General features: G+C 65.3%; 47 protein-coding genes and 1 tRNA gene (1 of these 48 running past the window's edge). 20 read left to right on the top strand and 28 right to left on the bottom strand.

Features of this window, described 5'->3' with window-relative positions; translation table 11 throughout:
- Both I6F24_RS17575 and I6F24_RS17570 read right to left on the bottom strand, forming a co-directional pair.
- Positions 1 to 823, bottom strand: an 823-nt coding sequence (locus I6F24_RS17575) for an Hpt domain-containing protein (RefSeq protein WP_225151135.1), incomplete at its 3' end; no start/stop codon positions are given.
- A 196-nt stretch (positions 824 to 1,019) separates the two neighbouring features.
- Positions 1,020 to 1,673: a histidine phosphotransferase family protein gene (locus I6F24_RS17570; RefSeq protein ID WP_036009803.1), complete on the bottom strand. Its 654-nt coding sequence runs from the start codon at positions 1,671 to 1,673 to the stop codon at positions 1,020 to 1,022.
- 198 nt (positions 1,674 to 1,871) lie between these two features.
- Here I6F24_RS17570 and I6F24_RS17565 point away from each other — a divergent pair, with 198 nt between their 5' ends.
- A complete protein-coding gene (locus tag I6F24_RS17565) occupies positions 1,872 to 2,702 on the top strand; it encodes a 3'(2'),5'-bisphosphate nucleotidase CysQ (protein WP_109145209.1) in 831 nt (276 codons plus the stop codon).
- Positions 2,703 to 2,712: 10 nt separating this feature from the next.
- Here I6F24_RS17565 and I6F24_RS17560 read toward each other — a convergent pair whose 3' ends face one another.
- Complete coding sequence (locus I6F24_RS17560) at positions 2,713 to 3,198, bottom strand: YHS domain-containing (seleno)protein (RefSeq protein WP_109145210.1); 486 nt, start codon at positions 3,196 to 3,198, stop codon at positions 2,713 to 2,715.
- A gap of 139 nt (positions 3,199 to 3,337) precedes the next feature.
- Between I6F24_RS17560 and I6F24_RS17555 the strand changes: the two genes are divergently transcribed.
- The 4 genes from I6F24_RS17555 to I6F24_RS17540 all read left to right on the top strand — a co-directional run bounded on the left by I6F24_RS17555 (position 3,338) and on the right by I6F24_RS17540 (position 6,341).
- Entirely contained in the window at positions 3,338 to 3,943 is a 606-nt protein-coding gene (locus tag I6F24_RS17555; RefSeq protein WP_036009799.1) for a DUF1134 domain-containing protein, read from the top strand.
- Between the two features lie 120 nt (positions 3,944 to 4,063).
- Positions 4,064 to 5,377 (top strand): hypothetical protein, encoded by a 1,314-nt coding sequence (locus I6F24_RS17550; protein WP_225151133.1) that lies wholly within the window; start codon positions 4,064 to 4,066, stop codon positions 5,375 to 5,377.
- A gap of 160 nt (positions 5,378 to 5,537) precedes the next feature.
- Positions 5,538 to 5,612: transfer RNA gene (locus tag I6F24_RS17545), tRNA-Val, on the top strand.
- A 390-nt stretch (positions 5,613 to 6,002) separates the two neighbouring features.
- A complete protein-coding gene (locus I6F24_RS17540) occupies positions 6,003 to 6,341 on the top strand; it encodes a hypothetical protein (RefSeq protein WP_156446969.1) in 339 nt (112 codons plus the stop codon).
- A gap of 28 nt (positions 6,342 to 6,369) precedes the next feature.
- Here the strand turns inward: I6F24_RS17540 and I6F24_RS17535 are convergent, their stop codons facing one another.
- The 4 genes from I6F24_RS17535 to I6F24_RS17520 all read right to left on the bottom strand — a co-directional run bounded on the left by I6F24_RS17535 (position 6,370) and on the right by I6F24_RS17520 (position 11,376).
- A complete protein-coding gene (locus tag I6F24_RS17535) occupies positions 6,370 to 6,912 on the bottom strand; it encodes a 2'-5' RNA ligase family protein (protein WP_036009795.1) in 543 nt (180 codons plus the stop codon).
- Between the two features lie 70 nt (positions 6,913 to 6,982).
- Entirely contained in the window at positions 6,983 to 7,822 is an 840-nt protein-coding gene (locus I6F24_RS17530; RefSeq protein ID WP_036009793.1) for a universal stress protein, read from the bottom strand.
- A 117-nt stretch (positions 7,823 to 7,939) separates the two neighbouring features.
- The gene (locus I6F24_RS17525; RefSeq protein ID WP_036009791.1) at positions 7,940 to 8,329 is read right to left on the bottom strand and encodes a response regulator; all 390 of its coding nucleotides are present in this window, start codon (positions 8,327 to 8,329) and stop codon (positions 7,940 to 7,942) included.
- A 14-nt stretch (positions 8,330 to 8,343) separates the two neighbouring features.
- Positions 8,344 to 11,376 carry a GAF domain-containing protein gene (locus tag I6F24_RS17520; protein ID WP_225142086.1) on the bottom strand — a complete coding sequence of 1,011 codons (3,033 nt, stop codon included), beginning with the start codon at positions 11,374 to 11,376 and terminating at the stop codon, positions 8,344 to 8,346.
- Between the two features lie 288 nt (positions 11,377 to 11,664).
- On the opposite strand from I6F24_RS17520, the gene I6F24_RS17515 reads away from it, so the two are divergent.
- Positions 11,665 to 12,438 carry an SDR family NAD(P)-dependent oxidoreductase gene (locus I6F24_RS17515; RefSeq protein WP_225144221.1) on the top strand — a complete coding sequence of 258 codons (774 nt, stop codon included), beginning with the start codon at positions 11,665 to 11,667 and terminating at the stop codon, positions 12,436 to 12,438.
- 48 nt (positions 12,439 to 12,486) lie between these two features.
- Here the strand turns inward: I6F24_RS17515 and I6F24_RS17510 are convergent, their stop codons facing one another.
- The 6 genes from I6F24_RS17510 to I6F24_RS17485 all read right to left on the bottom strand — a co-directional run bounded on the left by I6F24_RS17510 (position 12,487) and on the right by I6F24_RS17485 (position 17,196).
- Complete coding sequence (locus I6F24_RS17510) at positions 12,487 to 13,161, bottom strand: hypothetical protein (protein ID WP_225126682.1); 675 nt, start codon at positions 13,159 to 13,161, stop codon at positions 12,487 to 12,489.
- 124 nt (positions 13,162 to 13,285) lie between these two features.
- On the bottom strand, positions 13,286 to 13,768 hold the full coding sequence (greA, locus tag I6F24_RS17505) for a transcription elongation factor GreA (RefSeq protein WP_036009784.1): 483 nt from the start codon (positions 13,766 to 13,768) through the stop codon (positions 13,286 to 13,288).
- A gap of 55 nt (positions 13,769 to 13,823) precedes the next feature.
- Positions 13,824 to 14,327: a hypothetical protein gene (locus tag I6F24_RS17500; RefSeq protein WP_225144323.1), complete on the bottom strand. Its 504-nt coding sequence runs from the start codon at positions 14,325 to 14,327 to the stop codon at positions 13,824 to 13,826.
- A 136-nt stretch (positions 14,328 to 14,463) separates the two neighbouring features.
- On the bottom strand, positions 14,464 to 14,802 hold the full coding sequence (locus I6F24_RS17495; protein ID WP_225144222.1) for a hypothetical protein: 339 nt from the start codon (positions 14,800 to 14,802) through the stop codon (positions 14,464 to 14,466).
- Positions 14,803 to 14,977: 175 nt separating this feature from the next.
- On the bottom strand, positions 14,978 to 15,496 hold the full coding sequence (locus tag I6F24_RS17490; protein WP_036009755.1) for a hypothetical protein: 519 nt from the start codon (positions 15,494 to 15,496) through the stop codon (positions 14,978 to 14,980).
- Between the two features lie 152 nt (positions 15,497 to 15,648).
- Complete coding sequence (locus I6F24_RS17485; RefSeq protein ID WP_036009752.1) at positions 15,649 to 17,196, bottom strand: acetolactate synthase large subunit; 1,548 nt, start codon at positions 17,194 to 17,196, stop codon at positions 15,649 to 15,651.
- A gap of 260 nt (positions 17,197 to 17,456) precedes the next feature.
- On the opposite strand from I6F24_RS17485, the gene I6F24_RS17480 reads away from it, so the two are divergent.
- Together I6F24_RS17480 and I6F24_RS17475 are read left to right on the top strand one after the other, a co-directional pair.
- On the top strand, positions 17,457 to 18,035 hold the full coding sequence (locus I6F24_RS17480; RefSeq protein ID WP_036009766.1) for a L,D-transpeptidase: 579 nt from the start codon (positions 17,457 to 17,459) through the stop codon (positions 18,033 to 18,035).
- A 71-nt stretch (positions 18,036 to 18,106) separates the two neighbouring features.
- Positions 18,107 to 18,922 carry a DUF2927 domain-containing protein gene (locus tag I6F24_RS17475; RefSeq protein ID WP_225113924.1) on the top strand — a complete coding sequence of 272 codons (816 nt, stop codon included), beginning with the start codon at positions 18,107 to 18,109 and terminating at the stop codon, positions 18,920 to 18,922.
- 19 nt (positions 18,923 to 18,941) lie between these two features.
- On the opposite strand, the gene I6F24_RS17470 is transcribed toward I6F24_RS17475, so the two are convergent.
- Both I6F24_RS17470 and I6F24_RS17465 read right to left on the bottom strand, forming a co-directional pair.
- Entirely contained in the window at positions 18,942 to 19,970 is a 1,029-nt protein-coding gene (locus tag I6F24_RS17470) for a TIGR01620 family protein (RefSeq protein WP_225144223.1), read from the bottom strand.
- Positions 19,967 to 21,436, bottom strand: coding sequence for a YcjX family protein (locus I6F24_RS17465; RefSeq protein ID WP_225151131.1), 1,470 nt, complete (start codon positions 21,434 to 21,436; stop codon positions 19,967 to 19,969). The genes I6F24_RS17470 and I6F24_RS17465 overlap by 4 nt, the downstream gene beginning before the upstream one ends.
- Before the next feature lie 185 nt (positions 21,437 to 21,621).
- On the opposite strand from I6F24_RS17465, the gene I6F24_RS17460 reads away from it, so the two are divergent.
- Positions 21,622 to 22,317: a hemolysin III family protein gene (locus I6F24_RS17460; protein WP_036009743.1), complete on the top strand. Its 696-nt coding sequence runs from the start codon at positions 21,622 to 21,624 to the stop codon at positions 22,315 to 22,317.
- A gap of 44 nt (positions 22,318 to 22,361) precedes the next feature.
- Entirely contained in the window at positions 22,362 to 23,156 is a 795-nt protein-coding gene (locus tag I6F24_RS17455; protein ID WP_036009739.1) for an SDR family oxidoreductase, read from the top strand.
- 164 nt (positions 23,157 to 23,320) lie between these two features.
- Here I6F24_RS17455 and I6F24_RS17450 read toward each other — a convergent pair whose 3' ends face one another.
- Complete coding sequence (locus tag I6F24_RS17450; RefSeq protein WP_050996046.1) at positions 23,321 to 23,779, bottom strand: MarR family winged helix-turn-helix transcriptional regulator; 459 nt, start codon at positions 23,777 to 23,779, stop codon at positions 23,321 to 23,323.
- Positions 23,780 to 23,855: 76 nt separating this feature from the next.
- Here I6F24_RS17450 and I6F24_RS17445 point away from each other — a divergent pair, with 76 nt between their 5' ends.
- Positions 23,856 to 24,632 carry a glucose 1-dehydrogenase gene (locus tag I6F24_RS17445; RefSeq protein WP_036028604.1) on the top strand — a complete coding sequence of 259 codons (777 nt, stop codon included), beginning with the start codon at positions 23,856 to 23,858 and terminating at the stop codon, positions 24,630 to 24,632.
- A 96-nt stretch (positions 24,633 to 24,728) separates the two neighbouring features.
- Here the strand turns inward: I6F24_RS17445 and mdlC are convergent, their stop codons facing one another.
- The 4 genes from mdlC to I6F24_RS17425 all read right to left on the bottom strand — a co-directional run bounded on the left by mdlC (position 24,729) and on the right by I6F24_RS17425 (position 29,647).
- Complete coding sequence (gene mdlC, locus I6F24_RS17440) at positions 24,729 to 26,351, bottom strand: benzoylformate decarboxylase (protein ID WP_036028606.1); 1,623 nt, start codon at positions 26,349 to 26,351, stop codon at positions 24,729 to 24,731.
- Between the two features lie 148 nt (positions 26,352 to 26,499).
- Positions 26,500 to 27,351, bottom strand: coding sequence for a MaoC family dehydratase N-terminal domain-containing protein (locus tag I6F24_RS17435; protein ID WP_074447725.1), 852 nt, complete (start codon positions 27,349 to 27,351; stop codon positions 26,500 to 26,502).
- Positions 27,352 to 27,366: 15 nt separating this feature from the next.
- The gene (locus tag I6F24_RS17430; RefSeq protein WP_036028624.1) at positions 27,367 to 28,467 is read right to left on the bottom strand and encodes a CaiB/BaiF CoA-transferase family protein; all 1,101 of its coding nucleotides are present in this window, start codon (positions 28,465 to 28,467) and stop codon (positions 27,367 to 27,369) included.
- A 10-nt stretch (positions 28,468 to 28,477) separates the two neighbouring features.
- Complete coding sequence (locus I6F24_RS17425; RefSeq protein ID WP_036028627.1) at positions 28,478 to 29,647, bottom strand: acyl-CoA dehydrogenase family protein; 1,170 nt, start codon at positions 29,645 to 29,647, stop codon at positions 28,478 to 28,480.
- Positions 29,648 to 29,773: 126 nt separating this feature from the next.
- On the opposite strand from I6F24_RS17425, the gene I6F24_RS17420 reads away from it, so the two are divergent.
- On the top strand, positions 29,774 to 30,694 hold the full coding sequence (locus I6F24_RS17420) for a LysR substrate-binding domain-containing protein (RefSeq protein ID WP_225151129.1): 921 nt from the start codon (positions 29,774 to 29,776) through the stop codon (positions 30,692 to 30,694).
- 230 nt (positions 30,695 to 30,924) lie between these two features.
- Here I6F24_RS17420 and I6F24_RS17415 read toward each other — a convergent pair whose 3' ends face one another.
- Together I6F24_RS17415 and I6F24_RS17410 are read right to left on the bottom strand one after the other, a co-directional pair.
- A complete protein-coding gene (locus I6F24_RS17415) occupies positions 30,925 to 32,199 on the bottom strand; it encodes a cytochrome P450 (RefSeq protein ID WP_225151127.1) in 1,275 nt (424 codons plus the stop codon).
- A gap of 24 nt (positions 32,200 to 32,223) precedes the next feature.
- On the bottom strand, positions 32,224 to 33,489 hold the full coding sequence (locus tag I6F24_RS17410; RefSeq protein ID WP_225151125.1) for a cytochrome P450: 1,266 nt from the start codon (positions 33,487 to 33,489) through the stop codon (positions 32,224 to 32,226).
- Positions 33,490 to 33,798: 309 nt separating this feature from the next.
- Between I6F24_RS17410 and I6F24_RS17405 the strand changes: the two genes are divergently transcribed.
- Positions 33,799 to 34,944, top strand: a complete 1,146-nt coding sequence (locus I6F24_RS17405; protein WP_193374982.1) for a DUF898 family protein — start codon at positions 33,799 to 33,801, stop codon at positions 34,942 to 34,944.
- A gap of 3 nt (positions 34,945 to 34,947) precedes the next feature.
- Positions 34,948 to 36,057 (top strand): M48 family metallopeptidase, encoded by a 1,110-nt coding sequence (locus I6F24_RS17400; protein WP_036028635.1) that lies wholly within the window; start codon positions 34,948 to 34,950, stop codon positions 36,055 to 36,057.
- A gap of 18 nt (positions 36,058 to 36,075) precedes the next feature.
- On the opposite strand, the gene I6F24_RS17395 is transcribed toward I6F24_RS17400, so the two are convergent.
- The 4 genes from I6F24_RS17395 to I6F24_RS17380 form a co-directional block, all read right to left on the bottom strand.
- Positions 36,076 to 36,288, bottom strand: a complete 213-nt coding sequence (locus I6F24_RS17395) for a hypothetical protein (protein WP_225148013.1) — start codon at positions 36,286 to 36,288, stop codon at positions 36,076 to 36,078.
- A 68-nt stretch (positions 36,289 to 36,356) separates the two neighbouring features.
- Positions 36,357 to 36,986, bottom strand: a complete 630-nt coding sequence (gene upp, locus I6F24_RS17390; RefSeq protein WP_036009715.1) for a uracil phosphoribosyltransferase — start codon at positions 36,984 to 36,986, stop codon at positions 36,357 to 36,359.
- A 167-nt stretch (positions 36,987 to 37,153) separates the two neighbouring features.
- Complete coding sequence (locus I6F24_RS17385) at positions 37,154 to 38,392, bottom strand: URC4/urg3 family protein (RefSeq protein ID WP_225134813.1); 1,239 nt, start codon at positions 38,390 to 38,392, stop codon at positions 37,154 to 37,156.
- Between the two features lie 5 nt (positions 38,393 to 38,397).
- Positions 38,398 to 39,654, bottom strand: a complete 1,257-nt coding sequence (locus I6F24_RS17380) for a GTP cyclohydrolase II (protein WP_036028644.1) — start codon at positions 39,652 to 39,654, stop codon at positions 38,398 to 38,400.
- Positions 39,655 to 40,001: 347 nt separating this feature from the next.
- Here I6F24_RS17380 and I6F24_RS17375 point away from each other — a divergent pair, with 347 nt between their 5' ends.
- A complete protein-coding gene (locus I6F24_RS17375; RefSeq protein ID WP_225151123.1) occupies positions 40,002 to 41,129 on the top strand; it encodes a pyridoxal-phosphate dependent enzyme in 1,128 nt (375 codons plus the stop codon).
- Between the two features lie 8 nt (positions 41,130 to 41,137).
- Here I6F24_RS17375 and I6F24_RS17370 read toward each other — a convergent pair whose 3' ends face one another.
- A complete protein-coding gene (locus I6F24_RS17370; RefSeq protein WP_036028647.1) occupies positions 41,138 to 42,700 on the bottom strand; it encodes a glycosyltransferase family 39 protein in 1,563 nt (520 codons plus the stop codon).
- A gap of 192 nt (positions 42,701 to 42,892) precedes the next feature.
- Between I6F24_RS17370 and I6F24_RS17365 the strand changes: the two genes are divergently transcribed.
- The 4 genes from I6F24_RS17365 (at position 42,893) to I6F24_RS17350 (ending at position 46,770) form a co-directional block, all read left to right on the top strand.
- Entirely contained in the window at positions 42,893 to 44,620 is a 1,728-nt protein-coding gene (locus I6F24_RS17365) for an adenylate/guanylate cyclase domain-containing protein (protein WP_225151121.1), read from the top strand.
- 220 nt (positions 44,621 to 44,840) lie between these two features.
- Positions 44,841 to 46,040, top strand: coding sequence for a molybdopterin-dependent oxidoreductase (locus I6F24_RS17360; protein WP_036028656.1), 1,200 nt, complete (start codon positions 44,841 to 44,843; stop codon positions 46,038 to 46,040).
- Between the two features lie 12 nt (positions 46,041 to 46,052).
- A complete protein-coding gene (locus tag I6F24_RS17355; protein WP_036028658.1) occupies positions 46,053 to 46,361 on the top strand; it encodes a cytochrome c in 309 nt (102 codons plus the stop codon).
- Between the two features lie 208 nt (positions 46,362 to 46,569).
- Positions 46,570 to 46,770 carry a cold-shock protein gene (locus I6F24_RS17350; protein ID WP_008563500.1) on the top strand — a complete coding sequence of 67 codons (201 nt, stop codon included), beginning with the start codon at positions 46,570 to 46,572 and terminating at the stop codon, positions 46,768 to 46,770.
- Between the two features lie 172 nt (positions 46,771 to 46,942).
- Here the strand turns inward: I6F24_RS17350 and I6F24_RS17345 are convergent, their stop codons facing one another.
- Positions 46,943 to 47,404 carry an Lrp/AsnC ligand binding domain-containing protein gene (locus I6F24_RS17345; protein WP_036009699.1) on the bottom strand — a complete coding sequence of 154 codons (462 nt, stop codon included), beginning with the start codon at positions 47,402 to 47,404 and terminating at the stop codon, positions 46,943 to 46,945.
- Between the two features lie 114 nt (positions 47,405 to 47,518).
- Here I6F24_RS17345 and putA point away from each other — a divergent pair, with 114 nt between their 5' ends.
- Positions 47,519 to 50,458 carry the 5' portion of a bifunctional proline dehydrogenase/L-glutamate gamma-semialdehyde dehydrogenase PutA gene (putA, locus tag I6F24_RS17340; protein WP_225151119.1) on the top strand. It continues 60 nt past the right edge of the window, so the window shows 2,940 of its 3,000 coding nt (coding positions 1–2,940); it begins with the start codon at positions 47,519 to 47,521; its stop codon lies off the right edge, out of view.

Below are 50,458 nucleotides of genomic sequence, written 5' to 3'. Positions count from 1 at the left end.
GGACCAGCTCGGAGACCATGGTCATCAGGTGCTCCAGCGTATCCACGTTGACGCGGATCGACTGGTTGGCGATGCGGTCGCCCTCGCCCGCCATCTCGTCGGCCATCGACTTCTTCGGCGCGGCCTTCTCCTTGGCGGGCTTTGCGGCTTCCTTCGCCACGGGCGCTTCAGCAGCTGGCGCGGGCTCGGCCTTTGCCTCAGCCTGAGCAACGGGCACCGGCGCTTCGATCGCGGTCTCGCGGAAGGCGCGCTCGAGCTCGTCGAGCGAAACCTCGCCCGGACGCAAGGGGCGCTCCAGGGTCTGATCGACCAGCGTGCCCATGGTCATCTCCTTGGCGGGTGCGGACGCAGCGGCGGGCGCTTCCGGCACCAGCGGCGGTGCATCGGCAACGGGAGCAGCAGTGCCGGCAGTCGGCATCGGCTGCGCCGAGCCTGACATGGCGGCCATGCCCTGCTCGACCATCGCTTCCAGCTTGTCGATGAGATCGCGGTCGTTGCCTTCCGGCTCGGCCTCGGTCGCCTCCAAGCCGGCCAAAATCTCCTTGATGCGGTCGATCGAGGACAGGATCACCGTCACCGCCTCGGCAGTCACAGGCATGCCGTCACGGAATTTGCCCATCAGGGTCTCGCCGGCATGCGCCAGCGCTTCCAGCCGCGGCAGGCCGAGGAAGCCGCAGGTGCCCTTGATGGTGTGGACCAGGCGGAAGATGTTATCCAGGATCTTGGCGTTGTTCGGCTCCTGCTCGAACTTCACCAGCTGATTGTCCACGGTGTCCAGGCTCTCGCTGGTCTCCGTCAGAAACTCCCGCAACAGATCATCCATGAAAACAGGCCTTCATACAGGAAGGGCGCGCACGAGGCGTGATGCGCCATTTCGGAATGGGGCCAGCTTCACCGCAAAGCGTTTAATATTGGTTGAGTATGTGCAAAAGAACGGCACCAACAAAGAGATAAGGCGCTCCGAACAAGCCGAAGCGCCTCGTAAAGAATCGATTAAGAGGTCGGGCGCGACGCGCCGTTTACGAAGCGGTAACGATGATGGCTTCGCCTTCCGGCTTGAGCGTCACGGTGAGCCCGCAGGCCTGCGCGAGCAGCCGCGTATAATAAGGCTGGATCGCATGCGCATCGGCAGCCGGCCCGCGCTCGCCGCTCAGGAGCTCGGAGATGTTCTGCGGCAGGCGTGCATTGTGTCCGGTCGCGGTGATGCGAAAGCTCATCACCTCGCCCTCGCCGACCGGATCGACCGTCAGCATGCCGCCGCGCGGGATCGTGTGCTGGGCGACGACCAGCATGTTGAGCAGCAGCTTGACGCGGTTCTTCGGCAGCAGCAGCCGCGGCAGATTCCAGGTGATCGAGCACTTGCCGTCCTCGATATGGCCCTTCGCCATGGTGTGGGCATCGCCGAGATCGATCTGCGCGCCGGAGGAGCCGGCCGCGCCGAAGGCAAGGCGGCAGAACTGCAGCCGGGCGGAGGCCGTCTTGGCGCTTTTGCGAATCAGGTCGAGCGCGAACTCGCGGTCCTCGGGCTTGGGATCGTCGTCGAGCACTTCGAGCCCGTTGACGATGGCGCCGACGGGGCTGATGAGATCGTGGCAGACCCGCGAGCACAGCAGCGCGGCGAGTTCGAGCATATCGGGAGCGGCAGTGGTCGCGGGCGACGAAGCGTCAGACATATAATGGGGTCCTGGAGGGTTCCTGGAATTGCACGGCGCTGGACGCCGCGAATCACGCATGCTTGACGGATGCTGCGGGTTCTAACATTCGCAGCCCCGCGGCAGCTAGCTTGCGATCGGTTCGAGGCGGCCATAAGCCCAGGCGAATCGATCGGGGCGAATCAGTGGACGAGGAACGATATTGCCGACAGATGAGGCATGCAGGTGAAACGGATCATTGACGGAGCGGCCGCTGCCGGCCTGATGGAGCCGCTGACTGCGCTGGTGGTGAAGGCGGGCGAGGCGATCCTCGCCGTCAACCGCGCGGCCATGCGGATCGACGGCAAGCAGGATGGCTCGCCGGTGACCGAGGCCGACCTTGCCGCCGACCGCATCATCGCGGACGGACTCGCGCAGCTCGCGGGCGACGTTCCGACGCTGTCGGAGGAGCGGACCCAGCTCGCCTCCCCGCCGTTCCAGGGCAGCTTCTTCCTGATCGATCCGCTCGACGGGACCAAGGAGTTCGTCGCCGGCCGCGACGAGTTCACCGTCAATCTTGCCCTCGTGACGTCAGGCGTGCCGGTGCTCGGCATCGTGAGCGCGCCCGCACTCGGGCTGCTCTGGCGCGGCATCGTCGGCCGCGGTGCCGAGCGCGTGAGGTTCAACGGCGCGACGATCGCCGCCGCCGAGCCGATCCGCACCCGCAAGCTGCCGGCGCGCGGGGAGCCTTGGATCGCCGCAGTGAGCCGTTCGCACGGCGATGCCAGAAGCGAGGCGTTCATCGCCGACAGGCCCAATGCCGTCAGGATGACGTGCGGCTCGGCCGTGAAATTCGGCCGCATCGCGGAAGGCGGCGCCGACATCTATCCCCGTTTCGGGCCGACCTCGGAATGGGACGTCGGAGCCGGCTGCGCGGTCGTGACCGCGGCCGGCGGCAAGGTGACCGACGGCAAGGGCGGCGAGCTCCGATTTGGCCAGCGCAGCGATACCGGCTTCATCATCCCGGAATTCATCGCGTGGGGCGACCCGCAGGCGGTAGGCTGCGACTGACCAGGGCTCGTTACTGCCCGAGCTTCTCCTGCAGGGCCGGCCAGCGCTTGCCCGCCTCATAGAGGAAGCGCTCGGGATCGGCGACGAAGGCGTCGCGATTGTCTTCCCGGCTGAACAAATAGAGCCGCTGCGCCACGATCGCGAAGAAATGCGGATTGGCGGGGACGGTGACGCCGCGGGCGATATCGACCGGATCGTAGCCGCCGAATTGCGGTCCGTAGATTTCGGGATGGGCCTGGAAAGAGGCGCGGTTGCCCTCGTTCCGGAAGCGCCAGACGGCCCCCCAGAGGTTCGCCTCGAACTCCGCCGTCCCCTGCACGGCCGCGCCGGCGACGAAATAAGCGACGGGGTCGAAGCCCTCGATGGCGACGCCGCTGAAGCGGTTGACGACGATCCGCTCGGTGGTGGCGGCCCCTGTCGGTCCGCCGGCACCGAGGATCCAAATGCCCGCCAGCAGGCAGAGGCGGCGGGCGATCAAGGCAATTCCGGGGCGCAAAGGGCTATCTTCCTGCCGTTGTGCCGTCATAGTTGCTGCGGATAACATCCGAGTCGAGGGGACATCCGGCGCAACCTAGGGCCATGCCTGTTGGCGTGAGGTTAAGGAAGCGACCGGATTCGGTACCAGGGGTTCTTTTATGACTTTCGCATCACGCCTTGCTGCGCTCGCGCTTGCCGCGATGATCGGCTGGATCGTGCCGGCCTCCGCCCAGCAGGCGCCGCCGCCTGACCTGCCGCCGCCGCAGCGGACCCCGACGCCCAATACCTATGGGCCGGACGAGCTCGTCACCGCCGGCCATCGCTTCTTCGGCAACGTCTCGCGCGGGCTCGCCTCGATCATCGAGAAGGCGGTCAGCCAATGGGGCCTGCCGAACGGCTACATCCTGGGTGAGGAAGGCTCCGGCGCCTTCGTCGCCGGCCTGCGCTATGGCGAGGGCACGCTCTACACCAAGAACGCCGGCGATTTGCGCGTCTATTGGCAGGGCCCCTCGCTCGGCTTCGACTGGGGCGGCGACGGCGCCCGCACCATGACGCTGGTCTACAACCTGCCGGCCACCAACGCGATCTACCAGCGCTTCGCCGGCATCGACGGCTCGGCCTACATCATCGGCGGCTTCGGCATGACGGCGCTGACCTCCAACAACATCGTGCTGGTGCCGATCCGCTCCGGGCTCGGCCTGCGCCTCGGCGCCAATATCGGCTATCTCAAATACACCCCGCGGGCGACCTGGAACCCGTTCTAGGCCCACGTCCTCCCCACTGCCCACCGATCAAGGTTAACGACAGAGCGGGGCTGGCTTTCTGCCGGCCCGCCATGGCATTGTCGTTGGTGAATTTTTCCTTAAGCTTGGGAGTTCTGGCCCATGGTCGAACCGATCATGTACCTGGCGATCGGTTTCCTGCTCTCGATGCTGTGCGGGCTTGCGATCGTGCCGCTGGTGCATAACCGCGCGGTGCGCCTGACCACGCGCCGGCTCGAGGCCGCCACCCCGCTCTCGATGGCCGAGATCCAGGCCGACAAGGACCAGCTCCGCGCCGAATTCGCCATGTCCGCGCGGCGGCTCGAGATGAGCGTCGAGCAGCTCAAGAACAAGACCACGAGCCAGCTCGCCGAGCTCGGCAAGAAGAGCGACGCCATCAACCGCATGAAGATCGAGCTCGGCGAGAAGAACGCCACCATCTTCGCGCTGGAGGCGCGCGAGAAGGCGGTGAAGGAGCAGCTTCGCGCCACCGAGGAGGAATTCGCCGCCAAGACGGCGTCCTTGCGCGAAGCCGAGATCGCGTTGACGGACAAGCAGGCCGAGCTCGCCAAGATCAACTCCGAACTGTCCGACCGCTCGATGATGGCGGAGAGCCGCCAGGTCGAGCTGGTCGCAGTGCGCGCGCAGATCGAGGAATTGAAGCACCGGGTCGGGGATGCCGAGAAGGAATTTGCCGCCACGCAAGCGCGCCTCGCACAGGAGCGCACCGAATCCGAGGCCGCCTCGCGCGAGCTCGCCGAGGCGCGCGGCCGCGTCGAGAATCTGAGCCAGCGCGTCACCGAGCTCGACCGCCAGCTCATCGTGCAGGTCAAGGAGGCCGAGATGCTGTCGAGCCGCGTCGCCGATCTCGAAGGACGCCTTGCCACGCAGGGCAAGCTGCTCGCCGAGCGCGACTACGAGAACAACCAGCTGCGCCAGGCCAACGAGGCCAACGAGCGCACCATCAAGGAGCTGCGCGTCGAGATCGCGGGCCTCAGCGGCGGCAAGTCGTCGGCTGCGATGGAGCAGCTGCGCGCGGAAAAGGCCGCGCTGGAGGAGCAGCTGCGCAGCGCACGCGACGAACGCGCGAAACTCCAGCGCGACATCAACGCGATCCAGCAGCAGGCCGAGAGTTCCTGGGCGACCGAGCGCATGGAGAACGCGCTTCTGCGCGAGCGCATCAACGACATCGCGGCCGAGGTGGCAAAACTCGCGATGCAGCTCGAAGGCCCGAACTCGCCGATCGAGGCGCTGCTCGCGGCCGAGGCCGGCCAGCCGCCGAAGCCGGCGCCGCGCCCGGCCAACGATGCCGCGACCAACGGCGCCGCGACCAGCAGCGGTTCTGCGCCCCGCCTGCCCGAAGGCGGCGGAACGCTCGCCGAGCGCATCCGCGCGCTCCAGGCCCACGCCTCCCGCGCCCGCCAGCAGGGCGCGTAACCGGCCAAAAATCCGGCTTCCCCTGCGGAAGGCGCGACCTGACCAAGGTTTTCCGCCCCGGCGACGGCTTGAAAACTTGACACCTTGGGCCGGCACTTCTAAATCGCGGGCTCCGATGTGCCGGCCGGCCTAAGGTTGCGGCCGCCTGCATGATGGTCCCGGGCGCATAGCTCAGCGGGAGAGCGTTCCCTTCACACGGGAGAGGTCCAAGGTTCGATCCCTTGTGCGCCCACCACGCTTCGCCAAAAGGCTTCGCGTGGCGCAGCCACCCCCAATGGCAGCGAAGCGTGTTCGGCGTAGCTCGAAGAGCGTAGACGGACTGCGGGTCTTGCTTCCGCTCTGTCAAAAATTCGAAAACAACCCCATGCACAGTAGCCGACCTCAGTCGGATCAAAGGGTTACGACTTTTCCGAATTTTCCTTGCTCCGTCGGGCAAAACAGGGGCATGATGGCATCATCGGGAGGGGCGCACGCTTGATGAGCATGCTGCGCCTGAGGGCCCGCACGGCATCGCCGGCTTAGAGATTCAGGGATGAGCTGGATGACGCTCCCTCGCCCTCCTTCGAAACTCTGGATACGAATCGCGATCGCGGTGCTTGCTGTGGCCGGCATCGGAATCGCGGCCATGGTTGGTCTCATCTGGTTCGCACTCGAAGGATTTGCCAGCTGCCGCAACGTGGTCCTGAGCTCGACGCGGTCGCCCGACGGCACCAAGGCCGTGTTCGTCTTCAGGCAGGAATGCAACGCAACGGTTCCGGATTCCACATATGCGAGCATCGCACCGATGGACCGGACCTTTTCACCTGATCGCAACCACGCATTCCTCGGCTTCGCCGGTCACGCGGAGATACTACCCAGCTGGCGCGGGAGCAACGTCGTCGAAATTGCGATGATGCCAGGGGTCGAGGGAGGCTTCATCCGGCACGATGAGAAGGTCGGCTCGATCCGGATCGATTACAAATGATCTGCGGGCTCGACGAATGATCACCACTTCATGGAGACCGAACCGGCAATCTCTGCTCCGCAACCACGCGCACTGGCGGAAAAGAAACGCAATCCACGACGTCGAACAGCACGCTGATGCTGCCGCTGAATGACTGCGCGAAAGCGATCGCGTCATCGCGCTTTGCGTCGGCGATTTGTGTGCCGAGCGTGCAATGAGGTCGCCAGTTTTCCGGCCGATAATGCAGCCGACACAAGGCTGGATCGATTGCAGCGTTGATGGAAGCGTGCCACCAAACGAGCGTTTCATCGAACTCCGGCTCCGCCCAGAGCACGAGCGGCGGACCTGCGAACCAACAAATTCGCCTGAACGCGACCTGCAATGGCCCTTCGCCTCCAACTGCGCGGAGCATGGTCTCCCACGCGGTCTTCGCGGTAATCTCGGGCGCATCATAAATGGCGAATGTGAAATGCGGCCGATAACCGAGCCCCCTCATCGAAGGCTGGCTCTCAAACGCGGCAACTTCATCCCACAAGGCTTCGATGCGCTCTGCGGAGGAATGGTCGGACCGAATGTTGATAGCCAAAGCCATGCGCTTGGTTGCTCTGTAAAGCAATGGATTTTTGCCTCACCAATGGCGATAAAACCAGGCCTTTTGCGCGCTAGTGAGCCATAAGGACGGAGATATCCGCGTGCTCCATGATATAGCTGGTCGCTCCACCGAATATCATCTGCCGTAGCCGCGTGCGGGTGAAGGCTCCTTTGATCAATAGATCGCAACCGTGTGCCCTGGCGGCATCGAGGACCGCCTCACCAGTTTCGCGCCCGTCCAGCTCAACGCTGATCAAGCTGGCCGCAATGCCATTGTATTGGAGTTGCCGAGCGATCTGACCGGCAGACGGTCCTGGCACCGCTTGGCCGCCGACAACGGTTAGGATCGATACCCTTTCGGCCAGACGAAGCAACGGCATGGCAAATGCGTTTGCCCGAGCTTGCTCGGTACTCCCGTTCCAGTGGATCATAATGTTTGTTGCGACGCTTCTTGGTCCATTCGACGGCGCCAGTAGAACGGGCCTGCCGCTCTCAAACAGCGCGGACTCAATCGCGCGGCGGTGAGGGCCCACCGCATCAATGTCAGACCGCGCCATCACGATCAGATCGAAAGCGCGCCCATAACTTCCGACAAAGTCTTCGCCCTCAGGCGCGGTCTCCAGCCAGCCGAAGCATGGCGGGTTCGACCCTGCGGTGGCGCGGGGAACATCATGCTTCAGCATGAATGCTTCGAAAAAGTTGCGCATGTCGTTCAGTTCGGCTTCGCTCTTCACTTGATACGTGTCCAGGAGAATGCCGGTGGCCAATTCGGCGGCCGCATATTGAGGGATGCCGAACCGGAGTGGAAAGCCTTCGATATAGGCGCCGGAGCGACGCGCTAGGCCTACGGCCACAGCGAGCGTAGCTGTCATCATCGGAATATTCTGAAGCGGGACCAGGAGCGTCTTCATTTCGAATCTCGATTTTCTGACGAAGATTGACGGTGGATGCATGCTCTCAATTGGGGCGGCGTCTGCAACAGCTTCACTTTGCGAGCCGCTCTGGTTTGCCACCGTCAACGGTTGCAATCATGCGGCCTGCTCAAGCCTCGCATCGATCTCCTGGCGCAGCGCGGCGAAGTCGATTGGCTTGGTTAACAGGTCGGCGGCGCCCTTCTCCAGCGCCTTGCGCTTGGTCTCGGCATCACCGTAGGCCGTGATCATGATAACCGGTACATCGGGGCGGGCCGAGCGCACGATAGGCAGCATCTCCAGTCCGCTCATTCCGGGCATGTTGATGTCGGACAGGATCAGAATCAGGGTGGCATCCGCAATCTCGGCCGCGCGCTGCAATGCCAGGGGCGCCGAGGATACAAACTCCATCAGAAAACGACCGGCGCGCAGATCGCGCCGAAACTGCTGGCGGAACAGCGCCTCGACATCGGGCTCGTCGTCGACCACCATGATATAGACGCTCAATTTCTGCCTCCGCTCTACAATGGTGCCGCCCGCGTACGCGGCAGCGTAATAATGAACTCGGTATATTCGCCCGGCTCGGTATCGACCTCGATGCTGCCGCCGTGCTGCTTCACGATGATGTCGTGGCAGATCGAAAGCCCAAGGCCAGTTCCTTCGCCGGCCGGCTTGGTCGTGAAGAATGGATTGAATATCTTCTCTCTGACGTCGGCCGGGATGCCGGTGCCATTGTCGCGAATGCGAATTTCGACGGCGCCGCCGAGGTCTGTGGTCGTCGCACGCAGTCTTGGCTCGAAGCCGTCACCGACGACCTCCTTTTGTTTGCTGGCCGCGTAGAAACCGTTTGAAACCAGATTGAGGAACACCCGCGTGATTTCCTGCGGATACAGCTCGAGGGCTCCCGCAGACGGATCGAGTTTTCTTTCAAGCGTGATATTGAAGCCGGCTCTTTCAGCGCGGGCTCCGTGATAGGCCAGGTTGAGACTTTCTTCGAGGATGGCGTTGATCTCCGCCGCGCGGCGTTCGCCGGACCCCTCGCGGGAGTGCAGAAGCATATTCTTGACAATGGAATCGGCGCGCGTTCCGTGCTGCACGATCTTTTCCAGGTTACCTTGCAGCATGTGGATCAGCGCGTCGATGTCCTGCCTTTCCACCTCGCCGAGGCCGGCTGAGCGCAGCGCGTCGCCGAGCTCGTCGGTCAGTTCGGAGGACAGCGCAGCAAAATTGTTGACGAAATTGAGCGGGTTCTTGATCTCGTGCGCAATGCCGGCGGTGAGTTGCCCGAGCGAGGCAAGCTTCTCGGTCTGGACCAGCCGATCCTGCGTATTTCGCAATTCCTCGAGCGATTGCGACAATTCCATGGTGCGCTCGCGCAGTTCATTCAGCAGGCGTGCATTCTCGATCGCGATCACGCCCTGGTGTGCGAAGTTGGACACGAGCTCGATCTGCTTGTCTGTGAAGGGTTTCACTTCCTGGCGGAAGATCGTGATCGTGCCAATCAGCTCATCTTCCTTGAGCATGGGAACGATGACGAGGGTCCTTGCGCCGGCAAGGTCAGCGAGCGCGCGAACATTGGGGTTGCCTTCGATATAGGGCGGCTGCGTCCTGATGTCGTCGATATGAACGGTCTGATGACTCTTCTCGACGGTGCCGAGCCCGCTCGCGGGATGTGGGCGAATGTTCTGGTAGAGCCGGGTATCGACATAAGCTTGCGGCGCGTTGTGCAATGCGACCGTGCGAAAGCCGCCCTCCTCGTACAGATTCATGGTGCCAAAGCCGGCGCCGCAAATTCGCGTCGCATTCTCCAGCATCTTGTGGAAGACCGGAGCGAGCGCGCCCGATGAAGCGCTTATGATCTCCAGCACCTCCGACGTTGCCGTCTGCCGCGCCAGCGATTCATTCAATTGCTCGAACAGACGCACATTGCCGATGGCGATCACCGCCTGGTCGGCAAAGGTGGCGACGAGTTCGATCTGCTTTTCGGTGAAGGGCTGCACGCGCTTGCGGGCGACCACGATCGCGCCGATCGGCTCATTTTCGCGCAGAAGGGGAACACCGAGCGCCGTGCGCTGACCAGCGATCGTGATCGACGCCTCCAGGCCGTATTCGGGATCGGCAGCGACGTCGAGGATTTGCACCGGACGGCGTTCGAGGACGGCTCGACCCGTGACCGTGCCCCGGCCGGGAGCGATCGGATGAGCCCGCAGAAAGGCAATGTAGTCCTCGGAAAACCCGACCGCTGCTCCGGCCTGATATTCATCGCCCTCGCGGCGCATGATGAAGGCCATCTCCGCCTCGCACAGCCGTGCCGCCGAATCGACCAGCGTGTCGAGCACGGTTTGCAGGTCGAAGGTCGAGCGGCTGATCACCTTCAGCACGTCGGCGGTCGCAGTTTGCTGCTGGAGCGATTCGGCGAGATCGCGCGTCTTCGCCTGGACCTCATCGAACAGCCGCACATTCTCAATCGCGATCACGGCCTGATCAGCGAAAGTGGAGACCAGGTCGATCTGCTTGTCCGTGAACGAGTTCGCGGTCTTGCGGCCCAGGAATAGCACGCCGATCACTTCTCCGGACCGCAGCAGGGGTACGCCCAGAAGGGTGCGGTAACCGCCGGCCCTCTGTTGCTCGGGATAGGCATAGTCGGGATCGACCAGGACATCCGGAATCTGAACAGCCTTGCCGCACAGCAGGACGCGCCCAACGAGGCTACCGCGTCCAGCATTGAGCCGAACGCCCGCCGAGACCTTGGCCCACTCCGGCGAGAAATTGTACCGAGTTGCGTGATAGAAGGAGCCATCGGCGTCCTGCCGGAGGATTGCCGCCATGTCGGCCCCACACAGCGACGCCGCCGATTCCGTCAGCGTGTCGAGAACCGTTTGCAAATCGAACGCGGAGCGACTGATGACTTTCAACACATCGGCGGTCGCGGTCTGCTGCTGCAGCGATTCCCGCAAGTCGTCGGTACGCGCCTGCACCTCGTCGAACAGCCGCACGTTCTCTATGGCGATGACGGCCTGGTCGGCGAAGGTCTGCAGAAGCTGCACGTGATGCGGAGCGAAGGCCCCCGGCTCTGCCCGCGTGACGCTGATCATGCCGATCACCACGCCGCCAGTCGCGAGCGGAACGAACAACATGCTGCGAAAGCCGCGGGCGCGCGCGATGAATTTGATCTCGTTCGTCAACGCTTCCGTATCGGGGGTCGGCACCACCTTGCCCGCCTGTGTCCTCGCAAAACTCTCGAAATCGGTGATCGGACGCGGAAACATCTTCTTCAAAGCTTCATCGGCGGCAGAATTCGTCGGCGTGAACGCCGCCAAGTGGGCATTGCCGTCGATGAAGCGGAATACGGTCGTCGAAAAGCCGCCGAGCAAGGCATTTGCGCGCCTCGCGATTGCATCGAATACCGGCTTCACCTCCGATGGCGAGCTGGCAATGATCTTGAGAATGTCCGCGGTGGCGGTCTCGCGATCTTGTGCGGCGCGCAACTCGGCCAGGAGCCGCGCGTTCTCCTGCTGCAATTCCGCCACAACGCCCTGAGGAAGCGCGGCCATGATGACAATCCGTGTCGGCAGCCGGTTCGCGGCCGACGTCAAAATTTAATCAAGAAAGCGCCGGGAATTATTTCACCATCAGGTGCTTCCGACCAGACATACCGTGAGTTGATTTTCGATCGACTACGCGTCAATTCGTCCTCGTGATCGACCGAAGCGGCAAGTTTCACACAATGCCGCTGGAGGCCGATTTACCTCGGGTCCGCCTGGTGCTGGCGCCAGGGGGATCGCGGGACCCACGTGCCGCGAGCGCCGTAGATTGCGTCCCGAAACACCTAGGAGAGCCCCATGGCGACCATATTCATCACCGGCAGCACCGATGGCCTCGGCCGGGCGGCGGCCCAATCGCTGCTCGATCAGGGGCACCGCGTGGTGCTGCACGCGCGTTCAGCCGATCGTGCCACGGCTCTCGGCGGCCTCACTTCGCGTGCGAAGGGATTGGTGATCGGCGATCTCAGGAGCGCGGGGGAGACGCGGAGCATCGCGGACCATATCAACGCGATCGGGCGCATGGATGCGGTCATTCACAATGCCGGCGTCTACACGCGGCCGAGCCGCGGCGCGACGCCGGAAGGCCATGCCGAGACGCTGGCCATCAACACGCTTGCGCCGTTCACGCTGACGGCTCTGATCGCGCGGCCCGCTCGATTGATTTATCTCAGCAGCGGATTGCACCGCGGCGGAGAGGGCTCGCTCGACGACCTCGATTGGACCAAGCGGGCCTGGAACGCCGCCACGGCCTATGCCGAGAGCAAGCTGCACGTCGTCGCGCTCGCCTACGCGCTGGCGCGGCGGTGGCCCAACGTCCTCTGCAACGCCGTCGATCCCGGTTGGGTGCGCACGAAGATGGGAGGCGCGGGCGCCCCTGTCGATATCGACACCGGGCAACGGACCCAGACCTGGCTGGCAGTCAGCGAGGATCCTGCGGCCCTCGTGAGCGGCCGCTATTGGCATCATCTCGAGCAGCAAGAGCCGGCCCGTGAGGCGACCGATCCGAGGTTTCAGGACCGGCTCATCGGCAAATTGACCGAGCTGACGGGCGTCGAGCTGCCGGAGGAGTGACGCACAACGATTCGTTGTCATTGCAGACTCGCAATGACGAAGCAGGCTTCAGGCGGCCTTCGGCCGCCAGGCCGTGTAGAGACCGATCAGTGTCCCCATGGCGACCAGCGCGGCTGCCAGCAGCACCTGCAATTCGCCGTTGTCGGTGGGGCCGATGGACGACACCAGCCGGGATACGATGACGAACAGAATGCCCACTGCGGCCGCGGCACCCACGCAGAGATAAGCGAGCTCGCGCGTCAGGCTGCGGCCGAGCAGTCCGAGGGCCGTGAAATACATCGAACAGGCGTTGGGATGAACGAACAAGGCAATGCGCGCATAGCGGCCATAGGCGTCGAACAGGGACTCGCATCGGCGCAAGGCCGCCTTCGAGGCCACCCGCTGCAGAAACGGCCTGAAGAAACGCGCTTGTCCATAGCTGAGAACGGCGCCCAGGATGATGGCGAGCCACGCCGCGAGGAAGACGGAGCCATCCACGGCCTTCGGACTGAGCGCCACGGACATCAGGATGAGGGCGGTGCCGGGAAAATAGCCGAAATACGGGAAGACCGCTTCCACCAGCACGCAGGCGAACATGAAGGCTGGAAACCATGCCGACCCGGCCGCGCCATGGACGATGGCGTTCAGGTCGAACAGGCTCGTCCTGTAGAGAACGAGGTACATGCACATGGCGAGGCCCGCCAGCGCATAGAACGGCAAGGCTCCAGACAAAAACCGTCTCATCCAATCATCAACTTCGTTTGGCGGAGACGACGGCCTCGCGCTGTTCCGGATCTGCTTTAGGCGAATGGGATTGAGGCTGTCGATGGCGCTCTTTGCCACGCAACTCACCTCGGCTTGCGCACCCCTACGCAATCGACAGGATCTCGATCTCCTGCGCACCTGAACCGACGACGTCGCCGACCGCCTTGCCCATCAGCGACCTCGCGACGGGCGCGACGAACGAGATCGAGCCGGCCTTGGGATCGGCTTCGTCCTCGCCGACGATGCGGTAGGTCTGGACGCGGCCGTCAGCGCGGCTGAAGCTCACGGTGCTGCCGAACGCAACGATTTCGGTCGCGACAGGATCGGGCATCACCTGCGCCGTACGCAAGCGTTCCGTGAGATAGCGGAGATCGCGCAGGGGCACGGCGGACTGCCGTCGCTTCTCGTTGACGTCCTCGATGGCTTGCGCGGCTTCATAGGCCGCCCGCGCTTCGGCGAGCTGCGCCTGCAATGCGTTGAAGCCTGCTTCCGTCACGAGGTTCGGATGCGGCGAGATCGGGCGGTCCGGCAACAGCGTCTCGGACGCGGTTTCGGCGCTCTCTTCCTTGGTGAAGGCGACGCTCAATTGAAGATCCTGTCGAACTGTTTCGCTTGCGACGCCATGGCGCCGACGACCGAGATTATATCTCAAGTTCGACGAAACGGCGGAGCTTGAAGACGAGGTCCGGCACGGCCTGGCGGAACCGGGTTGCGTTCTGGAAACTGGTGGAGAACGGCGCGAAAGTGAGCATCGCGTTCCAGTGCCGGTAACCGTAGACCGTGACCGAGACGCCGGAACTCGGGAAGTTGTCCAGCTTGCGCAGCTCGCCGAGCACGAGATCGGCGATCGCCTCCGCCGGCAGCAGCCGCTTGCCGTCCCGCGTGGTTGCGATTTGCGCGGGCGGCTCGGCCGGCTCGGCGGCGGCCGCTGCGGCATCGGGCGCGCTCTCGGCTTCGGCCGCATCGGATCCGGACTCGGACTTGGACTCGGACCTGGACGTCGCGGCCGGCTCCACGGGATCCGCCGGCACGATCGGCGGGACCTCGGCGAGCGGAGGCGGTGCAACAGGGTCTGCGCGCTTGTTGCTTCCCAGGATGCTGCTGATCATGGCCACAAGGCCGGCATCCTTCACCTCGTCGCTCATCATTCCCCCCGGGCTTCGGCCTACTCTAGCACCGCTCGCGCAGACCGCCACCGGCGATGTGGCGCAATGGAGGGCCGGACGCCGCCGAATGATCGGCGGCACCACGTTCGATCACGTCGCGCCACGGTGCGATCCGTTACTGCTTAGCGAACGGAATGTATTGGTGGTACCGCTTGGGCACCGAGCTGCGATAGCGCGCCGGCACGGTGCCGGTGTCGACCGAATGATCGATCTCCTGCTGGCGGGTCATCTTCTTCTTCGCCGGCTTCTTCGACGCGCTCTTCTTGCCGTCAGTGGGCTGGCTGGACGTGTCGGTGGTCGCGCTTGGCACCGTGGTCGTCGCAGCCGGCGCAGTGCTTGTCGCGGCAGGCGCAGCGGTTCCGCCCGCGGCCGGCGCGCCCTGCGCCAGCGCGAGCGGCGATTGCATCATGAGCATCAGCGCTGCCGTCGCAGCCAGCAAATATGATTTCTGCATCAGAACCTCCAAAATACCTGATCCGAATGAGCCAGCGTAGGCCCCCGGCATCGACGCGTGCAAGTCCGCCCACGATAGGCCCGATCGCACGCCGGAACTGTGGTGGGGGTCACACTCCCGGCATGGTCTGCCTCACGACATCGCAGCGTGCGCAGGTGCGCAATGGCGCGCTCGGCTATGCGCGAGCTGCGCGGCCGGTCTCCTCCAGTCGCGAGGCGAACCAGCGTGACAGCGGCTCGTCGACGGCACCGCTGACATAGACCTCCGACATCGTCACATGTTGCCTGTCCAGCACCAGGAGCAGGCCGATCCAATAGGGAAACCAGACATGGACGTCGGTCAGCGCCCGCAGCTTGTGCTGGTCGTGATCGAGCGGCGTGTGGTTGCTCGCCTTGCGGATCTCCACGGCGAGCAGATTGTTCGGGATCTCGCGCTGATGCACGACGACATCGGGGTAGATCGACTTGCCGAGATGGTCGTCGGTCGAGATGATGGTGCCGTGCGGCAGATGCAGCGTGCGCTCGCCGAGCCGGTCGTAATTGCAGTCGACCGACCAGCCCGAGAACTGCTTTTCGAGATGCACCGCGAAACGGTGCGTGACCGCCCGCTCGCCGACGTCCTTCTCGAACAGGAAACCCTCGTGGGCGTAGAAGTCCCTGACAGCCGCGATCACCTTATTCAGCTCGGTCTGCATCGTGCCTCCGGGCCCATCACGTGCGCGCCAAGTTGGTAGCCCGGATGAAGCGTAGCGCAATCCGGGACTCTCGCAAAACACACCAGCCCCGGATTACGCTACGCTCCATCCGGGCTACATGAGACCGGAATTCGCGGCGCAATCGGTCCGGTCTACATCTGAACTTCGATCAGGCGCGGGCCGGGCTCGGCGACGGCCTCTGCCAGCGCCTTGTTGAACTCGTCGGCGTTGGTGACGGCGCGGCCGGGAACGCCCATGCCCTTGGCCAGCGCCACGAAGTCCAGGGTCGGGCGGTCGAGGCGGAGCATGTCGTTGGCGCGCTGGCCGGGCTCGCCGGCGCCGACATTGTCGAACTCGCCGCGCAGGATCTGGTAGATGCGGTTGGCGAACACGATGGTGACGATGTCGAGGTTCTCGCGTGCCTGGGTCCACAGGGACTGGATCGTGTACATCGCGCTGCCGTCGCCGACCATGGTGATCACCTTGCGGTCCGGGCAGGCGATCGCGGCACCGATCGACAGCGGCGTCGAGAAGCCGATCGAGCCGCCCATGTTCTGCAGCCAGTCGTGCGGGGCGGCCGCCGCCGTCGGCGGGAAGAAGCCGCGGCCGGTGGTGAGGGATTCGTCGACCATGATCGCGTTCTCGGGGATCGCACAGGCAATGGCCTGCGCGATCGAGGCGAAGGTGAGCGCGCCGGTCGGCTTGACCAGCTCAGCCAGAGCCTGCGGCTTGACGTCCCTGGTGCTGGCCTTCACGGCGCCGGCGAGTGCCTCGAGCGCGGCGACCGAATTCTCGCCCCAGGAGGTCATGCGATGCACCTCGCAGCCCTGCGGCTTGAGCATGCTCGGCTTGTTCGGATAGGCGAAGAACGCCACGGGGTCGTCGGACTCGACCAGCACGATGTGACGGAATTTCGCCAGCATCGGCAGGGCTTGATCGATGACGTAGTGGATGCGGTCGATCGAGAAACGGCCACGGCCGCGCGCCATCTTCGGACGGAAGGTCGGGCCCATCACGGTGCAGCCGGTCTTGCCGGCGATGCGCTCGGCCAGCGCCAGACCCTGCGCGCTCAGCGCGCTGCCGGTCATCAGGAGCAGCGTGCCTTCGCCGTCGCCATGCAGGATCTTTGCGGCCTGCTCGACCGCCTGCGGCGAATAGCTGGCGCGCTGCTGCTCGGCCGGAACCTCGGCGATTCCGTCGGCCTCGTTCCAGGCGGTGTCGGCGGGCAGGATCAGGGTCGCGATCTGCGGCGGCGCACTTTTCGCGGCGGCAATGGCGGCGGCGCCGTCCGCGGCGACCGATTTGGCATCCGGCGAGGTGCGGACCCAGGACGACATCGGCCGGGCCAGGCCTTCGATGTCGGAGGTCAGCGGCGCGTTGTAGCCGATGTGGTAGACGGCGTGCTGGCCGACGATGTTGACGATGCCGGAATTGGCCTTCTTGGCATTGTGCAGATTGGCAAGGCCGTTGGCGAGGCCGGGGCCGAGATGCAGCAGGGTCGAGGCCGGCGTGCCCTTCATGCGGAAATAGCCGTCGGCCGCGCCCGTCACCACGCCTTCGAACAGGCCGAGCACGCAGCGCATGCCGGGGACACGGTCGAGCGCCGCGACGAAATGCATCTCGGAGGTGCCGGGGTTGGTGAAGCAGACGTCCACCCCGCCCTTGACCATCGTCCGCACCAGGCTTTCCGCACCGTTCATTCTGTCTGCTCCCGCAACCTGCCAGTGATCCATTCGGTCAATCATTGTTCGCGCGGCGCGTCAAAGCAATAGCGGGCATTGCGGCCCTGCCCCGCGTGGTGAGACGCCGGTTTGGCTAACGCTTTCCAGCAAATTGGCGCAGTTGCGATTTGGTAACGTCAGTCGTTAACGATGCGACCCTCACGGGCCCGTGGCTTGCGAAACGCGCGCAAATATGGCCTCTGGGTCCGGTTGAATCGATTTTTTTTCTGGGGGAGATGATGATCCGGTTTTTTGCCGCACCGATGGCCGCAATGGCGCTGCTGCTGGCTGGCGCAGCCGACGCGTCCGCGACGGGGATGATAGACTTCACGGGCACCAGTTCCACCAGCTATATCGGCCGCGGCGGCGCGAGCCCGATCCCCCGCACCACCGTCATGTATAACGGCAGCTACGCCCCGGGCACCGTCGTGGTGAACACCGCCGAGCGGCGGCTCTATTTGGTGCTCGGGAATGGGCAGGCGCTGCGCTACGGCATCGGCGTCGGCCGCGACGGCTTCCGCTGGGCCGGGGTGCACAGGATCACCGCCAAGAGGGAATGGCCGGACTGGACGCCGCCCTCGCAGATGCTGGCGCGCCGGCCGGACCTGCCGCGCCACATGAAGGGCGGCATCGACAACCCGCTCGGCGCCCGCGCCATGTATCTGGGCTCGACGCTGTACCGCATCCACGGCTCCAACGAGCCGGAGACGATCGGTCAGGCCGTCTCCTCGGGCTGCTTCCGCATGACCAACGACGACGTCACCGACCTCTATAGCCGCGTCTCGATCGGCACCCCGGTGGTGGTGCTGAACAACTGACCAGGAACCCGCGCGGCGCGTGAATTTGCGCTCTTGTGCACGCGGGGCGAATGCGGCAGCGTCACAGCACGATGAGCGCATTCGTCCCGCCCTCGCCCGGCTTTCGCTTCGCCCTGCTGGCCCTCGCGACGCTCGCCTGCGCGCCTGACATCGCACCCATGGCTGCCGCCGCCGAGCTGCCCGCGGTGTCCTCGCGCCAGCGCGCCGAGAAGAAGAGCTTCACCGACGGCGAGATCATTGAAGGCTTCCTGAAGACGGCATTCGGCGCCGAATACCATCTTGCCGGCCGCGTCGACCGCATCCGCAAGTTCGACGGGCCGGTACGCGTCTACGCCGAGAGCGACCGCGAGGATCGCAAGACGCAGCTCGCCAAGGTCGTGGCCGACATCGGCAAGCGCGTGCAGCATCTCGACATCGCCATGATCGACACCAACGAAGCGGCGAATGTGCGCGTGAAGCTGGTGCGCGACCGCGATCTCTTCCGCACCATCTCGAGCTTCTACGGCGCCGAGAAGGCGCGCGAGATCCGCTCCTCGCTCGATCCGCAATGCCTGTCCGGCTTCCGCAAGAACGACAATTTCGAGATCGAGCATTCCGACGTCATCCTCACCGTCGACAACGGCGATTTCACCTTCCTCGATTGCGCCTATGAGGAGCTGCTGCAATCGCTCGGGCCGATCAACGACACCACGAGCGTGCCCTGGACCATGTTCAACGACAACGTCTCGATGGGCTATTTCGACGTCTACGACCAGTACATCCTCAACCTTCTGTACGATCCCCGCATCAAGGCGGGCATGACCGTGGCGGAGGTCAAGACCGTGCTTCCCGCCGTCCTCAAGGACGTGCGCGCCTGGGTGAAACGGGCGAATAATCTGAAGGAGTGAGGCGGTCTAAGGGAGCGATCTACTCGTCGGCGTCCTTCTTCCGCAGCAGATCCGTCGCCAGATCCGACAGCTTCGGCGGCGGCAGGGCCGCGAACGGCAGCGGCCGCGTCACATCGATCGCGGCCAATCCCAGCCGCGCGGTCAGCAGCCCGTTCAGCACGCCTTCACCCAGGCGCTGCGACAGCTTCGCCGCGATGCCGTGGCCGAGCATCTGCTGCACCAGGCTGTCGCTCGCGGCCATGCCGCCGGTGATGGCGAGATGGGCGATGACGTGGCGAAGCAGGCGGATCATGCCGAGCGCGCCGGGGCGGCCGCCATAGAGATAAGCGAGCTGGCGGATCAGGCGCAGTGCCGCTACGAACACGAACAGCACGTCGATGGCGGCGCGCGGGCTCACCGCCGTCACGATCGAGACCTTTTGCGCGGCCGACGACACCAGCCGCCGCGCCTCGGCGTCCAGCGGCGACATCAGCTCGCGCTCGGCGAGACGGATCATGTCGGCGCCGTCGATGATCTCGCCGGCATGGCTCTCCAGCGTGGCGCGGGCGCGCGCCAGCTGCGGGTTCTGGTGCGCGATCTTGAGCAGGTCCTGGACGATGACCCGGCTCTCCTTGCGATCGTCGCTGGCCAGCACGGAAGCTGCGCGCTGGTGCAGCTTCTCGATGGTCGCAAGACGCGCGAGACCGAACGCCTCGCGCCCGATCACCACCGCAAGCGCCAGCGCGGTGACGGCGGCGAAGGCAAGTCCAACGAAGCCGAGCGTCTGGCTGCGCGCGAACAGATCCTCGACCAGATGGACCACGCCGAGCCCGGTGCCGAGCAGCGTCAATCCGGCGAGCCCCGACCAGAACAGAGTGCCCCAGGGAAAGCCGCGCCGCGCCGGGACTGCGGCTTGCACCGGCACCGGCAGCATCGCCGGGTCGGGCTCCGGCGTGATCTGGATGGTGGCGCGACCGAGACGGCCGGTCTCGTCGGCCTCGGCGACGACGACGCCGGGATCGTCGAGCCGGAACGTCGCCGGCCGCCGTGGCTTGGATCGCTCGGTCATGACAGCTTGTCTCCGATCAGGAACTGCAAGGCACGGTCGAGGCGGATGTGTGGCAGCGTCGGCTCGTCGGCACCCTCGCGTTCGAGCTTCGGCGGGCGGAAGCGCAGGAAGCGGAAATCGCTGTTCCCGGCCGCCTCCGACGCGAGCCCGCGGAACGCATCCGTCCCATTGAACAGCGGTTCGGGATCGAGCGGAAGATCGCCCGGAAAGGTCGCAACCTCGGTGTTGCCGTCGAAGAACTCGCCGCCGGCGCTTTCGCCTGCGGCGGGTGTTCCCAGGATCGACGGCAGCTTGTCACGGCCATGCGCCACCTGCGCTTCGCGCGTGGCGCGCACGGCGGCGAGCGCGACGACGTCGATCGCCGCGCCGGTGTTTTCCGCGCGCGCGACCGCGCGCGAGACGGCGCGGCGCAGCACCGCCTCGAGCCGGTCGTGGCTGGAATGATGCAGATGATCCGCCTTGGTCGCGGCGAACAGGATGCGGTCGATGCGCGGCCGGAACAGGCTGGAGAGGATCGTGCTGCGGCCGGTGTTGAAGCAGTCGAGAATGCCGGCGAGCGCGGCTTCGAGATCGTGCAGCGCCTCGGGGCCGGAGTTGAACGCGGCGAGCGCATCAGCCAGCACAATCTGACGGTCGAGCCGCGCGAAATGATCGCGGAAGAACGGCCGCACCACGACGTCCTTGTAAGCTTCGAAGCGCCGCACCATCATCGCCCACAGCGATCCCTCACCCGCCTGCCCGCCCGCAGGCACGTCCAGCGGCGCAAAGGTCAGCGCCGGCGTATCGGCGAGATTGCCGGGCATCAGGAAGCGACCGGGCGGCAACAGGCTCATCGCAAACCGCTCGTCGCGGCAGGCGCGCAGATAATCGGTGAAGAGCTTTGCGGCCGTCAGCGTCGCCTGCTCGTCCTCGCGCGCTTCGGGCTTGAGCGTCGCGAGATGACTGTGCCACTCGGCCGCGAGATGCGCACGCGGCGCCTCGCGCGACAGCGCCAGGCTCTCCGCCGACCATTGCTCGTAGCTCTTGTGGAGCAGCGGCAGGTCCAGCAGCCATTCGCCGGGATAGTCGACGATGTCGAGCGTCAGCGTGCGGTCGGCGCCGTTCGGGCGCTGGTAGTCGATCACGAGCCTGAGCTCGCTGATGTCCATGGTCGAGCTCGGCCAGCGCCGTTCCTCGATCAGCGCGCGCAGATGGCTCTCATATGCAAAGCGCGGCACGGCATCGTCCGGCTGCGGCGCCAGGTGCGCCCGCGCGATCCGGCCCGAGGCGTAGGCCTCGAACACCGGAAACCTGCCGCCACGCGTCAGTCCATGGATCAGCGCGGTGATGAATACGGTCTTACCGGCGCGCGACAGACCGGTGACACCAAGCCGCACCGTCGGGTTGAAGAAGTGCTCGCCATAGTCGATCAGCGCCCGCGCCGACAGCCGCGCTTCCTCGACCATATCCTGGAAACTGAATGCCATATGAACGTGAGGGGATCTCGGGCGAGGGATACGCAAAACGGATTAGTCACAAAAGTGGCAATTGCCTGAAGAAATTCAAGCTTTCATACTTCCACCGCCTTTCTCGGCAAATCAGCCGTTTGAACGACCCGCCGGTCCTGAAACACCCATCTAGAGGGCATTGCCTCGAGCCTTTGCGGATTGCCATGACCGTCTTCCAGTTGAAGCAGCTTGCATCCTCTTCCGTCCACGCCGCAGCCGACGCGATCGGCTGGGACTACGATCGCGCCGAGCTGATCGCCGACGGCATCGTCCACGGGATCGGCGTGCTCGCGGGCATCATTGCCGCGACGGTGCTGGTGGTGCTGACGGCGGTCTATGCCGACGCCACCGACATCGTCGGCGTCTCCGTCTATGTCGCCGGCCTGCTCTCGATGCTGGTGCTGTCGGCGACCTATAATCTCTGGCCGGTCTCGCCGGCCAAATGGCTGCTGCGCCGCTTCGACCATTCCGCGATCTATCTCTTGATCGCCGCGACCTACACGCCGTTCATCCTGGAGCTGAAGGACAGCGTGTTCGCGTTGGTGCTGCTGGCCGGCGTCTGGTGCGTCGCAATCCTCGGCATCGTGCTGAAGCTGCTCTATCCCGGCCGGTTCGACCGCGTCTCGGTCGGCATCTATCTCGCGATGGGCTGGAGCGGCATGATGCTCTACGATGCCGTGGTCAGGGCGTTGCCCACGCTGGTGCTGGGCTTCATTCTTGCCGGCGGCCTGCTCTACAGCTTCGGCGTGATCTTCCACGCCTGGCGGCGGCTGCGCTTTCAGAATGCGATCTGGCACGGCTTTGTCTTGGCCGGCGCGGCATGTCATTATACCGCGGTGCTCGACCTCGTGTTGAGCTGAGAAGTTTCCGCGAAGCGGTATAAGAAGACGAGAGGAGACGTCGCATGCAGGTGACCGGCAAGGTCGTGGTCGTCACGGGCGGCGCAAACGGCATCGGCAAGGCGCTGTGCGAGGCCTTTCACAATGCGGGTGCGGCCAAGGTCGTGGTCGCGGACATGGACGCGGCCAATGCGCGAGCGGTCGCGGCCATGGTCGATGGCGCCGCGTTCAAATGCGACGTCGCGCAGGAAAAGGACATCGTCCACGTCATCGAGGAGACCGAGCGGCAGTTCGGCCCGATCGCGCTGTTCTGTTCCAACGCCGGCATCGGCGGCGGCTTCGATCCAATGTCGGAGAACGCCGGTGGCGCTTCCGACGAGCCTTGGCAGCGCAGCTGGGCGATCCACGTCATGGCGCATGTCTATGCGGCGCGGCATCTCGTCCCTCGGATGAGGGCGCGCGGCGGCGGCTATTTCCTCAACACCATCTCGGCCGCGGGCCTGCTGTCGCAGGTCGGCAGCCCGGCCTATTCGACGACGAAGCACGCGGCGGTCGGTTTTGCCGAGAATCTCGCGATCTCGCACAAGGCCCACAACATCAAGGTCTCGATCCTGTGTCCGCAGGGTGTCGACACCAACATGCTGCGCTCGATTCCCAAGGGCCCGCAATCCGGCGACGGCGACCTGACGCCCGAGCAAGTGGCGAAAGACGTGCTCGCCGGCCTCGAGCAGGAGACGTTCCTGATCCTGCCGCACCCGCAAGTGCTCGGCTACATGCGCAAGAAGACCGAGAATTACGACCGCTGGATCGGCGGCATGGCCAAGATCCAGGCGAAGATGCGGGAGGAGTTCGGGAAGTGACCGTTAGGTGCTCCCACGCTAGACGCTGTCATGCCCCGCGGAGGCGGGGGCATCCAGTATGCCGCCCCTGTCGGCTCAACCACAACCGTCTCAGAGTACTGGATCGCCCGCCTGCGCGGGCGATGACACCGAGCGTGTAGAAGCAGCTTCAGCAACCTCGCGCATCACACCACCGCCACCGTCTCCCCCACCCGGCTCGCGCGCAGCGCCTGCGCATAGAGCATCATGCCCTCGCACACCGTGCGCTGCTCGGCTTCCGTCAGCGCCGCCAGCGCGCCGCGCACCTGCTGCCGGCCGAACGCGTGGAGGGCCTCCAGCGTGCGCCGGCCCTTCGCCGTCAGCGACAGCAGCTTGCTGCGCGCATCCGCCTCGTCCGGCGTCTCCTTGAGCTCGCCGCAATCGATCAGCTTGCGCACCAGACGGCTGACGCTGGATTTCTCCAGCCGCAGGAAATCGCCGAGCTCGCCCGACGTCATGGGGCCACGAATGCCGATCTCCAGGATGGTGTGGACCGCCGAGGGCGGATAGCCCGAGGCCGCCACCGTGGCGTCCATGAAGCCGAGTTCGCGCACCATCAGGCGCGAGGCGGCGCGGATGTCGTCAATCAGCGAAAGCTCGGCCATGGCTTGACTCGCCCCATATCGTTGTATCATACAACTATATGGGCGCAGCGGCGCGCGCAAGTGTTTGGAGTGGACCATGAGCGAAGCCTTGCCGACCGGTCAGCGCATGAGCGGCAAGGTCTGCCTGATCACGGGCGGCGGCAGCGGCATCGGGCGCGCAACGGCGCTGAGGATGGCGGCCGAAGGGGCGGAAGCGATCGTCGTCGCCGGCCGGCGCGAGGCCGAGATCGAGGCCACCGCCGCCGCGTGCCGCGAGCTCGGCACGGAGGCGATCGCGCTTCAGACCGACATCACGAAGAAAGACGAGGTCGCGCGCCTCGTCGGCACAGCCGTCGGGCGCTGCGGCCGGCTCGACGTTGCCTTCAACAATGCCGGCTTCCAGGAGCGCCGCGCGCCCCTGGAGGAGCAGGGCACGGAGATCTACGACAGCGTGTTCGACACCAATGTCCGCGCGCTGTTCCTCTGCCTGCGCCATCAATTGCCGGCGATGCTGGCGCAGGGGCGCGGCAGCATCGTCGTCAACACCTCCGTCAGCGGGGTGCGCAATCCCAATCCAGGCTTTTCGCTCTACTCGGCCTCAAAGGCCGCCGCGATCTCGCTGACGCGCTCGGCGGCGATGGAGAACGCGCCGCGCGGCATTCGCATCAATGCGATCGCGCCCGGCCGCGTCGTCACAGACATGATGCTGCGCGCCGGCGTCGGCGATGTGGCGACGGTCAGCGCAGGCCTGCCGCTGCGGCGGATGGGCAGCCCGGAGGAGGTCGCCGAGGCCGTGGTGTGGCTGTCGTCGGATGCGTCGTCGTATGTCGTCGGGCATGTGCTCGCGGCCGACGGAGGTTTTTTGGCGTCGTGATGTCGTAGCCTGGATGGAGCGCAGCGCAATCCAGGGCCGACTCGCCTGTGGCAGGATTCCCGGATGACGCTGCGCTCCATCCGGGCTACGACACGGTCAATGCTTCTGCCCGTACAGCACAGGCACTGCGGAATCCACGACGACCTCAACGAGGCTCGTGCCCGCATACGCCATGCCGCGCTTCAGCGCTTCGCCCAGCTCCGCGGCCTTCGTCACCCGCACCGCATGACAGCCCATGCCTTCGGCAAGCCGCACGAAATCGATCCCCGGCAGCTCCAGCCCCGGTACGTTGCGCACCTGCATCACCTGGCTGAACGAGCGCATCGCGCCGTAGCCGGAATTGTTGATGACGACGATTGTGAGCGGCAGCTTGCGCTGCACGGCGGTCCAGAGCGCCTGGATCGAATACATCGCCGAGCCGTCGCCGATCAGGCACACCGTGCGCTGCTTCGGCTTGCCGAGCGCCATACCGACGGCGGCGGGTAGAGAATAGCCGAGGCCGCCGCTCGACATGGTGTAGAAACTGTCTTGGCCGCGCATCGGCAGGAATTTTTGCATCGCCGGCCGGTGCGAGGGCACTTCCTCGACAAGTGATGCGTCATCCGGCATCGCCCGCGACAGCGAATGCAGCAGGAATTCGACCGGCAGCGGATCGGCGGGCTGCGGCGCCGGCGGCAGCGTGCGGCCTTTTGGCGCCGCGCGCTTGCTCTCCGGCAGCAGGTCGAGCAGCAGGCCGAGCGCTGGCTTCATCGTCGCGATGATGCTGGTGCCCGATGGCGTCACTGCGGCGGCATCCGCGTCATCCGTGATCTGGAAGATGGTCGCGCCGCGGTCGAAGATCGCGGCATGGCCCTCGACATGGAAGGTGAACACCGGCGCGCCGATGACGACGACGACATCGTGCTCGCGCAGTGCATCGGACAACTGCGCCGGCGAGGCGTGCAGAAAGCCTGCGAATTGCGGATGCCTCTCGGGGAACGAGCAGCGTGCCGAGAACGGGCTAACCCAGACGCTCGCCTTGGCCTTCTCGGCAACGCGCACCATCAGATCCACCGCGCCGGCGCGATCGACGCCCGGGCCGACGACGAGCGCAGGCTGTTTGCTTGAGGCGAGCGCCGCAACCAGCGCCTTCATCGGCTCCAGCTCAGGGCCGATCTCGCGGCTCACTTTCCGCGCCTCGACCGGCGCGCAGGGATGGGCCCAGTCGTCGATCGGGATCGACACGAAGGTCGGCCCGCACGGCGGCTGCATCGCGGTGTAATAGGCCCGCGCGATCGCGGCGGGCACGTCCTCCGGCCTTGCCGGCTCGACGCTGTATTTCACATAAGGTCGCGGAAACTCGGAGGCGCGCTCGGCATAGAGGAACGCCTGCAAGGGCAGGATCGAGCGCGCCTGTTGGCCTGCGGTGATCACTAGCGGGGTCTGGTTGCGATGCGCGGTGTAGATGTTGCCGAGCGCGTTGCCGACGCCGGCCGCCGAATGCAGGTTGACGAACCCGGCATTGCGCGTCGCCTGCGCATAACCATCGGCCATGCCGACGGCGGAAGCCTCCTGCAGCGCCAGCACGTAGTCGATATCGTCGGGCCAGTCGCTCAGGAACGGCAGTTCGGTCGAACCAGGGTTGCCGAACACCCTGTCGATGCCGAAGGCGCGCAGAAGGTTGAGCGTCGCCTGCTTCACGGTGACGGGCTTGCTGCCGGTCTTGCCGTTCCTGGCCATGGTTTCCGTCCCCGTGTTGTTGATTGAGGGTAGCAGCCTCACCCCGTCATTGCGAGGAGCGAAGCGACGAAGCAATCCAGATTATCTCCGCGGAGGGATTCTGGATTGCTTCGCTACGCTCGCAATGACGGGAAGAAACAGTGGTGGCTCACCACACCGCCGTGCCCTTCATCGTCGGCTGCCCCTCCGCGTTCGCGGTCCACAGCTCCATGCCCGCCTCAGTCTCGTTGGCGTTGACCGAGAACTCCGTGCCTTCGAATAGCGGCTGCACGCCGCGATACGAAAACTTCTTCGGCGCCTTGCCGCCACGAAGCTTGGCCGCCATCTCGACGATCAGCGCTGCCTGTAGTGGACCGTGGAAGATCAGGCCCGGATAGCCCTCGACCTCAGTGACGTAGTCGCGGTCGTAATGGATGCGGTGGCCGTTGAAGGTCAGCGCGGAGTAGCGGAACAGCAGCACGGGATCGGACACATGCGTTTCGCGATGCTGCGCCTGCGGCGGCGGAGGCGACGCCTTGCCGCCAGCCGGCGCGCCGCCGGTCATCTCGCGATAGACGATGTCCTGCCGCTCGCGGATCGCCGTGCCCCTCGGCGAGGAGATGCTATGCTCGACCGAGACGAAGCACAGCGTGCCGGTCGATCCTGATTTCACCTGCACGTCGGCAATGCGCGAAGTCCGCGTCGATTCATCGCCGACGCGCAAGGGCTGCAAGAACTCGATCTCGCCGCCGGCCCACATCCGGCGCGGCAGCGGCACCGGCGGCAGGAAGCCGCCGCGGGTCGGGTGGCCGTCGGGCCCGAGCATCGACATCGGGAACACCGGCTGCGCCAGGCACCAATGCACCGTGAACGGCGCAGCATCGCCCGTCTTGGGCTCGCCGACCTCCTGGAACAATGTCGCGCGCAGGCCCTTCACAAGCTGCGCGGTGACGATGTCGGTGGCCTCCTGGCTGCGGCCGATCCATTGCCTGAGATGATCGATGTCGAGCTTCTCGGTCATGACGCCTCGCTCTCTTTATTTGGACTGGGGACGCTCGCCGATCGCGGGCACGGCGCCGTAGCTGCGCGTCTCGCCGACGATGATCGGCGCCGGCGCGGGATAGCTGACGCGGCCGTTCGGCGTGTCGACCTCGATACGACGCAGATGCGGATGGTTGGCGAGGTCGGCCATGGTGTTGACCTCGGCGAATGCGATGTCCGCGTCCGACAGCCGCTTCAACAGCTCGTCGCGCGTCATCCTGCCGAAGATGTCGGCCACCGTCGCGTCGGTGAAGTCGCGGTTGCGCACGCGCTCGACCATGTTGGCGACGCGGGGATCGGCCGGCAGGTCCGGCTGATCCAGCACCTTCGCGCACAGCGTCTTCCACTCGCGTTCGCTCTGGATCGAGATCAGGATGTCCTTGCCGTCCTTGGAGGTGAACACGCCGTAAGGCGCGATCGAGGGATGGCGCAGGCCCATGCGCTTGGGCGGATTGCCGGCTTCGGCGTTGAGCAGCGGCACGGTGCACCAGTCCGCCATCACGTCGAACATGGAGATGCGGATGTCGGCGCCCTTGCCGGTGCGCCCGCGCGCGATCAGTGCCTCCAGGATTGCGGCATGCGCGGTGGCGCCGGTCGCGACGTCCACGATCGACATGCCGACGCGCGAGGCGCCGTCGGGATTGCCGGTGATCGAGGCGAGGCCGCTCTCGGCCTGGATCAGCAGATCATAGGCCTTGCGATGAGCATAGGGACCTTCGTCACCATAGCCGGTGATGGTGCACGAGATCAGCTTGGGATAGTCCTTCAAGAGCCGCTCGCGCGAGAAGCCGAGCTTGTCCATCGAGCCGGGTTTCAGGTTCTGGATCAGCACGTCGGCACTCGCGATCAGCTTCTCCAGCTCGGCGCGGCCTTCCTTCGTGGTGAGATCGACCACCGCCGATTGCTTGCCGCGATTGAGCCAGACGAAATAGCTGCTCTGGCCCTTGGCCGCCGCGTCATAGCCGCGGGCGAAATCGCCCTCGGGCCGCTCGATCTTGATCACCTCCGCGCCGGCATCCGCCAGGCGCGAGGAGCAGAACGGCGCCGCCACCGCCTGCTCGACCGCAATCACCCTGATCCCGTCCAATGCTCCCATGGCCGCAACCTCAGTACGAGCGCGGCATGCCGAGCACGTGCTCGGCGACGAAGGACAGCACGAGGTTGGTCGAGATCGGCGCCACCTGGTAGAGCCGCGTCTCGCGGAACTTGCGCTCGACGTCGTATTCCTCGGCAAAGCCGAACCCGCCATGGGTCTGGATGCAGGCATTCGCCGCTTCCCAGGACGCATCCGCCGCCAGCATCTTGGCCATGTTGGCCTCCGCGCCGCAATCGAGCCCGGCCTCGTATTTGCGCGTGGCTTCCTTCACCATCAGTTCGGCCGCGCGCATCGAGGCGTAGGCCTTGGCGATCGGAAACTGGATGCCTTGATTCTGGCCGATCGGCCGGCCGAACACGGCGCGCTCCTTGGCGTAGTTCGTCGCCTTCGCGATGAACCACTTTGCGTCGCCGACGCATTCGGCCGCGATCAGGATGCGCTCGGCATTCATGCCGGAGAGGATGTAGCGAAAGCCCTTGCCTTCCTCGCCGATCAGGTTCTCCGCCGGCACCCTCATGTCGGTGAAGAACACTTCGGTGGTGGCGTGGTTCATCATGGTGCGGATCGGGCGGATCTCGAGGCCGTTGTTCTTGGCCTCGCGCATGTCGACGATGAACACCGACAGGCCGTCGGTGCGCTTCTTGACCTGGTCCTTCGGGGTGGTGCGCGCCAGCAGCACCATCAGATCGGAATGCTCGGCGCGGCTGGTCCAGATCTTCTGGCCGTTGACGATGTAGCTGTCGTTGCCGTCCTTGCGCGCGAACGTCTTCAGCGAGGAGGTGTCGGTGCCGCTGGTCGGCTCGGTGACGCCGAACGCCTGCAGGCGCAACTCGCCGCTCGCGATTTTCGGCAGGTATTTTGCCTTCTGCTCGGCATTGCCGTGCCTGAGCACCGTGCCCATCGTGTACATCTGGGCATGGCAGCCGCCGCCGTTGCAGCCCGCGCGCTGGATCTCTTCCAGGATCGCCGCGGCCGCCGACAGCTTCAGGCCCGCGCCGCCATATTCCTCGGGGATCAGCACCGAGAGATAGCCGGCCTCGGTCAGCGCATCGACGAACGCCTTGGGGTAGGCCATCTCGCGGTCTAGCTTGCGCCAATATTCGCCGGGGAACTGCGCGCAGAGCTTGGCTACGGCCTCGCGGATGTCGGCGTAATCTTCGGCGTGGTGTTCTTGACTCATGGCGTTTCCAATTCTCAGCGGCAGTTAAAGATAACGCCGGCCAACCCACGGGCGTTGTGAAAACAATGCCCGCCCCCTATGCTCATTTGTTATAGCGTATGGAGTAGCCTTCCAGGATTGGCAAGCATGGATTTCCGGCAGCTCAGGACCTTCAGTTGCGTGGCGGAGCTCGGCAGCCTGTCCAAGGCCTCCGACACCTTGCGCGTGGCGCAGCCGGCGCTCTCCAGGCAGATCAAGCTCCTGGAACACGAGCTGCGCACCGAACTCTTCACGCGCAACGGCCGCGGCATGGTGCTGACCGAGGCCGGCCGCCTGCTGCTCGCACGCACCTCCGGCATCGTGCGGCAGATCGACCAGATCCGCGACGACATCCAGTCGGCCAAGGGGCCGCCGTCCGGCCAGGTCGTGCTCGGCCTGGTTCCGACCGTGAGCTGCGTGCTGTCGGCGCGCTTTGCACGGCGCTGTGTCGAAAAATTTCCCGGCATCTCGCTGCGCATCGTCGAGAGCTACAGCGGGCATCTGGTCGAATGGCTGCATCGCGGCGAGATGGATCTCGCCATCCTCTACGGCCGCTCGGCCGACCTGCATCTCAACGTGCAGAGCCTGGGGCGCGACAACATCGTCGCGGTCGGTCCGCGCGGCTGCGGCTTGGCGCGCAAGAAGAGCGTCGACATCGGCTGGCTGCTGCGGCAACGGCTGGTGCTGCCCTCTCATTCCCACGGCCTTCGGGCGCTGATCGAGCACGCTGCGGCCCAGCGCAAGATCAAGCTCGACGTCCAGCTGGAAGCGGACTCCTTCCGCGTGCTGACGAGCCTGGTCGAGGAGGGCCTCGGCTTCGCGCTGCTGCCGCCGTCCTCTGTCCACGGCGAGGTCGCGGACGGGCGGCTGGAAACCGCACCGGTATCCAAGCCGATGACGCGCGAGCTCATTTTTGCCTCTCCAATCGACCGCCCGGCCTCGACGGCCTCGCTCGCCATCACCGCGCTGCTGCGCGAGGAGGTCGCCGCCTGCCGCAAGGACGGCGTGTGGGACATCAAGCTGAGTTAGATGGCGTGTGGTAGAACAGCCGCGCGCGGTCGTGCCTTCGCATCTGGCGCGAGCTGTCATGCCGGAATTTTATAGCTGGGGAGTGCCGTGCCTGCCGGTGCGGGCGTGACGAGCAGGTGTGTCCAGGACCCCGTCATTGCGAGCGCAGCGAAGCAATCCAGAAATCCCTCCGCGGTGACAGTCTGGATTGCTTCGTCGCTTCGCTCCTCGCAATGACGGTAGGAGAGAGCTCAGCCCGGAATCCGCACCGGCAGCGTCTCATATCCCTTGATGAAGCTCGAATAGATCCGCTTGGGCTCGCCGACCACCTCGATGCGGTCGAAGCGCTTCAGCATCTCCTCCCAGACGATCTTGAGCTGCAGCTCGGCGAGGCGCATGCCGACGCAGCGGTGGATGCCGAAGCCGAAGGAGAGGTGCGTGCGCGGGCGGGGGCGGTCGATGATGAACTCGTTCGGCTTGTCGAACATCTCCTCGTCGCGATTGCCGGAGACGTACCACATCACGACCCGGTCGCCCTTCCTGATGTGCTTGCCGCCGATCTCGGTATCGGCAAGCGCGGTGCGACGCATATGCGCCAGCGGCGTCTGCCAGCGGATCACCTCCGGCACCATGGAATCGATCAGCTCCGGATTGGCGCGCAGCTTGCCGTATTGCTCCGGGTTCTCGTTCAGCGCCAGCACCGAGCCGGTCATGGTGTTGCGCGTGGTGTCGTTGCCGCCGACGATGAGCAGGATGATGTTGCCCATGAGGTTGTCGGGGTCCATGTGGCGCGTGGCCTCGTTGTGGGCCATCAGCGACAACAGGTCGTTGCGCGGCGCGGAGTTGACACGCTCGTTCCAGAGCTTGGACATGTAGGCGTAGCACTCGTCCATCTCGCGGCGGCGCTCTTCGGCGCTGGCGACGATGCCGCTCTTGGGCAGCGCGGTGGAAACGTCGGACCAGCGCGTCAACTTGCGCCGCTCCTCCCAGGGGAAGTCGAACAGGGTCGCCAGCATCTGCGTGGTCAGCTCGATGGAGACGCGCTCGACGAAGTTGAACGTCTCGTTGCGCGGCAGATTGTCCAGCACGGTCTGCGAGCGCTGGCGGATCAGCTTTGCCAGCTCGTCCAGGTGTGTCGGCGTGAACATCGGCGACACCGTCTTGCGCTGCGCCGAATGCCGGGGCTGGTCCATCGCGATGAAGCTCGGATAGTCGTAGCCTTCCGGCACGTCGCGGATCGAGATGCCGCCGAGCTTGGAATCCGAGGAGAAGATGCCGTGATTGGTGTCGACATGCATGATGTCGTTGTACTTCACCACCGACCAATACGGCTCGATCGGCGCATTGGTGCAGTAATGCACCGGCTCTTCCTTACGCAGCCGCTCGAACCAGGGCCACAGCGTGTCGTCCTGGAACAGCCGGGGCGCGCCGGGGTGGAATTGCGACAACGGCGTCGCATAGGCCTCCTCGCGCGCCTTCCGCATGCGTTCGGCCTTGTCCACTTTAACCGGCGCTTGGATGTTCATGATCGTGGCTCCGTTGCGTTCGACTCACGCAGCAATCTTCACCGGCAGCGTTTCGATACCCTTTACAAAACTCGAATAGACCCGAGTGGGTTCGCCGACCACATCAATATGGTCGAACCGCTTGAGAATTTCCTCCCAAATAATCTTGAGCTGGAGCTCGGCGAGCCGCAGGCCGACGCAGCGATGGATGCCGAAGCCGAAGGACAGGTGCGTGCGCGGGCGGGCGCGATCAATGATGAACTCGTAGGGCCTGTCGATCGCCTCCTCATCGCGGTTGCCCGAGACGTACCACATCACGACCTTGTCACCCTTCTTGATCTGCTTGCCGCGGAACTCGAAGTCGGACAGCGCCGTGCGGCGCATATGCGCGAGCGGCGTCTGCCAGCGGATCACCTCCGGCACGAAACTGTCGAGCAGGTCAGGGTTCTCGCGCAGCTTGCGATATTGCTCCGGATGCTGGCTCAGCGCGAGAAGCGAGCCCGACATGGTGTTGCGCGTGGTGTCGTTGCCGCCGACGATCAGGAGGATAAGATTGCCGAGGAAGTTCTTCGCATCCATGTCGCGCGTAGCAGTGCCATGCGCCATCATCGACAATAGGTCGCTCTTCGGCGGCTGTTCGATGCGCTGCTTCCACAGCTTCGAGAAATAGGCCGCACATTCCGTCAGCTCGGCCTGCCGCTCGTCCTCGGTCGCGACCAGGCCGTCAGGCCCGGGAATCGTGGTGGCGACGTCGGACCAGCGCGTCAGCTTGCGGCGATCCTCCCAGGGGAAATCGAACAGCACCGCAAGCATCTGCGTGGTGAGCTCGATCGAGACGCGGTCGACCCAGTCGAACACCTCGCCGCGGGGAAGGTTGTCCAGGCACTCGGCCGAGCGCTTGCGGATGTTGATGGCGAGATTGTCCAGATGCGTCGGCGTGAACATCGGCGCCACGGTCTTGCGCTGGGCGGCATGGCGCGGCGGGTCCATCGAAATGAAGCTCTCACGGCGTAGATCCGGATCGATGTCGCGGATGGTGATGCCGCCGAGCGCGGAGGCCGAGGAGAACACCGCATGGTTGGTCTCGATCTCCATGATGTCATTGTAGCGCGTCACCGACCAGTACGGCCCGAACATCGAGTCCTTGCAGTAATGCACGGGATCCTCGCGGCGCAGCCGGTCGAAATAGGGCCAGAACGTATCGGTCCTGAACAATTCGGGGTCGCCGGGATCGAACTGCTCCAGCGGCAGCGACATCGCGCGCTCGCGCAAGGCGTCGAGCTTGGCCGCGCTTTCGATGGTCCCATGCATGACCGTTCTCCCTGAATATGAACCGCGCGTCGTTGAATTCTGCGCTGCGGTATTTGATTTGCAATTACAGCCGGTTGTCTGCGCCGGGGCAAGGGAGAGTTTTGCCTCATCCAGCCTTCACGAGCGCGTTGCACGATCGTCACGGCGCCACGAGAACGTGACCTCCCGCACGCCGAACGACAGAGAATCGTGCGAGAAACCCGCTGGAATCGAGCTAAATCGAACCCGCTCATCTTGGGGATCGACTAATCTCTGATCTATAGTTTGGCCGGAACAGATCCGCATCCCGAGGTTGCCGCCGTGAACGACATGCAATGGACCCCGATCGGGTCCGAACCCTTGCCCCCGCCGCTGCCGGCGACGCGGGTCGATTTCTCCGGCAGCCGCTCCGAGTTCCGCAAAATGGTCACCAAGGGTGCCATGCTCGAGCTCGTGACCTTCGGCTTCTACCGGTTCTGGCTCGTCACCGACATCCGCCGTCATCTGTGGACGCACACCGCGATCGATGGCGATGCGGCCGAATACACCGGACGGGCCAAGGAGCTCCTGGTCGGCTTCCTGTTCGCGCTCGCGATCCTGGTGCCGATCTATCTCGCCTATTTTCTCATTGGCATCGAGTTCGAGCGCTGGCAGGCCTTTGCCTCGACGCCGCTATTCATCGCCTTCTACGCCTTCGGCCAGTTCGCGATTTTTCGCGCGCGGCGCTACCGCCTGACCCGCACGGTCTGGCGCGGCGTCCGCTTCTGGATGGACGGCTCCGGCTGGGCTTACGCGTTTCGCGCCATGCTATGGGGCTTGCTGGTGCTCCTGACGCTCGGTCTCGCGCTGCCCTGGCGCGCGGCGGCGCTCGAACGCTACAAGATGCGGCACACCCATTACGGCGATCTCCGCGGCGATTTCGACGCCGACGGCTGGACCTTCTTCAAGCGCGGCTGGTGGCTCTGGCTGCTCAGCCCGATCGCGCTGATCATCTTCCCGCTCGCACCGTTCTTCTATGCCGAGTTCAAGGCGCGCGAATGGCGCTGGTGGCTCGATGGCATCCGCATCGGTGGCGTCAGCCTGTCCTCGGAATTGCCTCATGATGCCTTCTACGGCCTGTATTGGAAAGTGATCGGCTGGTGGATGCTGCTCACGGTCGCGTTCGCAGCCTATATGGGCGGCAGCGCCTTCCTGGTCGTCTCGCTCACAGGCGTTTCCGCCGAGGAGATCTTCGCCGGCGACAATGCGACGAAGAGCATCCCGATGGTGGCGATGATGGTGATCGGCTATTTCGCGCTCGCTCTTGCCATCAACATCGTCATGCGGGTCTATCTTCAACGCGATCTTTGGGCCAAGGTGCTGGAGACCGTCGAGGTGCACAACATCTGGGCCGCGGCGGACGTGCGCGGCAGCGGTCAGCTTGCCGGCGCGCTCGGCGAAGGCTTTGCCGACGGGCTCGATGTCGCGGGATTCTGAGCTGTGAGTGACGTGTTTGCCGAGACCCCGGCGCAGTCGGAGAGTCCGACCATCTTCTTCGACGGCGTGTCGAGCCGCAGACGGCAGGTGACGCTGACGCTCAGTGATGCGCTCGAGATCGCCGAGGACGGCGCAACGCCTGTTCGCTGGGCCTATGCCGACGTTCGCCGCGCCGACAGTCCCCCCGGAATCCTGCGCCTGGCTGCGACGTCTGCACCGCCTCTGGCGCGGCTGGAGATCCGCGATGCCGTGCTCGCCGCGGACGTAGCCGCGCGCTGCACGCGCCTCGACGAGCACCGGACGACGCGCAGCGGCGTCGCGAAAATCGTGGGCTGGTCGGTTGCCGCCGCCGTCTCCATCGTCTGCGTCGTCCTGTTCGGCGTGCCGCTCGCCGCCGACCGGCTCGCGCCGCTGGTGCCGAAGCCCGTGGAACGGCGCATCGGCGACGCCGCCGAAGTGCAGATGAAAACCATCTTCGGCCGCGGCGTGTGCGAAGACCCCGCGGGCAAGGCCGCGTTCACGAAGCTCGTCAACCGCCTGCGCGATGCGGCCGGCCTCGACGACTCAATGACGGCCGGCGTGCTGCCGAGCTCGATACCGAATGCCTTCGCGCTGCCCGGCGGCAAGGTGTTCGTGCTGAAGGGCCTGCTCGACAAGGCCGAAAGTCCCGACGAGCTCGCCGGCATCCTCGCCCACGAGCTCGGCCATCTCAAGCATTACGACAACATGCGCGGCCTGATCTACAACGGCGGCACCTCGTTCCTGATCGGCCTCTTGTTCGGCGACATCACCGGCTCCTCGGCCGTGATCTTCGCCTCGCGCAGCCTGGTCGAAGCGTCCTATTCGCGCGAAGCCGAGACCGGCGCCGACACTTTCGCGATCGAGATCATGCATGCGCTCGGCCGGTCGCCGAAGCCCGCGGCCCAGCTGATGTTCCGCATCACCGGCAAAGAGGGCGGCTCCGGCCTGACGAATATCCTCGCCAGCCATCCGCTGACCGAGGACCGCCTCGCGCGCATGACGAAGGAGGACCGGCCCGCCAGCGGCCCGCCGCTGCTGACCGACAAGGAGTGGCAGGCACTGAAGGGCATTTGCGGCAGCGGGAAGGTGTGACGGCCCGCTCCTAGCGCATCACTTCGCCGGCGCAGCAGGTGGATTCGATCCGGTGGTGACGTTCGGCGCCGTGTTCGGATTCGAGGTCGTGGTCTGGGGACCGAACTCGCGACCATTGTAGAAGAAGACGGCCGCGACCACGGCGATCACGAAGATCGCGCCGACCGCCCAGCCGACCGGGCTGTTGCGGCGCGCTCTGTCGGCCCTGCGGTCGTCATTCTGATAGGTCATCGTTGCTCTCCATCGCAAAGCAGGAGAACCTCGCGCGGTGGAAGCTGTTCCTAAAACGCGCCCAGCACTTACCGCGTTCCGTAGGCGCGGTCGCCGGCATCGCCGAGGCCAGGCAGGATGAACCCGTTGTCGTCGAGCCCTTCATCCACGGCGGCCGTCCAGATCGGCACGTCCGGATGCAATCCGCGCAGCCGTTCGAGCCCCTCCGGGGCGGCGATCAGGCAGGCGAGGCGGATGTCCCTGGCGCCGCGCTCCTTCAGCCGGTCGATGGCGGCGACGGCGGTGTTGGCGGTGGCGACCACCGGCGTCACCACGATGGCGAGGCGCTCGCTGAGGTCAGACGGCGATTTGAAGAAATACTCCACCGCGGCAAAGCTGTGCGGCTCGCGGTAGAGCCCGATATGGGCGACGCGCGCGGTCGGCACCAGATCCATCATGCCGTCGACGAAGGTGGTGCCGGCGCGCAGCATCGGCACGAATACCAGCTTCTTGCCGGCGATCTTGGCCGAGTGCATCGTCGCCAGCGGCGTCTCGATCACGGTGTCGGTGAGCGGCAGGTCGCGCGTCACCTCGTAGCACAGCAGCATGCCGATCTCCTTGATCAGCTCGCGGAACGACTTGGTCGAGATGGACTTGTCCCGCACCAGCGTCAGCTTGTGCTGCACCAGCGGATGATCGACGATCGTGACGCCTTCCATGATGAGATGCTCTTGCTTTTCCCTTCTCCCCTTGTGGGAGAAGGTGGCGCGAAGCGCCGGATGAGGGGTATCTCTCCGCGAACTCCAACTGAGAGATGTGCCCGCGGCGACAACCCCTCACCCGGCCTCGCTTCGCGAAGCCACCCTCTCCCACTAGGGGAGAGGGTTTAAAACACCGTGCCGTCGCTGATCACCTTGAGCGGCGGCGATCCATCGGGACGGCGTGCAAATGCGATGGCGCGGCCCGCCGCCCACGTGCCGCCTTCGAGGATGCTCGCAAGCGGCAAGGTCCGAGGGGTGCGGCCGAGCTTGGCGCGAATGCGCTCCGCCAACCTGTCGAGCAATGCAATTGTCAGCGCGCGCCACTCCACGACGAGCAGCGAATCCACTTCATGCGCACGCGCGGCATCGGCGGCATCGCGCAGGCGCAGCACGTCATGATCGACGAACAGACCGCCGTTGCGGTATTCGGCGAGCCCGGTCAGGCCATCGATGTCGGTCACCTCAAAGCCGGCGCGCTGCAGCGGCTCGATCAGCGAATAGCTCAGCCATTGCGACAGCTTGTGCAGCGGCACGAGGCCTGCCGTGCCGTCGTCCGCCTTGATCGCCGGATGTCGCCAGCAATCGCCGAGCGGCACGCCCGCAAGCTCAAGTCGCGACGGCCAGATCGGCCCGAGCCGGTTCAGCACCGCGGACAGGATCGCGGGCGCAGCGACGGCGCCGCCGATCGCATGCGCTGCGATATGATCGAACAGCCCGCCCGGCCGCGGCGTATCGTGCAAGCCGAACACGTCCGCACGCTCCGAGACCTGCCTGCCCAGACGCCGCAGCAGGTCGGTGCGTCCCTCCAGGCCGAGCAGCGGATTGGCCTCGGTCACCTGAAAGGCGGAGGTGAGTGAGCCAAGAGGCAGTCTTTCAAGCACCTCCGCATCGGCCCTGAACGGCGCACGCGCATCGCGCGAAAACAGCCCGCTCGCGAACATGTCGAGGCTCGCGATCGCGAGCCCTTCCGATCGCCCTACGTCTGCTCCCGTCACGCTGTCGCGATAGCGCCAAGCTGCGCCGGCGCCGGCATCGAGCAGCACGCTGACGATGGCGAGGTCGAACTCGGCGCGCGCTTGCGCCGCGCGATCCGGCCAGGACGCAGCATCGGCAAGCCGGGCCCAGCGGTCGACGCCGCCGAGCACGAAGTGCCGCCAGCGCGCATGGAAGGGAATGTCAAGCGTCGGATAGGCTTTACGGGTCACCGCGAGCACGGCATCGGCAACGCCATCGATGCGGTCGAGATCGACCGTGAAATGGGTGAGCCCGCCGGCAAGGCCGAGCTCGAGCATCTGCCCGGCGCGCGCGCGCACCGCCTTTGCGGTGAGCAGCGCGCGTGCCTGCGATTCCAAAGCGTCCGCCATCGCGATCAGTATTTTTCCAGCGAACGCCCGACCACGCCGTTCACGTCCTTTTCCGGTGCGATGTCGGTCGAGTAGTAGCCCGCGGCCTTCTTGGCGGCGATCTCGACATGGGCGTCGGCGGGAATCAGCTCCAGCGGGATCGGCACACGCTCGACGATGTCGATGCCTTGCGAGGTCAACGCGTCGTATTTCATGTCGCTCATCGACAGGAAGCGGTCGATGCGCTTGAGGCCGAGCCAATGGATCGTATCCGGCATCAATTGCTGGAAGCGCGCGTCCTGGACGCCAGCCACGCACTCGGTGCGCTCGAAATAAGCGGCGGCCGCATCGCCGTCCTCCTGCCGCTTGCGCGCATTGTAGACCAGGAATTTGGTGACCTCGCCGAGCGCGCGGCCTTCTTTGCGGTTGTAGACGACGAGCCCGAGCCCGCCCTCCTGCGCGCCGCGCGCGGATTCCTCGATGCCGTGGATCAGATAGGGCCGGCAGGTGCAGATGTCGGAGCCGAACACATCGGATCCGTTGCACTCGTCATGCACGCGGCAGGTGATCCTGGTGCGATGGTCCGGCAGTTTCGTCACGTCGCCGAACAGGTAGACCGTGGTGCCGCCGATCGGCGGCAGGAACACCTTCATGTCCGGGCGCGTCACCAGCTCCGGGAACATGCCGGCGGTCTGCTCGAACAGCGTGCGCCGCAGCTCGGTCTCGCCGGTGCCGAAGCGCGCCGCAAGGCCCGGCAGGTACCACACCGGATCGATCGCGATCTTCACCACCGATACGCTGCCACTGGCGTGCACGACCTCGCCATCGGCGCGCAGCCGCTTTGCGGCGAGCGCATCGCGAATCTCCGGCAGGTCGAGCCGCGCCCGCGTCACCGCGATGCTCGGGCGGATGTCCGCGCCCTCGGCGATCTCCTGGCGAAAATTCTCGGCGACCAGGTGCCCCCAGGGATCGAGCGCGACGATTTTTGTGGGATCGGTCCATTGCTCGAACGGACCGATGGTGGCGGCCGGAAAGGTATTGGTGAGGTCAGGACGCCTGATCGGGTCCAGCGCCCCGGCGGAGACCGCGAGCGCGCGGTACATCGCGTAGGACCCGCCATGGCTGCCGATCACGTTGCGATCCCCGGCGCGCGACACCGTACCGATGATCGGCCCGCGCGCGCGCGCATCAGCGGCGCCCCAATGGATGGGAAAGGCGGCCTTCCGGCCCGGCTCCGGATGGGAGGTCAGGCGGATGTGGTCGGTACGGTTGGCACGGCTCATGTCCAGGCTCCCAAAAAGCCAACGGCCCGCCGCTCGGACGGGCCTGCTCACTTGCGACGCCGAACCGGCGGCGCAAGCTCAATCCAACATATTGTAGCGGCCGGCGACGACAGACAAGTTAATCGTGGCAGGGCGCAGGGGCCGTTCGGGGCCAAATTCCCGTCATCGAGAGGGCCGTCGGGCCGTCGCATCCGATGCCAGCGCGCCCATCGCGCTTGCCACTCGGCCTGCGAGGCCAGTTTAAGGAATTGAAATAGTTCCATTTTTCGTGTTTTCAAGGTGTTGCTTCGTTTCGTGCGGTGGGCTTCAAGTTCGGCGCACCGCGCTGCCCTGCCTTGGAGACTGCTATGCCTGCCGCCAGCTACATCGATCCCCGCAACGGAAAGCTCTATCCCTTGGACCAGCCGCGCTGGTGCTCGGACGAGCGCACGCCGCTGCTGGTGACGCCGGGGGCGGGCATCTCACGCGAGGACATCGATGGCCGAACGCGCTCGCTGTGGCGCTATCGGGCGGCGCTGCCGGTCGAGATCGAGAACCCGATCACGCTCGGCGAGGGCTGCACGCCGCTGGCCCAGCAGGACTGGGGCGCGCTGCGCCCGCTGTTCAAGCTCGAATGGTTCAACCCGACCGGCAGCTTCAAGGACCGCGGCTCGGCGGTGATGCTGTCGTTCCTGCGACAGATCGGCGTCGACGCCATTCTGGAGGATTCCTCCGGCAACGGCGGCTCGTCGATGGCGGGGCTGGGGGCGGCCGGCGGCATGCGCGTCAAGATTCTGGCGCCGGCCTCGACGTCGCCGGCCAAGATCGCGCAGGTGCGCGCCTACGGCGCGAGCGTGCAGCTCGTCGAGGGCCCGCGCGAGGAATCCGAAGCCGACGCCATCCGCCAGTCGAGCCAGACCTTCTACGCCAGCCACAATTGGCAGCCGTTCTTCCTCGAAGGCACCAAGTCGCTGGCCTACGAGATCTGGGAAGATCTCGGCTTCCGCGCGCCCGACAACGTCATCATTCCCGTCGGCGCCGGCAGCAGTCTGCTGGGTTGCGCCTTCGGCTTCCGCGAGCTGTTGAAGGCCGGGCAGATCTCGAAACTGCCGCGCCTGTTCGCGGCGCAGCCGCTCAATTGCTCGCCGATCGATGCAAGCTTCAAGGCCGGTGTCGATACGCCCGTCGCGCGCAGGGTGAGCAAGACCGTTGCCGAGGGCACCGCGATCAAGACTCCCCTCCGCCTGCGTGAGATCATCGCCGCCCTGCGCGAGAGCGGCGGCGGCACCATCGCGCTCACCGAGGACGAGATCGTCGCCGCCCTGCGCCGCCTCGCGCGCCAGGGCCTGTTTGCCGAGCCGACCAGCGCCAGCGCGGCTGCGGCGCTCGACAAGCTCGCCGCAACCGGCGCCATCAATGCGAACGAGACCACGGTGGCCGTTCTCACCGGCACCGGCCTCAAGGCCGCAACCACCGTCGCCGATCTCGTGCAGTAGGCTCGCGCTTACCCTCCCGCTCCAGGCTCCTGGAGAGGCTTGGAGAGAGAACGCGAGCGCCCGCCGGCGTCCGCCAGCACCTTCCACTGGAACAGCGGCGAGTCCTTTGGCGGCGAGAGCTGCGGGGTCCAGCCGGTGAGCTTTTCGATCATATAGGTGTCCGTCACGACGCCGCGCCAGCGGCGTTCGACCGTGGCGAGTTGCTCGCGCTGCGCCGGAATGTGCTCCCACAGTGATGCGCGGTTGTCCGGCTCGCGCCCGACATAGATGCCGGCATGGCCCTTGATCCTGTCCATGCCGGGATCGCGGAAGTCCTGGAAGCGGCCGCGCTCGTTGAGCTCGATCACGGGCACGCGGCCCCGGAACAGCCAGCGCATCATGGCGTAGGTGCGGTAGTCCGTGGTTGCGATCCAGGTCGCGCCTGTTGCGTCGAGGGCGGCTTGGGCCTGCGCGGCGATCTGGTCGTAGCCGGCCTCGGCGCCGATCGGGTCGATCTTGCCGAGCAGATTCCAGGGCGCGGCAACGTAGTAGAGGAACACGATGATGACGAAGGCGATGCCTGAGACGATCGCTGTCCTGGCCCAGAACAGCGAGGACCTCAGCATCCGGGCGGACCATCCCTCTTTCCTCATCGTGACGAGATTGACCGCGGTGGCGGCAAAACCGACTGGCCACATGAACATCGGCCAGGTGTCGCCGACGCGCAGCGTCAGCGACTTGAAGAGGAAGTAGGCGAACGGCACCAGCACCGCCGTCGACAAAAGGATCGCGACCGGCTCGCGCGTGCGATAGCCGCGCCACGCCGTCAGCACCAGGCCCGTCAGCACCACCGGCAGCAAGACGAAGCCGACCAGGCCGAATTGCAGGCCGATGTAATCGCCGATCGTACGCAGCGAGACGCCGTAATTGGCGGTGGCGCGCACGCCCTGGAAACGGAACGAGGCCCAGTCGTGCTGCACGTTCCAGATCAGCACCGGCGAGAACACCGCTATCGCGACCAGGACGGCGAGATAGGGGTACGGACTGCGCAGCCAGCGCCAGCGCCAATCCGGCACCAGCAGAAAGGCGGCAACGGCCGGCGCGAACATGATCACAGTAAATTTCGACAGCATCGCCAGGCCCGCGAACAGACCGGCCGCCAGCCACCAGCGGCCGTCGCCGCTTTGCGCCAGCCGCACCAGCGACCACATCATCGCGACCGCGAACGGGATCATCGCGACGTCGGGCGCGACCTTTGCCATCAACAGGCCGTAATAAAGCGCGGCCTCCGGCATCAGCACCGCGAACACGATCGCGCGCGCATCATGGGTGAGGCGGCGGACGATGTCGGCGAGCAGCAGCTGCGTCACCAGCATCGCGACGATGCCGCCGAAGCGGACGCCGAGATTGGTGTCGCCGAAGATCGCGGTTCCGAAGCGGATCAGCCAGGCGATGCCGGGCGGATGATCGAGGAAGCTGAGCGCAGCCTCCTTCGACCAGGTCCAGTAATAGGCTTCATCGGTACGCAGCTCGATGGCCGAGGCATAGACGATGCGGAGCAGCGTCATCGCGGCGATGATCGCTGCGGCCATGAGGATCAGACGCCGTTCGGCGCCGGCTGGCTTCGCAGAGATGTCGGGAGCGATCGTCACGGCGGCGCTTTTCCCCGACTTGGAAGGGGGAGTCAATGTGGGGCCGTCGTCCCTGTGATCCTGCTGGCTGTCCATATCGGAAATTAAAGGTTACGCTGGCTGGTCTCCTCCAGGACCTGACACAACCGAATCATGGCCACCGCTCCCACACAGATGTCAGTCGTCCGCGCCGCCGGGGTGCGGCAGGTGCGACTCGTTTGCGGCATCATCCTGTTCGCCTTTGTGGTCAGTCATTTCCTCAACCACGCGCTCGGCAACATCTCGGTCGATGCCATGGAGACCGGGGTCTACTACCACACGCTGTTCTGGCAGTTCCTCCCGGTCGCGATCGTGTTCTACACGGCCGCCCTCACCCATATGGGCCTCGGCGTCTACGCGCTGTATCAGCGCCGCCAGTTCCGCTGGCGAACGATCGAGCCGCTCCAGCTCGTGCTCGGCTTGAGCATCCCCGTCCTCGTCATGGGCCATGTCATCGGCGTGCGGCTCGCGCAGACGCTGTACGGACACGAGAAGCTGTATCCGCAGGAGCTCTATTTGTTCTTCGTCGCGGCGCCGGGCCTGCTCTGGCAGATGACGATCCTGCTTCTCATCGCCTGGGTGCACGGCTGCATCGGCGTCTATTTCTGGCTTCGGCTGAAGCCGTTCTTCACACGCGCGGCGCCCTATCTGCTCGCGGCCGCCGTGCTGATCCCGACGCTATCGCTGCTCGGCATCTACCAGGGCGGCCGCAGCGTCGCCGCCGACAGTGACGACGGCGAATGGCGTAAGCAGCATCTCACCCGCAGCAAGGTCGGCACGGTTGCGGAAGGCAACACGCTCGAGCGCATCGCGGGCGGTCTCACCATGGGCTATTTCGGTCTGTTGGGACTGGTGCTGGCGGCGCGCGGCGTGCGCGCCCTGCGCGAACGGCGCGGCGGCATGATCGCGCTGTCCTACGGCAACGGCAAGACGGTGCGGGTCCCCAAGGGCCTGTCGGTGCTGGAGGCGAGCCTGCGCCACAACGTGCCGCACGCCAGCGTCTGCGGCGGCCGCGCCCGCTGCTCGACCTGCCGCATCCGTATCATCGGCGATCATGATGCCCTGCCCACTCCGTCGCAGCGCGAGGCTTTCGTGCTCACCCGCGTCGGCACCGCCGATCCCTCGATCAGATTGGCCTGTCAGCTGCGTCCGACCTCCGATCTCTCGTTCTTCCAGCTCTTCGCAGCTCACACGCATGCAACGGACGGAGCCTCGACATCGGCCAGTATCGGCCAGGAGCGCTATCTCGTCAGCCTGTTCGTGGACATGCGCGGCTCGACGCAGCTGGCCGAGAAGCGCCTGCCTTTCGACACGGTCTTCATCGTCAACCGCTTCCTCGGCGCGGTGTCGCAAGCGGTGATCGAGAACGGCGGCCAGCCGAACCAGTTCGTCGGCGACGGCATGCTGGCGCTGTTTGGCCTCGCGGCCGACCCGCAAACCGCCTGCCGGCAGGCGATGAAGGCCGCCGCGGGAATCGCTGCGCATATCGATGAGCTCAACGATCTCCTGAGCCACGATCTGCGCCAGCCGATCCGCTTCGGCATCGGCATCCACGGCGGCGAGGTCATCATCGGCGACATCGGCTATCGCGATCACATCGTCTTCACCGCGCTCGGCGATGCCGTCAACGTCGCCGCCCGCCTGCAGGACATGACCAAGACGCTGGCCTGCGAGGCCGTCGTCTCGGACGAAGTCCGCCGTACCGCTGATATTGCCGACGATGCGCTGCCGCAGCAGGAGGTCGCCATCCGCGGCCGCGACCAGCCGCTCGCAGTGCGCGTGGTGGCGAATGCGAGGGAGCTGGCGGCGCTGGTCGATCGCAGCAAGCGCGTGGCGGCGTGATTCTTTACCTCTCCCCGTAAGAACGGGGCGAGGGAGCGCACCGTCGTCGCGGCCTACTGCTCGTCAATCTCGTTACGAGCACAACACCGGCCTGCTGCAACGCAGCGGCATGGGCTTGCTGCGAAAGCGCGAATTGACTTCACGCAAATGGTTGCGACAGATGAGCGCAGGATCGTGCTGATGACCGCCGATCCAACGAGAAGCTCCGGGAGGAGAAAGAATGTTCGATCGACGCGACCTGCTCAAGGGAGCAGGCCTTGCCGCCATGGCGGCCACACTGAATTCCACCAAGGCGCTGGCCCTCGACACGGTGACCCTGCCCTTCGCCAATGGCGAACGGCCGCTGGTGAAATATCCGCAGAAGCGGCCGATGATCGGCCTGACCAGCCGGCCGCCGCAGCTCGAGACCCCGTTTGCGGTGTTCAACGACGGCCCGATCACGCCGAACAACGCGTTCTTCGTGCGCTACCACCTCTCCGACCTACCCTACGATCTCAACCCCGACAAGTTCACGCTGGAGGTCAAGGGCAACGTCGACAAGCCGCTGAAATTGTCGCTGAAGGACATCCGCAAGATGAAGGCGACGGAGATCGTCGCCGTCAACCAGTGCTCCGGCAACAGCCGCGGCTTCTTCGAGCCGCGCGTCGCCGGCGGTCAGCTCGCCAACGGCGCGATGGGTTGCGCGCGCTGGCGCGGCGTGCCGCTGAAGAACGTGCTGGAGATGGCCGGCGTGCACAGCGGCGCCAGGCAGGTCACCTTCAACGGCATGGACGGACCGGTCAACGACAAGACGCCGGATTTCATCAAGGCACTCGACATCGATCACGCCACCGACGGCGAGGTGATGCTGGCCTATGGCATGAACGGCGAGGACCTGCCGTTCCTCAACGGCTTTCCGCTGCGCCTGATCGTGCCCGGCTATTTCGGCACCTACTGGGTCAAGCACCTCAACGAGATCACCGTCATCGACGACGTTTATGACGGCTTCTGGATGAAGTCGGCCTACCGCATCCCCGACACGCCGAACAATGCGGTCGAGCCGGGCACCGCGCCAAAGGCGACGATCCCGATCAACCGCTTCACCATCCGCTCCTTCATCACCAGCGTCCCCGATGGCGCCAAGCTGAAGGCGGGAGCCGTGACCCTGCGCGGCATCGCGTTCGATGGCGGCAAGGGCATCAAGCAGGTCGAGGTCTCCACCGACGGCGGCAAGACCTGGGTCGGCGCCAAGCTCGGCAAGGACCTCGGCAAGTACGCCTTCCGCGAATGGAAGCTGCCGGTGAAGCTCGCGGCCGGCAGCCACGAGCTCAAGGTCCGCGCCACCGGCAATGGCGGCGAGACCCAGCCGGACATGCCGCGCTGGAACCCGGCGGGTTACTTGCGCAACGTCGTCGAAACCATTCGCGTCAGCGTGGCCTGAAGGAGACTGATCATGCAGCGCATCGTTCTCCTCGCCATCACGCTCGCCGTCACCGCATTGATGGGCTCGTCACTTGCAGCGCCCGTCAATTACAAGACCCCCGACGAGGTCGCCGCCTTCAAGCCCGGTCCCAATCTCGAGGTCGTGCAGGGCAATTGCAGCGCCTGCCATTCGTCCGACTACGTCGCCACGCAGCCGCCGATGAAGGACAAGAGGGCGTTCTGGCAAGCCGAGGTGACCAAGATGATCAAGGTCTATGGCGCACCGATCGACGATGCCGATGTCGGCAAGATCGTCGATTATCTGACCGCGACCTACTGAGGGATGGCATCACGCGCTCCTGCCATTTGACCGCGAAACGGGCAGAACCGGCAAAAACGCCGCGAAGTTGAGCGGAATTCGGCGAAATGGCGATGTGGTTTGAGCTACCAAGCCTGCCACATTCCGCGTATCCTGTTAGGACCGAACCGGCCGGTTGGCGGGGACTGGCGGTTCGAGATCTCGGAGGAAGACCCGCGGAGAAGTCGTGATGGCTAAAGGTACGGTCAAGTGGTTCAACCCGACGAAGGGTTATGGATTTATCCAGCCTGCGTCGGGTGGCAAGGATGTGTTCGTGCATATCTCGGCAGTGCAGAAGGCCGGTCTGTCGACCCTCAACGAGGGACAGACGGTGGAATACGAAGAGATCGCAAACCGGGGCAAGACCTCCGCGGAAAACCTCAAAGTATAAGCCCGCGCCAGCCTTTGCTGCCTCCCGGATTTGTCCGGGAGCGGGCCAAGAAAATTTAAGAAGACGGCCGGTGCATTCGACGACAGGCGTTGCGATTGCACAAGGATAGCTATTTTTTCCTTGCGAAGACCGCTCATCGAACCACAGCAATGACAATCGCGACTGCACTTCGCTAACCCACCGGCAGCGGTGCGTCGCGCTTGATCTCCTCCATCACCGCATAAGTTCGCGTCTCGCGCACGCCCGGCATCGACAGCAGGGTCTCGCCGAGAAAGCGTCGATAGGCGGTCATGTCTGCAAGCCGCGCCTTCACAAGATAGTCGAAGCCGCCGGCAACCATGTGACACTCCAGCACTTCAGGGGCGAGCCTCACGGCTCGGGCGAACCGCTCGAAATTGTCGGGCGTGGTCTTGTCGAGCAGCACCTCGACGAACACCAGGAGCCCAAGGCCGAGCCGGTGCGGGTTGAGCCGCGCGCCATAGCCTTCGACAAAGCCCTCGCGCTGCAGGCGCTTCAACCGCTCGCCGATCGAGGTCGGCGACAGCCCGATGCGCTCGGCGAGCTCGACATTGGCGATGCGCCCATCCTCCTGCAGGATCGAGAGGATTTTCCGGTCTGTTCGATCGAGTTCCATATCTTATCCGGCCAAATGGCTAATCCTCTTCATTTTCTAAGGCAAACTGGCTAAATTGTCTATCGAACTACGGTCACGCGGGCCTTATCCTGGATTTCAGCCACAGGACACGCCATGCCGAACATCCCGCCCCCCTTCTCCGCGCCTTACGCCCCCGATGATTCCGAGATCGCCGCAAAGGTTCTGCCGGCCTCGCATCTCATCCCGGCACGGGAGGCCCGGATCGACCGCCTCGCGACGCGGCTGATCGAGGCGATCCGCAAGCGCGACGACCGGCTCGGCGGGGTCGAGGACATGCTGCGGGAGTTCGCGCTCTCGACCAAGGAGGGGCTGGCGCTGATGGTGCTGGCCGAGGCGCTGCTGCGCGTGCCCGATGCGCGCACGGCCGACCAGTTCATCGAGGACAAGCTCGGCGAGGGCGATTTCATCCATCACGAGACCAAGTCCACCGCGTTCCTGGTCAACGCCTCGGCCTGGGCGCTCGGCCTGTCGGCGCGGGTGATCCAGCCCGGCGAGACGCCCGACGGCACCATCGGCCGGCTGGTGAAGCGGCTCGGCGCACCGGCGGTGCGCACCGCGACGCGCCAGGCGATGCGGTTGATGGGCAACCATTTCGTGTTAGGGGAGACCATCGAGCAGGCGCTGGAGCGGGCTCGGCCGCGCTCGGGCCAGAAGCCGCGCTATTCCTTCGACATGCTCGGCGAAGGCGCGCGCACGGCCGCCGATGCCAAGCGCTATTTCGACGCCTATGCCAGCGCGATTGACACGATCGGCAAGGCTTCGGGCAACCATCCCCTGCCCGACCGGCCCGGCATCTCGGTCAAGCTTTCGGCGCTGCATCCGCGTTTCGAGGCGATCAGCCGCGGCCGCGTGATGGCCGAGCTGGTGCCGCTATTGCTGGACCTTGCGCAGCGCGCCAAGACGCATGACCTCAACTTCACCGTCGATGCCGAGGAAGCCGACCGGCTGGAGCTGTCGCTCGACGTGATCGCGGCGACGCTCGCCGATCCCTCGCTTTCCGGCTGGGACGGATTTGGCCTCGCGATCCAGGCCTATCAGAAGCGCGCCAGCGCGGTGATCGACTATGTCGATGAACTCGCCCGCGCGTATGACCGCAAGCTGATGGTGCGCCTGGTCAAGGGCGCCTATTGGGACACCGAGATCAAGCGCGCCCAGGAGCGCGGGCTCGACGGCTATCCCGTGTTCACGCGCAAGGCGATGACCGATCTGAACTTCGTCGCCTGCGCGACGAAGCTTCTCGCCTTGCGGCCGCGCATCTTCCCGCAATTCGCCACCCACAACGCGCTGACGGTCGCGACCGTGCTGGAGCTCGCAGCAGATGGCGGCGGCTTCGAGTTCCAGCGCCTGCATGGCATGGGCGAAGCGCTCTACGAGCAACTCGCAAAGGATCATCCTGACATCGCCTATCGCACCTATGCGCCGGTCGGCAGCCATCGCGACCTGCTCGCCTATCTGGTGCGGCGCCTGTTGGAGAACGGCGCCAACTCGTCCTTCGTGGCGCAGGCGGCCGATTATCGCGTGCCGGTTTCGGCGCTGCTGCAGCGCCCGGCGGATGCCATCGGCCGGGCGCAACAGGCACCTCATGCCAAGATTCCGTTGCCGGCAGATCTGTTCGCGCCGGATCGGCGCAATTCGCGCGGCGTCGAATTCGGTGAGCGTGCCGCACTCGACGGGCTCCTGACGGACGTGAAGGCCGCGGCGGCCGAGCTTAAGCCTGTCGCTGACGCAACACCGGATCAGGCCAACGCGGCGGTGACGGCTGCGCGCGCCGGCTTTGGCAGCTGGAGCCGGACGCCTGCAGGCACGCGCGCGGCGGCGCTGGAGCAGGCCGCGCATCTTCTGGAAACCCGCGGCGCCCGTTTCATCGCGCTGCTGCAAGCCGAGGGCGGCAAGACGCTCGACGACGCTCTGTCCGAGCTGCGCGAAGCCGCCGACTTCTGCCGCTACTATGCCGCGCAGGGCCGCAAGCTGTTCGGAAACGATGCCGCCATGCCCGGCCCGACCGGCGAGAGCAATGTGCTTAGCCTGCGCGGCCGCGGCGTGTTCGTCGCGATCTCGCCGTGGAACTTTCCGCTCGCAATCTTCCTTGGCCAGGTGACCGCGGCGTTGATGGCCGGCAATAGCGTGGTGGCGAAACCCGCCGAGCAGACGCCGCGCATCGCGCGCGAGGCCGTTGCCCTGCTGCACGAGGCCGGCATCCCCAGAAGCGCGCTGCATCTCGTCACCGGCGACGGCCGCATCGGCGGCGTCCTCACCGCGCATCCTGATGTCGCCGGAGTAGTCTTCACCGGCTCGACCGAGGTCGCGCGCCAGATCAACCGGACGCTGGCGGCCAAGGACGGGCCGATCGTGCCGCTGATCGCGGAGACCGGCGGCATCAATGCCATGATCGCGGATGCGACCGCACTGCCCGAGCAGGTCGCCGACGACGTCGTGACCTCTGCGTTCCGCTCCGCAGGCCAGCGCTGCTCGGCCTTGCGGCTCCTGTTCGCGCAGGAGGATGTCGCCGACCGCATGGTCGAGATGATCGCGGGCGCCGCGCGCGAACTGAAGATCGGCGATCCCGCGGATGTCGCGACCCATGTCGGTCCGGTGATCGATGAGGAGGCCAAGCAGCGCCTCGATGCGCATATCGCGCGGATGAAGCGCGAGGCGCGGCTGCATTTTGCGGGCACCGCGCCGGATGGCTGCTTCGTCGCGCCGCATATCTTCGAGATCAAGGAGGCCGGTCAGCTCACCGAAGAGGTGTTCGGCCCGATCCTGCATGTCGTGCGCTATCGCGCGGAGAACCTCGAACGTGTATTGCAATCGATTGCGCGCACCGGCTACGGGCTCACCCTCGGCATCCATTCGCGCATCGACGACACCATCGAGGCTATCGTCGACCGCGTCCAGGTCGGCAACATCTACGTCAACCGCAACATGATCGGCGCCGTGGTCGGCGTGCAGCCGTTCGGGGGCAGCGGCCTGTCCGGAACCGGCCCCAAGGCCGGCGGCCCGCACTACCTCGCGCGCTTTGCCACCGAGCAGACG

The organism is Bradyrhizobium sp. BRP23 (genome assembly GCF_020194135.1).
Taxonomy (GTDB): Bacteria; Pseudomonadota; Alphaproteobacteria; order Rhizobiales; family Xanthobacteraceae; genus Bradyrhizobium; species Bradyrhizobium yuanmingense.
This window is presented reverse-complemented; position numbering and strand designations above follow the sequence as displayed.

What these genes read in the sequence shown, in the direction of transcription:
- I6F24_RS17570 (WP_036009803.1), bottom strand. Translation starts at nt 1,673, where the DNA reads ATGTCTGACGCTTCGTCGCCCGCGACCACTGCCGCTCCCGATATGCTC.
- I6F24_RS17565 (WP_109145209.1), top strand. Translation starts at nt 1,872, where the DNA reads ATGCAGGTGAAACGGATCATTGACGGAGCGGCCGCTGCCGGCCTGATG.
- I6F24_RS17555 (WP_036009799.1), top strand. Translation starts at nt 3,338, where the DNA reads ATGACTTTCGCATCACGCCTTGCTGCGCTCGCGCTTGCCGCGATGATC.
- I6F24_RS17550 (WP_225151133.1), top strand. Translation starts at nt 4,064, where the DNA reads ATGGTCGAACCGATCATGTACCTGGCGATCGGTTTCCTGCTCTCGATG.
- I6F24_RS17540 (WP_156446969.1), top strand. Translation starts at nt 6,003, where the DNA reads ATGGTTGGTCTCATCTGGTTCGCACTCGAAGGATTTGCCAGCTGCCGC.
- I6F24_RS17535 (WP_036009795.1), bottom strand. Translation starts at nt 6,912, where the DNA reads ATGGCTTTGGCTATCAACATTCGGTCCGACCATTCCTCCGCAGAGCGC.
- I6F24_RS17530 (WP_036009793.1), bottom strand. Translation starts at nt 7,822, where the DNA reads ATGAAGACGCTCCTGGTCCCGCTTCAGAATATTCCGATGATGACAGCT.
- I6F24_RS17520 (WP_225142086.1), bottom strand. Translation starts at nt 11,376, where the DNA reads ATGGCCGCGCTTCCTCAGGGCGTTGTGGCGGAATTGCAGCAGGAGAAC.
- I6F24_RS17515 (WP_225144221.1), top strand. Translation starts at nt 11,665, where the DNA reads ATGGCGACCATATTCATCACCGGCAGCACCGATGGCCTCGGCCGGGCG.
- I6F24_RS17510 (WP_225126682.1), bottom strand. Translation starts at nt 13,161, where the DNA reads ATGAGACGGTTTTTGTCTGGAGCCTTGCCGTTCTATGCGCTGGCGGGC.
- I6F24_RS17500 (WP_225144323.1), bottom strand. Translation starts at nt 14,327, where the DNA reads ATGAGCGACGAGGTGAAGGATGCCGGCCTTGTGGCCATGATCAGCAGC.
- I6F24_RS17495 (WP_225144222.1), bottom strand. Translation starts at nt 14,802, where the DNA reads ATGCAGAAATCATATTTGCTGGCTGCGACGGCAGCGCTGATGCTCATG.
- I6F24_RS17490 (WP_036009755.1), bottom strand. Translation starts at nt 15,496, where the DNA reads ATGCAGACCGAGCTGAATAAGGTGATCGCGGCTGTCAGGGACTTCTAC.
- I6F24_RS17485 (WP_036009752.1), bottom strand. Translation starts at nt 17,196, where the DNA reads ATGAACGGTGCGGAAAGCCTGGTGCGGACGATGGTCAAGGGCGGGGTG.
- I6F24_RS17480 (WP_036009766.1), top strand. Translation starts at nt 17,457, where the DNA reads ATGATCCGGTTTTTTGCCGCACCGATGGCCGCAATGGCGCTGCTGCTG.
- I6F24_RS17475 (WP_225113924.1), top strand. Translation starts at nt 18,107, where the DNA reads ATGAGCGCATTCGTCCCGCCCTCGCCCGGCTTTCGCTTCGCCCTGCTG.
- I6F24_RS17470 (WP_225144223.1), bottom strand. Translation starts at nt 19,970, where the DNA reads ATGACCGAGCGATCCAAGCCACGGCGGCCGGCGACGTTCCGGCTCGAC.
- I6F24_RS17465 (WP_225151131.1), bottom strand. Translation starts at nt 21,436, where the DNA reads ATGGCATTCAGTTTCCAGGATATGGTCGAGGAAGCGCGGCTGTCGGCG.
- I6F24_RS17460 (WP_036009743.1), top strand. Translation starts at nt 21,622, where the DNA reads ATGACCGTCTTCCAGTTGAAGCAGCTTGCATCCTCTTCCGTCCACGCC.
- I6F24_RS17455 (WP_036009739.1), top strand. Translation starts at nt 22,362, where the DNA reads ATGCAGGTGACCGGCAAGGTCGTGGTCGTCACGGGCGGCGCAAACGGC.
- I6F24_RS17450 (WP_050996046.1), bottom strand. Translation starts at nt 23,779, where the DNA reads ATGGCCGAGCTTTCGCTGATTGACGACATCCGCGCCGCCTCGCGCCTG.
- I6F24_RS17445 (WP_036028604.1), top strand. Translation starts at nt 23,856, where the DNA reads ATGAGCGAAGCCTTGCCGACCGGTCAGCGCATGAGCGGCAAGGTCTGC.
- mdlC (WP_036028606.1), bottom strand. Translation starts at nt 26,351, where the DNA reads ATGGCCAGGAACGGCAAGACCGGCAGCAAGCCCGTCACCGTGAAGCAG.
- I6F24_RS17435 (WP_074447725.1), bottom strand. Translation starts at nt 27,351, where the DNA reads ATGACCGAGAAGCTCGACATCGATCATCTCAGGCAATGGATCGGCCGC.
- I6F24_RS17430 (WP_036028624.1), bottom strand. Translation starts at nt 28,467, where the DNA reads ATGGGAGCATTGGACGGGATCAGGGTGATTGCGGTCGAGCAGGCGGTG.
- I6F24_RS17425 (WP_036028627.1), bottom strand. Translation starts at nt 29,647, where the DNA reads ATGAGTCAAGAACACCACGCCGAAGATTACGCCGACATCCGCGAGGCC.
- I6F24_RS17420 (WP_225151129.1), top strand. Translation starts at nt 29,774, where the DNA reads ATGGATTTCCGGCAGCTCAGGACCTTCAGTTGCGTGGCGGAGCTCGGC.
- I6F24_RS17415 (WP_225151127.1), bottom strand. Translation starts at nt 32,199, where the DNA reads ATGAACATCCAAGCGCCGGTTAAAGTGGACAAGGCCGAACGCATGCGG.
- I6F24_RS17410 (WP_225151125.1), bottom strand. Translation starts at nt 33,489, where the DNA reads ATGCATGGGACCATCGAAAGCGCGGCCAAGCTCGACGCCTTGCGCGAG.
- I6F24_RS17405 (WP_193374982.1), top strand. Translation starts at nt 33,799, where the DNA reads ATGCAATGGACCCCGATCGGGTCCGAACCCTTGCCCCCGCCGCTGCCG.
- I6F24_RS17395 (WP_225148013.1), bottom strand. Translation starts at nt 36,288, where the DNA reads ATGACCTATCAGAATGACGACCGCAGGGCCGACAGAGCGCGCCGCAAC.
- upp (WP_036009715.1), bottom strand. Translation starts at nt 36,986, where the DNA reads ATGGAAGGCGTCACGATCGTCGATCATCCGCTGGTGCAGCACAAGCTG.
- I6F24_RS17385 (WP_225134813.1), bottom strand. Translation starts at nt 38,392, where the DNA reads ATGGCGGACGCTTTGGAATCGCAGGCACGCGCGCTGCTCACCGCAAAG.
- I6F24_RS17380 (WP_036028644.1), bottom strand. Translation starts at nt 39,654, where the DNA reads ATGAGCCGTGCCAACCGTACCGACCACATCCGCCTGACCTCCCATCCG.
- I6F24_RS17375 (WP_225151123.1), top strand. Translation starts at nt 40,002, where the DNA reads ATGCCTGCCGCCAGCTACATCGATCCCCGCAACGGAAAGCTCTATCCC.
- I6F24_RS17370 (WP_036028647.1), bottom strand. Translation starts at nt 42,700, where the DNA reads ATGGCCGCAGCGATCATCGCCGCGATGACGCTGCTCCGCATCGTCTAT.
- I6F24_RS17365 (WP_225151121.1), top strand. Translation starts at nt 42,893, where the DNA reads ATGGCCACCGCTCCCACACAGATGTCAGTCGTCCGCGCCGCCGGGGTG.
- I6F24_RS17360 (WP_036028656.1), top strand. Translation starts at nt 44,841, where the DNA reads ATGTTCGATCGACGCGACCTGCTCAAGGGAGCAGGCCTTGCCGCCATG.
- I6F24_RS17355 (WP_036028658.1), top strand. Translation starts at nt 46,053, where the DNA reads ATGCAGCGCATCGTTCTCCTCGCCATCACGCTCGCCGTCACCGCATTG.
- I6F24_RS17350 (WP_008563500.1), top strand. Translation starts at nt 46,570, where the DNA reads ATGGCTAAAGGTACGGTCAAGTGGTTCAACCCGACGAAGGGTTATGGA.
- I6F24_RS17345 (WP_036009699.1), bottom strand. Translation starts at nt 47,404, where the DNA reads ATGGAACTCGATCGAACAGACCGGAAAATCCTCTCGATCCTGCAGGAG.